This window comes from Chitinophaga sp. (assembly GCF_039596155.1).
Taxonomy (GTDB): domain Bacteria; phylum Bacteroidota; class Bacteroidia; order Chitinophagales; family Chitinophagaceae; genus Chitinophaga.
The window spans coordinates 173,015-230,685 of the sequence record NZ_JBCNKF010000009.1; the positions used below are offsets into that span (position 1 = coordinate 173,015).

45 protein-coding genes (1 of these 45 cut by a window edge) are annotated in these 57,671 nt (G+C 45.7%); 36 read left to right on the top strand and 9 right to left on the bottom strand.

The genetic code is table 11. The features are described from left to right. Positions 1-154: 154 nt before the first annotated feature. Positions 155-1,537, bottom strand: coding sequence for a phosphoglucosamine mutase (gene glmM, locus ABDW33_RS11420; RefSeq protein WP_343690196.1), 1,383 nt, complete (start codon positions 1,535-1,537; stop codon positions 155-157). A gap of 368 nt (positions 1,538-1,905) precedes the next feature. On the opposite strand from glmM, the gene ABDW33_RS11425 reads away from it, so the two are divergent. The 30 genes from ABDW33_RS11425 to ABDW33_RS11570 all read left to right on the top strand — a co-directional run bounded on the left by ABDW33_RS11425 (position 1,906) and on the right by ABDW33_RS11570 (position 33,266). Then, on the top strand, positions 1,906-3,927 hold the full coding sequence (locus tag ABDW33_RS11425; protein WP_343690197.1) for a sulfatase-like hydrolase/transferase: 2,022 nt from the start codon (positions 1,906-1,908) through the stop codon (positions 3,925-3,927). Positions 3,928-4,009: 82 nt separating this feature from the next. Continuing rightward, on the top strand, positions 4,010-4,783 hold the full coding sequence (locus ABDW33_RS11430; protein WP_343690198.1) for a class I SAM-dependent methyltransferase: 774 nt from the start codon (positions 4,010-4,012) through the stop codon (positions 4,781-4,783). Between the two features lie 2 nt (positions 4,784-4,785). Then, a complete protein-coding gene (locus ABDW33_RS11435) occupies positions 4,786-5,364 on the top strand; it encodes a phosphatase PAP2 family protein (protein ID WP_343690199.1) in 579 nt (192 codons plus the stop codon). After that, positions 5,361-6,092, top strand: coding sequence for a ZIP family metal transporter (locus ABDW33_RS11440; RefSeq protein ID WP_343690200.1), 732 nt, complete (start codon positions 5,361-5,363; stop codon positions 6,090-6,092). Before ABDW33_RS11435 ends, ABDW33_RS11440 begins: the two co-directional genes overlap by 4 nt. 23 nt (positions 6,093-6,115) lie before the next feature. Then, entirely contained in the window at positions 6,116-7,405 is a 1,290-nt protein-coding gene (locus tag ABDW33_RS11445; RefSeq protein WP_343690201.1) for a hemolysin family protein, read from the top strand. A 224-nt stretch (positions 7,406-7,629) separates the two neighbouring features. Then, positions 7,630-9,168: an aromatic amino acid ammonia-lyase gene (locus tag ABDW33_RS11450; RefSeq protein WP_343690202.1), complete on the top strand. Its 1,539-nt coding sequence runs from the start codon at positions 7,630-7,632 to the stop codon at positions 9,166-9,168. 38 nt (positions 9,169-9,206) lie between these two features. Further along, positions 9,207-9,935: a 3-oxoacyl-ACP reductase FabG gene (fabG, locus tag ABDW33_RS11455; protein WP_343690203.1), complete on the top strand. Its 729-nt coding sequence runs from the start codon at positions 9,207-9,209 to the stop codon at positions 9,933-9,935. A 135-nt stretch (positions 9,936-10,070) separates the two neighbouring features. Continuing rightward, a complete protein-coding gene (locus ABDW33_RS11460) occupies positions 10,071-11,297 on the top strand; it encodes a beta-ketoacyl-[acyl-carrier-protein] synthase family protein (protein WP_343690204.1) in 1,227 nt (408 codons plus the stop codon). Positions 11,298-11,473: 176 nt separating this feature from the next. Continuing rightward, a complete protein-coding gene (locus ABDW33_RS11465) occupies positions 11,474-11,731 on the top strand; it encodes an acyl carrier protein (protein ID WP_343690205.1) in 258 nt (85 codons plus the stop codon). Continuing rightward, positions 11,731-12,624 (top strand): lipid A biosynthesis acyltransferase, encoded by an 894-nt coding sequence (locus ABDW33_RS11470; protein WP_343690206.1) that lies wholly within the window; start codon positions 11,731-11,733, stop codon positions 12,622-12,624. Before ABDW33_RS11465 ends, ABDW33_RS11470 begins: the two co-directional genes overlap by 1 nt. Before the next feature lie 3 nt (positions 12,625-12,627). Next, positions 12,628-13,047, top strand: coding sequence for a 3-hydroxyacyl-ACP dehydratase (locus tag ABDW33_RS11475; protein ID WP_343690207.1), 420 nt, complete (start codon positions 12,628-12,630; stop codon positions 13,045-13,047). A gap of 19 nt (positions 13,048-13,066) precedes the next feature. Further along, positions 13,067-13,795: a hypothetical protein gene (locus tag ABDW33_RS11480; RefSeq protein ID WP_343690208.1), complete on the top strand. Its 729-nt coding sequence runs from the start codon at positions 13,067-13,069 to the stop codon at positions 13,793-13,795. Positions 13,796-13,811: 16 nt separating this feature from the next. Next, positions 13,812-14,249 carry an acyl-CoA thioesterase gene (locus ABDW33_RS11485; protein ID WP_343690209.1) on the top strand — a complete coding sequence of 146 codons (438 nt, stop codon included), beginning with the start codon at positions 13,812-13,814 and terminating at the stop codon, positions 14,247-14,249. Between the two features lie 102 nt (positions 14,250-14,351). Continuing rightward, the gene (locus tag ABDW33_RS11490; protein WP_343690210.1) at positions 14,352-15,455 is read left to right on the top strand and encodes a beta-ketoacyl synthase N-terminal-like domain-containing protein; all 1,104 of its coding nucleotides are present in this window, start codon (positions 14,352-14,354) and stop codon (positions 15,453-15,455) included. Between the two features lie 13 nt (positions 15,456-15,468). Next, a complete protein-coding gene (locus ABDW33_RS11495) occupies positions 15,469-16,536 on the top strand; it encodes a class I SAM-dependent methyltransferase (protein ID WP_343690211.1) in 1,068 nt (355 codons plus the stop codon). Next, a complete protein-coding gene (locus ABDW33_RS11500) occupies positions 16,533-17,792 on the top strand; it encodes an NAD(P)/FAD-dependent oxidoreductase (RefSeq protein ID WP_343690212.1) in 1,260 nt (419 codons plus the stop codon). Before ABDW33_RS11495 ends, ABDW33_RS11500 begins: the two co-directional genes overlap by 4 nt. 92 nt (positions 17,793-17,884) lie before the next feature. Continuing rightward, positions 17,885-18,409 carry a hypothetical protein gene (locus ABDW33_RS11505; protein ID WP_343690213.1) on the top strand — a complete coding sequence of 175 codons (525 nt, stop codon included), beginning with the start codon at positions 17,885-17,887 and terminating at the stop codon, positions 18,407-18,409. 46 nt (positions 18,410-18,455) lie between these two features. Continuing rightward, positions 18,456-18,719, top strand: a complete 264-nt coding sequence (locus ABDW33_RS11510) for a phosphopantetheine-binding protein (protein ID WP_146967111.1) — start codon at positions 18,456-18,458, stop codon at positions 18,717-18,719. 3 nt (positions 18,720-18,722) lie between these two features. Beyond that, the gene (locus tag ABDW33_RS11515; RefSeq protein WP_343690214.1) at positions 18,723-19,934 is read left to right on the top strand and encodes a beta-ketoacyl-[acyl-carrier-protein] synthase family protein; all 1,212 of its coding nucleotides are present in this window, start codon (positions 18,723-18,725) and stop codon (positions 19,932-19,934) included. 14 nt (positions 19,935-19,948) lie between these two features. Further along, complete coding sequence (locus ABDW33_RS11520) at positions 19,949-20,968, top strand: beta-ketoacyl synthase chain length factor (protein ID WP_343690215.1); 1,020 nt, start codon at positions 19,949-19,951, stop codon at positions 20,966-20,968. Continuing rightward, positions 20,962-21,723 carry a polysaccharide deacetylase family protein gene (locus tag ABDW33_RS11525; RefSeq protein ID WP_343690216.1) on the top strand — a complete coding sequence of 254 codons (762 nt, stop codon included), beginning with the start codon at positions 20,962-20,964 and terminating at the stop codon, positions 21,721-21,723. The genes ABDW33_RS11520 and ABDW33_RS11525 overlap by 7 nt, the downstream gene beginning before the upstream one ends. Then, positions 21,716-22,354 carry an outer membrane lipoprotein carrier protein LolA gene (locus ABDW33_RS11530; protein ID WP_343690217.1) on the top strand — a complete coding sequence of 213 codons (639 nt, stop codon included), beginning with the start codon at positions 21,716-21,718 and terminating at the stop codon, positions 22,352-22,354. The genes ABDW33_RS11525 and ABDW33_RS11530 overlap by 8 nt, the downstream gene beginning before the upstream one ends. Continuing rightward, positions 22,332-22,952 (top strand): hypothetical protein, encoded by a 621-nt coding sequence (locus tag ABDW33_RS11535; RefSeq protein ID WP_343690218.1) that lies wholly within the window; start codon positions 22,332-22,334, stop codon positions 22,950-22,952. The genes ABDW33_RS11530 and ABDW33_RS11535 overlap by 23 nt, the downstream gene beginning before the upstream one ends. Beyond that, a complete protein-coding gene (locus ABDW33_RS11540) occupies positions 22,952-23,323 on the top strand; it encodes a 3-hydroxyacyl-ACP dehydratase (RefSeq protein ID WP_343690219.1) in 372 nt (123 codons plus the stop codon). The genes ABDW33_RS11535 and ABDW33_RS11540 overlap by 1 nt, the downstream gene beginning before the upstream one ends. Continuing rightward, positions 23,320-24,525, top strand: coding sequence for a DUF2062 domain-containing protein (locus ABDW33_RS11545; RefSeq protein ID WP_343690220.1), 1,206 nt, complete (start codon positions 23,320-23,322; stop codon positions 24,523-24,525). The genes ABDW33_RS11540 and ABDW33_RS11545 overlap by 4 nt, the downstream gene beginning before the upstream one ends. Before the next feature lie 15 nt (positions 24,526-24,540). Continuing rightward, a complete protein-coding gene (locus ABDW33_RS11550; RefSeq protein WP_343690221.1) occupies positions 24,541-28,398 on the top strand; it encodes a 1-acyl-sn-glycerol-3-phosphate acyltransferase in 3,858 nt (1,285 codons plus the stop codon). Next, on the top strand, positions 28,385-29,893 hold the full coding sequence (locus ABDW33_RS11555) for an NAD(P)/FAD-dependent oxidoreductase (RefSeq protein ID WP_343690222.1): 1,509 nt from the start codon (positions 28,385-28,387) through the stop codon (positions 29,891-29,893). The genes ABDW33_RS11550 and ABDW33_RS11555 overlap by 14 nt, the downstream gene beginning before the upstream one ends. 11 nt (positions 29,894-29,904) lie before the next feature. Then, positions 29,905-31,587, top strand: coding sequence for a C45 family peptidase (locus ABDW33_RS11560; RefSeq protein WP_343690223.1), 1,683 nt, complete (start codon positions 29,905-29,907; stop codon positions 31,585-31,587). Further along, positions 31,584-31,961, top strand: a complete 378-nt coding sequence (gene acpS, locus ABDW33_RS11565) for a holo-ACP synthase (RefSeq protein WP_343690224.1) — start codon at positions 31,584-31,586, stop codon at positions 31,959-31,961. The genes ABDW33_RS11560 and acpS overlap by 4 nt, the downstream gene beginning before the upstream one ends. Positions 31,962-31,973: 12 nt before the next feature. After that, on the top strand, positions 31,974-33,266 hold the full coding sequence (locus ABDW33_RS11570) for an AMP-binding protein (protein WP_343690225.1): 1,293 nt from the start codon (positions 31,974-31,976) through the stop codon (positions 33,264-33,266). Here the strand turns inward: ABDW33_RS11570 and ABDW33_RS11575 are convergent. Beyond that, a complete protein-coding gene (locus ABDW33_RS11575) occupies positions 33,263-33,748 on the bottom strand; it encodes a DUF6702 family protein (RefSeq protein ID WP_343690226.1) in 486 nt (161 codons plus the stop codon). The two genes, ABDW33_RS11570 and ABDW33_RS11575, sit on opposite strands and share 4 nt — an antisense overlap. Positions 33,749-33,808: 60 nt before the next feature. On the opposite strand from ABDW33_RS11575, the gene ABDW33_RS11580 reads away from it, so the two are divergent. The 4 genes from ABDW33_RS11580 (at position 33,809) to ABDW33_RS11595 (ending at position 41,877) form a co-directional block, all read left to right on the top strand. Continuing rightward, on the top strand, positions 33,809-34,402 hold the full coding sequence (locus ABDW33_RS11580; protein ID WP_343690227.1) for a HupE/UreJ family protein: 594 nt from the start codon (positions 33,809-33,811) through the stop codon (positions 34,400-34,402). Positions 34,403-34,434: 32 nt separating this feature from the next. Beyond that, the gene (locus tag ABDW33_RS11585) at positions 34,435-36,765 is read left to right on the top strand and encodes a M1 family metallopeptidase (protein ID WP_343690228.1); all 2,331 of its coding nucleotides are present in this window, start codon (positions 34,435-34,437) and stop codon (positions 36,763-36,765) included. Between the two features lie 237 nt (positions 36,766-37,002). Then, a complete protein-coding gene (locus ABDW33_RS11590) occupies positions 37,003-40,257 on the top strand; it encodes a SusC/RagA family TonB-linked outer membrane protein (protein WP_343690229.1) in 3,255 nt (1,084 codons plus the stop codon). 12 nt (positions 40,258-40,269) lie between these two features. After that, positions 40,270-41,877 carry a SusD/RagB family nutrient-binding outer membrane lipoprotein gene (locus ABDW33_RS11595; protein WP_343690230.1) on the top strand — a complete coding sequence of 536 codons (1,608 nt, stop codon included), beginning with the start codon at positions 40,270-40,272 and terminating at the stop codon, positions 41,875-41,877. A gap of 86 nt (positions 41,878-41,963) precedes the next feature. Here the strand turns inward: ABDW33_RS11595 and ABDW33_RS11600 are convergent, their stop codons facing one another. The 7 genes from ABDW33_RS11600 to ABDW33_RS11630 all read right to left on the bottom strand — a co-directional run bounded on the left by ABDW33_RS11600 (position 41,964) and on the right by ABDW33_RS11630 (position 55,029). Then, positions 41,964-43,547 (bottom strand): SusD/RagB family nutrient-binding outer membrane lipoprotein, encoded by a 1,584-nt coding sequence (locus tag ABDW33_RS11600; RefSeq protein WP_343690231.1) that lies wholly within the window; start codon positions 43,545-43,547, stop codon positions 41,964-41,966. An 11-nt stretch (positions 43,548-43,558) separates the two neighbouring features. Beyond that, positions 43,559-46,678, bottom strand: coding sequence for a SusC/RagA family TonB-linked outer membrane protein (locus ABDW33_RS11605; RefSeq protein ID WP_343690232.1), 3,120 nt, complete (start codon positions 46,676-46,678; stop codon positions 43,559-43,561). A 408-nt stretch (positions 46,679-47,086) separates the two neighbouring features. Next, on the bottom strand, positions 47,087-48,646 hold the full coding sequence (locus ABDW33_RS11610) for a RagB/SusD family nutrient uptake outer membrane protein (protein ID WP_343690233.1): 1,560 nt from the start codon (positions 48,644-48,646) through the stop codon (positions 47,087-47,089). A gap of 9 nt (positions 48,647-48,655) precedes the next feature. Then, positions 48,656-52,084, bottom strand: a complete 3,429-nt coding sequence (locus ABDW33_RS11615; RefSeq protein ID WP_343690234.1) for a SusC/RagA family TonB-linked outer membrane protein — start codon at positions 52,082-52,084, stop codon at positions 48,656-48,658. A 223-nt stretch (positions 52,085-52,307) separates the two neighbouring features. Beyond that, a complete protein-coding gene (locus ABDW33_RS11620; protein ID WP_343690235.1) occupies positions 52,308-53,294 on the bottom strand; it encodes a FecR domain-containing protein in 987 nt (328 codons plus the stop codon). Positions 53,295-53,391: 97 nt separating this feature from the next. Then, a complete protein-coding gene (locus ABDW33_RS11625) occupies positions 53,392-53,979 on the bottom strand; it encodes an RNA polymerase sigma-70 factor (protein WP_343690236.1) in 588 nt (195 codons plus the stop codon). A 174-nt stretch (positions 53,980-54,153) separates the two neighbouring features. Beyond that, on the bottom strand, positions 54,154-55,029 hold the full coding sequence (locus ABDW33_RS11630; RefSeq protein ID WP_116851677.1) for an AraC family transcriptional regulator: 876 nt from the start codon (positions 55,027-55,029) through the stop codon (positions 54,154-54,156). Between the two features lie 379 nt (positions 55,030-55,408). Between ABDW33_RS11630 and ABDW33_RS11635 the strand changes: the two genes are divergently transcribed. After that, complete coding sequence (locus ABDW33_RS11635) at positions 55,409-56,440, top strand: substrate-binding domain-containing protein (RefSeq protein WP_343690237.1); 1,032 nt, start codon at positions 55,409-55,411, stop codon at positions 56,438-56,440. Between the two features lie 811 nt (positions 56,441-57,251). After that, positions 57,252-57,671, top strand: the beginning of a protein-coding gene (locus tag ABDW33_RS11640) for a SusC/RagA family TonB-linked outer membrane protein (protein WP_343690238.1). It continues 2,871 nt past the right edge of the window; the window shows 420 of its 3,291 coding nt (coding positions 1-420); it begins with the start codon at positions 57,252-57,254; the stop codon falls past the right edge of the window.

Below are 57,671 nucleotides of genomic sequence, written 5' to 3' on the forward strand. Positions count from 1 at the left end.
TGATCTGATAAAACGCCGTTGGCGGGTACAAATGTCCAACTTTTTTTATTAAAACAGCGTCGATTTCTTTGAGCGGCAAGGACAAAAAAAACGCTTTTACCCGGGGGCAAAAGCGTTTTTTTAAAGCGGCTGGCAATTGCCTGCATTGCTATTATCAATGCATGAATTCCCTGATATCCTGCATAATTCTCTTCGCGATATTATCAGCGGTTGTTTCATTCTGGCTTTCAGAATAGATCCTGATAATTGGCTCGGTGTTAGACGTTCTCAGGTGTACCCAGTCTTTATCGAATTCGATCTTCAGACCGTCTTCGGTATTTACCGGCTGGTTTTTGTACTTACCTTTGATTTTTTCAAAGATGGTTTTCACATCTACACCTTTATCCAGTTCGATCTTGTTCTTGGAAATGAAATAATCAGGATAGCTGTTTCTGATGGCCTTCAGGTTTTTCTTTGTATGTGCCAGGTGGCTCAGGAACAAACCTATACCGATCAGTGCATCGCGGCCGTAGTGCAGATCCGGAACGATGATACCACCGTTGCCTTCGCCACCGATCACGGCGTTCACTTCTTTCATTTTTCTTACCACGTTCACTTCACCTACAGCAGACGGGTGATATTCACTACCTGCTTTCAGGGTTACATCTTTCAGTGCCTGAGTAGAAGACAGGTTGGAAACGGTATTTCCTTTCCTGTGTTTCAGGATATAGTCAGCAACTGCTACCAGGGTATATTCTTCACCGAACATGCTACCATCTTCGCAAACAAAGCAAAGACGATCCACATCAGGATCTACGGCGATACCCAGATCAGCCTGTGACTTGTTTACTTCGTTGCTCAGTGCAGTCAGGTTTTCCGGCAGGGGCTCCGGGTTGTGACTGAACCGGCCATTCACTTCACCAAACAGTACAGTTACATCTTCCACGCCCAGGGCTTTCAGCAAAGCCGGGATGAAGGTCGCGCCTGTAGAGTTTACCGCATCCACCACTACTTTAAAGTTGCGTGCTTTGATAGCCGCAACGTCTACGAGCGGGTAATTCAGGACCAGATCTATATGTTTCTGCATATAAGTATCGTTCCTTTCATAGCTACCCAGCTTGTTGACATCAGCAAAGGTAAAGTCTTCGCGGGCTGCAAGGTCCAGTACTACTGCGCCATCTTCGCCGGAAATGAATTCGCCTTCGCTGTTCAGCAGCTTCAGGGCGTTCCATTCCTTTGGGTTATGGCTGGCAGTCAAAATGATACCTCCGGCAGCATTTTCCTGTTTTACCGCAATTTCTACCGTCGGGGTAGTGGAAAGGTCGAGGTCTACCACGTCCAGTCCCAAACCATTCAGGGTGGCAACAACCAGTTGCTTGACCATTTCGCCGGAGATACGTCCGTCACGGCCAATAACTACCTTCTTGTTGTCAGATTGTTGTGTAAGCCAGGTTCCGAATGCTGCTGTAAATTTTACCACATCGAGAGGTGAAAGCCCTTCGCCAGGTTTTCCTCCGATGGTTCCGCGAATACCAGAAATCGATTTGATCAGTGCCACGAATTTCAATTTTATTAGAGAAGGGCAAAGATAAAGTTCCAATTCTCAAATGACAAATTCCATATTTCCAACTGTTTGCGTATATAGAAGCAATTTTTGTAAAGTGTACAAAAATTGTATTTAGCCGGTGGCTTAATTCTAACTTTTTGCTACTATATAATATGTATATAAGGTAAAATTCCATCAATTTGACCCTTTTTGCCATACTCAGCAGGATAGGATATCTATCTGATTGGTTTTTACCTTTTAATGGGATTTTAAACCTAACATTTAATCATCACATTCGGAATTTGGTATATTTGCCCCCTGTTTAAATTATTGTTAAGAATTTAAGCATTCCTAAGTACTAACATTAGCACCACATTACAATGAAATCATTTTGGAAGAATATACCCAAGTATATTCGGTATGTGATTGTTCAGGCCATATTCCTTTACCTATTCACCCTGTTGTTTCGGCTGATTTTTTATGTTTTCTTCTTTAAATCGACCGTTCAGGATAGTGGAATTATTGCGAAAGCCTGGAACATAGGTCTACGTTTCGATCTGCGCCTCACCTTGTACGTCATGGCTCCTTTGCTGATCATAGCCCTGATCTGGAGAAATGCCTTTTTTACCAGGAAATGGATACGCAGAGTCACCTTTATATATCTCTTTATCAGCTATTTTGTGCTGTTGTGGGTATACATTTTCGACCTCGGGCACTATGCTTACCTGGGGCAGCGAATAGACCCATCCGTCATGCGCTTCCTCTCCGACGGGGATAACGCCACTATGGTGTGGGAAACCTATCCACTGGTAAGGGTTGTGCTTGCCGTAGGTCTTTTTATGTGGCTGGTAAGTCTTCAGTACAGGAGAATGTATCGTCGTCTTGCCGGCGAGGCGCCGGTTTACCTGAAAGCAGGCCGTTATATTACCTGGACCATAAGTATGGTGTTGCTTTTTGCAGCGGGTTGCTATGGCAATGTAGCTTACTTCCCCCTCCGCTGGAGCCAGGCAATGTTTTGCCGCGACAATGGTATCATCAGCCTGGGGTTAAACCCGATCTTATACTATGTTTCGAACATGAACGGTCAGGATGATACATTTGATGAGAAGAAGACGAGGGAATATTATCCTACCATCGCGGCTTACCTGGGAATAGATAAACCGGATGCGGAAAACCTGAATTTCGTAAGGGAAATACCAGGATCGGACGAAAAGAAGAAAATGAATGTAGTGCTGGTCATGCTGGAATCTACGGGGGCCTGTGTAACCAGTATGTATGGTAATCCTATGCAGGCTACTCCCAATATGAAAGCATTAGCTGACAGTGGCATCCTTTTCAATCATTTTTATGTACCGGCTATCAGCACTGCCCGTACTGTATACGGAGTGACCACCGGTGTGCCGGATATCACTATTATCCAGACGGCCAGCCGTCATCCCCAGATGGTAGACCAGCGGGTGGTGATGGACCAGTTCAAGGGATATGAAAAGTATTATCTGCTGGGAGGGAATACAAACTGGGCGAATATCCGCGCGGTATTCACCAATAATGTAGAAGGCGTGAAGGTGTATGAAGAGGGCATGTACAGTGCACCAAAGGCAGATGTGTGGGGTATTTCGGACTATGACCTGGTGAATGAAGCCAATAAACTGTTCAAGGATGCCAACGACAGGAAACAACCTTTTATCGCTTTTTTACAACTGGCTGATAATCATCCTCCTTATACCACTACCTCTGGCGATGGCGGGTACAAAAAGCTGACCGAGAAGGATATCGACATGAAAAAGTTCCGGGAAGCCGGTTTTGTGTCGATGGATCAGTTCAACGCGCTTCGCTATGAAGATTACAACGTGGGGCACCTGATAGACCAGGCACGGAAGAGTGGTTACCTGGACAATACCATCTTTATCATGTTTGGTGACCACAACTGCAGCCTGAATCCCTATCATTTCATGCCGATACCGGAGTATGAACTGGGCAGTGGTGGCGTGCATGCTACCTGTTTTATTTATGCCCCGGGAACAGTGAAGCCGGGGGTGATCAATTACCCGGTGAGCCTGGTAGATGTATACCCTACCATGGCAAAAATGGTCGGTATGCAGGTAAAGAACTATACGATGGGCAGGGATATGCTGGATTCTACCATTGCTAACAGGTATACGCTGAGTGTATATGCGAAAAACCTGATGACGCATATGGCAATAATCGGGGATCAGTACCAGTATGAGATCAATATGAAGACAGGAGCTCCGGCGCTGTATGACCTGAAGTCGAAAGATCCGTTGAAGAACGTGGTAAAAGAGCTGCCGGATACGGCAAAAGGGCTGGATAAGCTGGCAAAGGCGATGTATGAGAGTACACGTTACATGCTGTTTAATAACAAGAAGCACAGCGCTAAATAGAATAACAACGCATAGTTTAATATCCCGTTGGGTTTGTTACCGCAAACTCCAACGGGATATTTAGTATCTTGCACTCCCGATTATGATAATAGAAGCATATAACGATACGGACGTGGAAGTACAAAAACAGTGGTTCAAAGATTGGTTCAATTCTCCCTATTATCACCTGTTATACAATAACAGGGATAATAAAGAAGCTGCCTCATTTATCGATAAGTTGCTGGAATACCTGCAACCGGCAGCCAGTGCCACCATGCTGGATGTAGCCTGCGGCCGTGGCCGTCACTCGCGCTACCTGGCGAATAAAGGTTACTTCGTGACAGGCATCGACCTGTCAATCAACAGTATCAATATTGCCAAAAAAATGGAGAACGATCACCTGACGTTTTTCCAGCACGATATGCGCCTTCCATTCCGTGTCAATTACTTCGACCTGGTTTTCAACTTCTTCACCAGTTTCGGTTACTTCGAATCTCAGCGGGAAAATGACAATGCGCTCCGTACCCTGAGGAACGCGCTCAAACCAGGAGGAAAACTGGTATTGGACTACCTGAACAGCACTTACGTGGCTGAACACCTGGTAGGCAGCGAGATAAAGGAGAAAGATGACGTGGTGTTTGACATACAACGTGAGCTGGCAGACGGTCACTTTCACAAGCAGATCAATATCCTGGATCGTAGCCGCATGCAGCGCGTTACCTTTACAGAAAGTGTTTGCGCCTATACATTAGCAGATTTTGAAGAGATGTTTGCCCGTCAGGGTTTACAGATAACTGAGGTCTTTGGTGACTACCATTTCAATGCTTTCAATGAGCAATTGTCGCCCCGACTGATCATTATTGCTACAAAACCTTAGACATGAAACAAGCATTGCTTCACCTGGACCATCAGTTGTTCAACCTGATCAATGGCCAATGGCATACGCCGTGGATGGATGCCTTTATTCCCATGCTAAGGGAACCGTTTATGTGGGCACCATTATACCTGTTCCTCTTATTATTTGTGACGATCAATTTTGGCTGGAGGGGATTCTGGTGGATTGCATTTTTCCTGCTCACTTTTGGGCTTGCAGACCAGGGCAGCCTGCACATCAAGGACTTTTTCGACAGGGTAAGACCTTGTCGGAATCCTGATCTGGCAGGTACGGTTCGCATCCTGGTGAGTTATTGTCCACAGAGCGGCAGTTTTACATCGAACCATGCTGCCAACCATTTTGCACTGGGAACATTTTGCTTTTTAACTTTTCGCACGATCAACAAATGGTTTGCTGCCCTGTTTTTCCTGTGGGCCATTGCTATCAGTTATGCACAGGTATACGTGGGCGTGCATTATCCGTTTGATGTAATGGGCGGTGCCATATTGGGTATATTTTTAGGATTTATGAGCGGTAGCTTTTTCCAGCGCCGCATCCGACTGGAACCTGAACTAACAACATGAACTGGCTTTTATTACTCATCATATTTGCCGCTACTATAGGTGGAGGTATAATACCAATGGTGTTCAGGAAGGCAAATCCCAACCTGCCCATTTACCTGCTCGCCTTGTCCGGCGCCTGCCTGTTCGGTATTACGATCCTGCACCTGGTGCCTGAGGTATATCATGAACTGGGCCACCAGGCAGGTATTTACATTGTAGCCGGCTTTTTTCTCCAGGTAGCATTACAACAATTATCTCATGGTACCGAGCACGGTCATACCCATTTACCACAGGGGGATCATGATCATGTATCCATTACACCGCTTTTGCTGGGGCTTTCTGTACATGCGTTTATGGAAGGGATCCCCCTGGGCTTCCAGTTTACAGATACAGCAGCCCTGTCTTCGCTGGTAATTGGCGTCGCTGCGCACAAATTGCCGGAAGCCATGACCCTGATCACAGTTATGATGCACAGTCATCAGCATGGTGCGAAACTATGGCGTATTCTTCTTATCTTTTCGGCGGTCACACCGGCCGCTGCTATACTGGCAGCTGTGTTGGGCAGCCACTCCGTGTATATTACGAACATTATCGTCTACCTGGTAGCGTTGGTGATCGGTGCATTTTTACACATTTCTACGACCATTTTCTATGAAAGTGGTACACGTCATCATGAATTGAGCAAGCGTAAGGTGTTGGCCATAATGGCAGGACTCCTTTTAGCATTTCTTACTTTAATATTTGAATAATTCTTTATTTTTAGGCTTTTAATATGGAAGTCGTCGTCATTATCTTCATCCTTATTTTACTGAACGGTCTCTTCTCCATGGCGGAAATAGCGATGGAATATGCAAGAAAGGCCAGGCTGGAATACCTTGCCAATAAAGGGGATGAAAAAGCAAAAGCAGCACTCAAGCTTGCAAACAACCAGGACAGGTTTCTGTCCACAGTACAGGTAGGCATTACCCTGACTAGTATTGCCATTGGACTTCTATCTGGTATTTTCCTCAGAGCGACACTCGTCGAAGTTATCTCAAGATCACCCCTGCTCAGCCCATACAGCAATGGCATTGCTATCACTATTATAGTAGTTGTAGTGACCTACGTAACATTGGTGCTGGGGGAGCTGCTACCTAAGCGGCTGGGGATGGCACGTCCCGAAGGCATTGCCAAGAGCATGGCCAGACCTATGATCCTGTTGTCCAGATTGACCTATCCTTTTATCTGGCTTCTTGGTACCTCTACCAGCCTGCTGGTAAAGATCTTCAATGTAAAGCCTTCTGATAATAACCTCACGGAAGAAGAAATCAAAGCGCTGATCACAGAATCAGATGCGATTGAAGAAACCGAGCAGGAGATCATCGAGCGTGTATTTCACCTTGGTGACAGGAATATTACCTCACTCATGACTCACCGTACAGACATTGAATGGCTGGACATTCATGATGATAAAGAGGTGGTGAGGAAGAAAATATTTGACAGCCCCCACTCGGTATACCCGGTATGTGAAGGGCAGGTAGATCACATCGTAGGCATCATCAAGATTAAAGACGTCTATATGGCGGCCGCTTCCAATAATTATTCTCTGAGTACCATTTTGAGAAAGCCCCTGTTTGTTCCTGAGAACAACTCAGCTTATCAGGTATTGGAGAAATTTAAGGAAACCCAAAGCCGGGCTGCCTTTATCGTAGATGAATACGGTACTTTCCTGGGAATGATCACCCTGAACGATATCCTGGAGGCGATCGTGGGCGACATGCCGGAAACGGGTCAGGACGATGACTGGGAAATCACGCAACGGGAAGACGGCAGCTACCTTGTAGATGCCCAGATTCCGTTTTACGACTTCCTCAGCAAGTTTGACAAAGAAGGCTGGATGACAGAGTTTGAGCAGGAGTTTGATACTATGGCCGGCTTTATCCTGCATCACCAGGAGCATATCCCTAAAGTAGGGGAGAAGTTTGAGTGGAGAGGATTTACCTTTGAAATAGTTGACATGGATGCCCACCGAATTGATAAAGTACTAGTAGTAGCCCCGGCCCCCGAAGTGGAGGAAGGATAACCTGAATGCAAAAATGCTTAGTGACACGATTTGAAAAATTGAAGCCAGCCATATGCATTCCGAAGCTCCAAACCGGGGTTCGGGACCTGTTTTTCTGCATCCGGAATTTTCAAACTGAGCTGATACCAAAAATTGAGTGGATGCTCAACGGGGGATAATTGAGTGAATTTATTAATTTTGCACTCTCTTTTACATAAGTAAATAATTTAATTTAACACACTACAATGGTCGTATTAGGAAGTAAAGAGCTTTCTTTGGAAGAAGTGCACCGGGTTTTGTTTAATGGGGAGGAATTATCCCTTGATACAGCGGCTTTACAACAGGTAGAGGAGAATTTTAAATTCTTACAGCAATTTTCTGCCAGGAAACTGATCTATGGTATTAATACCGGTTTTGGGCCAATGGCACAATACCGCATCAGCGAAAACGATACCCATCAGCTGCAGTACAACCTGATCCGCAGCCATAGTTCGGGAGCTGGTAACTACCTGAATCCGGTACTGACCAAAGGTCTGATGATTGCCCGCCTGAGCAGTTTTATGCAGGCGCACTCAGGGGTACATCCTGAGCTGGTGATCTTACTGAAAGACCTGATTAATAAAAACGTTTCTCCCTGCGTATACGAGCATGGTGGGGTAGGTGCGAGTGGTGACCTGGTGCAGCTGGCTCACCTGGCACTGGTCCTGATCGGGGAAGGGGAAGTTGTATATGAAGGTAAACTGCGTCCGACAGCAGAAGTATATGCAGAACTGGGGCTGCAACCAATAGGGGTGCATGTGCGTGAGGGGCTGGCGGTGATCAACGGTACTTCGACCATGACAGGTATCGGGTTAGTGAACATTATCCAGGCAAAGAAACTGCTGGGATGGAGCCTGATCCTCTCTTCCATGATCAATGAGATCGTGGAAGCGTTCGACGACCATCTTTCAGCAGAACTGAATGCAGTAAAAAAACATGCCGGCCAGAACAAGGTAGCGGCGGCCATGCGTGATATTCTGAAAGATAGCAAAATGGTAAGGCACCGTCCTGACCATTTCTATAAAGAACTGGAAGAAGAGATTTTTAAAGATAAAGTGCAGGAGTATTACTCCCTGCGCTGCGTACCACAGGTGCTGGGGCCGGTATATGATACGCTGGTACATGCTGAGCAGATCGTGGTACAGGAACTGAACTCGGTGAGTGACAACCCGGTAGTGGATCACCACCAGCAGAATGTATTTCATGGGGGTAACTTCCATGGTGATTACATTTCCCTGGAAATGGATAAAGTGAAGATAGCCATCACCAAGTTGTCTATGCTTTCAGAAAGGCAGTTGAACTACCTGATGAATGACAAGCTGAATCACAAGTTCCCGCCATTTATGAACCTGGGTAAACTGGGACTTAATTTTGGTATGCAGGGTATACAGTTCACTGCTACATCCACGGTGGCCGAAAACCAGACATTGTCATTCCCCATGTATGTACATAGTATTCCTAACAATAATGATAACCAGGATATTGTGAGCATGGGTACCAACTCAGCGCTCCTGACGCAGAAGGTGATTGAAAACACTTTTGAGGTACTGGCTATCCAGGTGATGACGATGCTCCAGGCGGTGGATTACCTGAATTGCCAGGATAAGCTGTCATCCTTCTCACACCTGATCTACCAGGAAGTAAGGGCAATTTTCCCTAAATTTATCCAGGACAGCCCTAAATACAAGGATGCTAAAAGGATTAAGGAATACCTGATGCAGCACGAACCAAAAGTGAAGATCTAAAAGGATTCCGGCCGGTCTTAAAACCAAAATACTAAAGGATGAAATGTGCTTTAATAACGGGTGGCTCCAGGGGGATAGGCAGAGCGATCTGCGTGAAGATGGCTGAAATGGGCTATTATGTAATTGTTAACTATAAGGGCAATGAAGCGGCTGCCAATGAAACACTGGAGGCAGTGCGTGCAAAAGGTAGTAATGGGGAAGCGTTACAGTTTGATGTAGCCAATGAGCAGGAAGTACAGGCAGTACTGGGGGGATGGGTAGAAGCTAATAAAGAAAAACAAATTGAGATCCTGGTAAACAACGCCGGCATCCGTGAAGATAATCTCCTGTTCTGGATGAATTCCACCCAATGGCATAACGTGGTAAATACAAGCCTGGATGGGTTTTTCTATGTGACTAAGCAGGTATTGAACAATATGTTGATGAAACGTTACGGACGTATCATTAATATTGTATCCCTGTCAGGTATTAAAGGCTTGCCTGGTCAGACCAATTATTCAGCTGCGAAAGCCGGCGTGATTGGGGCGACCAAGGCATTGGCCCAGGAAGTAGCTAAGCGTGGTGTAACCGTGAATGCGGTAGCGCCCGGTTTTATCAAAACTGATATGACAGCCGAACTGAATGAAAAGGAACTGGCAGCCCAGGTGCCTATGAACAGGTTCGGAACCCCGGAGGAAGTTGCAGAGGCGGTCGCATTTTTTGCCGGCAAAGCATCTGCTTATATTACAGGTGAAGTACTATCCATCAATGGTGGCCTGTACACCTGATAAAAGTATAATTCATTGTAGAACAATGCACCTTACTGTCACACACCCACACGTTGATTTCATGCCTGGAAAACGGGTTAAAACCCCGTTTACTTTTATAATTTCGCATCCAGGGCTTTCTAAAATTATGTTATCATGAACAGAGTTGTGATTACCGGATTGGGTATTTATTCCTGTATAGGAAAAAACCTTGAAGCAGTAAGAGACTCATTATATAAAGGTAAGTCTGGGGTGATCCTGGATCCTGCCAGGAAAGAATTTGGGTATCGGTCAGGTTTGACGGGGTATGTAGACCGTCCGGATCTGAAAGGTATGCTGGATCGCCGTTCCCGTATGATGATGCCGGAGCAGGCTGAATTTGCCTACATGAGCACCCGTGAAGCCCTGGCGATGGCGGGTATAGATCAGGATTATCTGGAGAAGAAGGAAGTTGGCCTGTTATTTGGCAATGACAGTTCATCCAAACCAGTGATAGAGGCAACAGATATCATGCGGGAAAAGAAGGATACGATGCTGGTAGGTTCGGGTTCTGTGTTCCAGACCATGAATTCTACGATCAATATGAACCTGGCCACTATTTTCAAACTGAAAGGGATCAACTTCAGTGTGAGTGCAGCCTGTGCCAGCGGATCGCATGCCATTGGCCTGGGCTATATGTTCATCCGCAATGGTATGCAGGACTGTGTGATCTGTGGTGGGGCGCAGGAGATCAATATTTACTCTATGGGTAACTTTGACGGTATTGCTGCCTTTTCGGTAAGGGAGAATGACCCGACAAAGGCCAGCCGTCCATTTGATAAGGACAGGGATGGATTGGTACCCAGTGGGGGTGGGGCGACTGTGATCCTGGAAAGCCTGGAATCGGCACAGCGCCGGGGAGCAACCATACTGGGAGAGGTGATTGGATATGGTTTTTCCAGCAATGGTGCGCATATTTCCAATCCGACTATAGAAGGACCGGTACGTTCGCTGGAGATTGCCCTGAAAGATGCGGGTTTACAGCCGCGGGATGTGGAATATATCAACGCCCATGCTACCAGTACCATCGCAGGTGATGCCAGTGAGGCCGCTGCTATCGACCAGGTATTCGGGGAGAGCAGACCTTATGTAAGCTCCACGAAATCAATGACAGGGCATGAGTGCTGGATGGCGGGAGCAAGTGAGATTGTGTACTCTATGCTGATGATGCAAAATGGGTTTATAGCACCTAATATTAATCTGGAAAATCCCGATGGGGCTGCGGCCAGATTAAATATAGCGGGGGATACCATTAATAAAGATTTTAATATATTTTTGTCTAATTCTTTTGGATTTGGAGGAACTAATTCTTCCCTGATAGTCCGCAAGTGGAATAATCAATAGCTTGTTGTTAACTGTCAGCACTTTAGAGTATTTATTATAACTTTGAGGCAAAGATCAATGCACAACAATAAGAAGGGTACAGACAGATAAGGCATACTAAAGACGATTAGGTGACGCGAACTATTCAAACCATTTTTTAATACAGAACCTATATCTGAGTTAGTTTACACTTGATTATGGATAAGAAAGAGATTATACAAACGACGAATGCATTCCTCGTTGAGGAATTTGAGGCTGATCTGGCATCCCTGACGCCCGAAGCTAACCTGAAAGCTACCCTTGATCTGGATAGCCTGGACTACATTGACCTCGTAGTTGTAATTGAGAACAATTTTGGATTCAAGGTAAACCCCGAAGATTTCCAGGGTATCGTTACCTTCCAGGATTTCTATGACTATGTAGCCAATCGTCTTAAACAAAAAGAACTGGTATAATGGCTTCCTGGGAGGGAAAGTCTAAAGGGAATAAACTGGGGTACAGTATCTTTATTGGGACATTACGTTATGGAGGCGTACTGCCTGCCTACATTTTATTAAGGTTTGTAGCCGCATATTATTTCTTATTTTCCTATAGTTCATCCCGCCCTATTTTTCAATATTTTCATACGAAGGTAGGTTATGGCTGGTGGAAGTCATTGTGGAGTGTATACAGGAATTACTATGTATTCGGGCAGGTACTGATCGATAAGGTCATTGTCATGTCCGGATTGCCTAATAAATTTACCTTTGAATTTGAGGGGGAGCAATACCTCCGGGAGATTACCGCTGCGGGGAAGGGAGGGATCATGCTCAGTGCCCACCTGGGTAACTGGGAGGTAGCAGGTCATCTGTTTACCAGGTTGCAGACCCGCATCAATATTGTGATGTTCGACGGTGAGCACGAAAGGATCAAAAAGTATTTATCCAGTATAACGGGAGAGCGTAATGTGAATATCATTGTTATTAAGGATGATTTGTCGCACATTTACGCCATCAATGAAGCGCTGAGCAATCAGGAGCTGGTATGCATGCATGCGGACCGGTTCCTGGCTGGCAATAAAACGGTGAATGCTACCTTCATGGGGCACGAAGCCAGTTTTCCGGCAGGACCATTCTTGCTGGCAGCTACCTTCAGGGTGCCGGTATCACTGGTTTTTGCATTTAAGGAGACGAATACCCATTACCACCTCTATGCTACGCCACCGCATGAATATCATGGCAGGCGCCGGCAGGGGGTAGAACTGGCTGTACAGGACTTTGTGCAGGAGCTGGAAGGTATGGTGAAGAAGTATCCTGAGCAATGGTTTAATTATTACGATTTCTGGGAACAGCCTAAAAACAATTCATAGCAAATGTTCATCCATACAGACGACATTACAGCATATATTCCTCAGCGTGCACCGATTGTAATGATTGGTGGTATACTGGAAGTGAGCGATAACATCACCCGTACCGGCCTGCAGATAGCGCCGGATAACCTGTTTGTGGAAGAAGGAGTGCTGCAATCGCCAGGTCTGTTGGAGAATATGGCACAGACTGCTGCTGCCAGAGTGGGCTATATTGCTCAACAGGAAAATACGCCTGTACCCATCGGTTTTATTGGTGCAGTTAAAGATTTTGAAGTATTTGAACGCCCGCCTGCGGGATCATTTATAGAAACTACCACGGAAATTGTGAGCCAGGTTTTTAATGCTACGATGGTAGCTGCTAAGGTTCAGTTAAACGGAAAAGTGATGGCTCAATGTGAGCTGAAAATATTTATAAACCCCTAATCACTTAAAACCATTCTTTATGACGCATGTTAGAAAACAACCTTTTCTTCTGCTGACATTGTTCCTGTTATGTAGCACCGGATTACACAGTTATGCTCAAAACTTGAAAGAGTTTTTTGCCAACACTTCTACACCACTGACTTACCTGGGGGTAGACTTTTCACTGGCGAAGATCCAGGGTGAGGCAGCTACTGCAACGGAGATCAAAGAGAAATTCGAACCTATTAATTCTGTTATAATTACCGAAGCAAAAAAGTATGATATACCTGGCGCTTTAAAAAGAAGTACGCCTGTTATCAATGACCTTGATGCGGTTAACAAGTTAAACGGGAATGCCAATGTAGCCGGCATGAAAACTGACAATGTCAGTGACCTGGGAAAAGTCACACCTGAAGATGTTGCTAAACATGTAAAGACATATAATCTGAGTGGCAAAAAAGGAATCGGACTGGTATTCGTTGTAGATGGCATGAGTAAGACTGATAAGGAAGCGTCGATGTATGCCGTGCTACTGGACATGGGCACAAAGAAGGTGCTGAATGCGGAAAAACTCACCGGTAAGGCAAAGGGTTTCGGGTTCCGTAACTACTGGGCCTATCCCATTTATAAAGTACTGGAAACAATAAGTACCGACAGGTATAAGGACTGGGCAAAAGCCGCTGCAGCAGCTCCCGAAGAAAAGGTAGCGGAAGCACCGAAAGTAGATACTGTGAAGCCGAAAGCCAAAAAGGGCAAGAAGGCAGTGTGATAAAACTGATGAATATATGTACCCGACATTGACGGAAAAGGCCAGTATACTGGTAAAATTTAATGAAGCAGATCCGCTGGGAATAGTATGGCATGGTCACTACATACGTTATTTTGAAGATGGCCGTGAAGCCTTTGGAGAAAAGTATGGTATCCGTTACCTCGACATATATAATCATGGTTATTCGGTGCCTGTCGTAAAAGTAGATTGTAACTACAAGCGCTCTTTGCGCTATGGGGACCGTGTAATAGTAGAAACCACCTATGTAAATACCCGGGCAGCCAAACTGAAGTTTGAGTATAAACTATACAATGCTGCCACCGGAGAACTGGTGGCGGATGGTAGTTCCATGCAGGTATTTCTGGACGTAGAAACAAGTTCACTGCAACTGACCCTGCCTTCCTTTTTCGAAAACTGGAAAAGGGAGCATGGTCAGGTTGAGCAGACTAAATAAATGAAGGGTTGAATCATTCCTATTTCAGAATAGCCGGCGTTTACGATTATCGGATGCCGGTCGGACGAATCGGGAATGAGGCAATACTATAAATGAGCGGACATGAGGAATGTGTATGTAGCGGCAGATAATATTTTTTCTCCGCTGGGCAGTACAACAGCTGAAAATTTTACGCAGGTATGCAATGGGCAGAGCGGTATCCGCCTGCATGATGATCCGGCTTTTTCACCGGGTCCTTTTCATGCTGCCATGTTTGCACCAGGACAGCTGAACATGACCGCCTTTACACGTTTTGAACAGATGCTGATCCGTTCTGTACAACAGGTACTGGAGCAAACCGATATTGATATCAACGACGGACGTACTGCATTCATCGTGTCTACTACAAAGGGAAATATCGAGTTGATGGAGGAGCAGGAAAATCCTGTGATGGCAGAAATGGAATTATCACATACTGCACGTAAGGTAGCCAATTACTTTGGTTACACTGCAGCACCGATAGTGGTGAGTAATGCCTGCATCTCGGGATTGCTGGCGATCCTGACTGCCAGAAGACTGATCTTGTCAGGTCGCTATGATCAGGCAATTGTAACTGGAGCGGATGTGTTAACGAAGTTTGTATTGTCCGGTTTCCAGTCATTTCAGGCGGTGAGTCCTGAACCCTGCCGTCCTTTTGATGCGGATCGCAAAGGGGTCACCTTGGGCGAAGGTGCAGCGACCGTGTTGCTGACCACGCAGCCTTCGGGTATCCGCGTAGGAGCAGGTGCTGTTACCAACGATGCCAACCACATATCAGGTCCCAGCCGTACAGGTGCAGAACTGAGTTATGCAATGGGACAGGCGCTGAAAGGAACGGGGCTGACGACGTCAGACATCGGTTTTGTGTCAGCCCATGGTACTGCCACATTATACAATGATGAAATGGAGTCCAAAGCCATACACCTGGCAGGATTGCTGAATACACCTGTAAATAGCCTGAAAGGATATTATGGGCATACCCTGGGTGCCGCTGGCCTGATAGAGGCCATTATCGGCATACAGGCGCTGAAGCAGGATACCGTGATCCCAACATTGGGATTTGAAACACTGGGTGTAAGTCAGCCGGTGTTAGTAAATAATCAGATAACCTACAAACCAATGCAGCATTTCCTGAAAACAGTGTCGGGATTTGGAGGGTGTAATGCTGCGATGGTATTTTCTAAATAGATATACATTCAGCATGGAGCATTTTAGTAAAGAAACAAAGACAGCCCTACAAGCACAGGAAGCAGCAGCAAGACTGGCATTTGCACCCATCGCCTTTCAGGCTACCCGCGCATTGCGTGATTTTGGCATCCTGGAAGTGGTGGGCGAAAGTTTTCCTGTGGGACTGACGATTGAAGAGATCTTAGAGAAAATAAAATTGTCCCGCTATGCTGTACGTGTATTGCTGGAGGCTGGTTTGGGGATGGAATTGCTGATTGTGAATGAACAGAAGAGGTATCTCCTCACTAAAACAGGGCACTTTATTCAGAACGACCCATTGACCCGTATCAACATGAATTTTTCCCAGGATATCTGTTACCTGGGTATGAACCACTTGCAGGAGAGCCTGAAGGAAGGTCGTCCTGCGGGTTTAAAGGAACTGGGTCCCTGGGATACCATTTACCCGGGATTACCGCTGTTGCCGCCCGAAATAGGCAAAAGCTGGTTCGACTTTGATCACTACTATTCCGATCTGGCCTTTCCGCAGGCATTACAGATCGTATTTGCAAATAAACCACGCACCCTGCTGGACATTGGTGGGAACACCGGCAAATGGACGCTGGCATGTACAAAACATGATGCAGATGTGCGTGTGACGATGTTTGACCTGCCGGGTGAAATTGAAATTGCAGCGAAGCGAATGAAGGAAGAGGGAGTTGCAGATCGTGTTTCTTTCCACGAAGCGAATATCCTCGACGAAAGCCTGCCTTTCCCCCAGGGTTTCGATGCCATCTGGATGAGCCAGTTCCTCGACTGTTTCTCCGAAGAACAGATTGTATCTATCCTGAAACGTTGTCGTGAAGCGCTGACAGACAACGGTACGATCTATATCCTGGAACCTTTCTGGAACAGGCAGCGGTTTAAGACAGCGGCATTCAGCCTGCAGCAAACCAGTCTTTACTTTACTGCAATGGCCAATGGGAATAGTCAGATGTACCATACTGATGACTTCTTCAAATGCATTGAAGATGCGGGCCTGCGTATCGTAGAAGAAAACAATGAAATGGGCTTAAATTATACCCTCTTAAAGTGTCAAAAATGAGAGAAAAAGTAGACGTGCTGGTCATAGGTGCCGGTCCTTCCGGAACTGTTGCTGCTTCTATCATTAAGCAGGCAGGTTATTCTGTGAAAATCGTCGAGAAATTACAATTCCCCCGGTTTGTAATCGGGGAGAGCCTGTTACCCCGTTGCATGGAAGCTTTGTCAGAAGCAAAGTTTATAGATGCAGTAACGGCGAAAGGTTTCCAGCAGAAGTTTGGAGCGAAGTTCGTAAAGGGTGACAGGATCTGTGATTTTACTTTTAAGGAACAGCATACAAAAGGTTGGGATTGGACCTGGCAGGTAACCAGGGCTGATTTCGATAAGGCATTGGCAGATGCGGTCGAAGCGATGGGGGTGCCTGTATGTTACAATACAACTGTTACAAATATCGTTTTCAATGGCTCCGATTCAGTTACCACGGTAGAAGATGCGGATGGTCAGCCGTACGAAATCGAAGCTCGTTTTATAGTAGATGGAAGTGGCTATGGCAGGGTGATTCCACGTCTTTTTAACCTGGAAAAGAATTCCAGTTTACAGCCACGTAAGGCATTGTTTGCCCACACCGTGGATGTGAACCGGCTGCAATATGATGAACCTAACCGTATTACAGCGGTGGTACATAAGCCGGGTACCTGGATCTGGATCATTCCGTTCAGCTCTGGCAATACTTCAGTGGGATTTGTGAGTGATCCAACTTTCCATAGTGGTTTTTCGGGTACACCAGAAGAGCAGTTCCGTGCTATGCTGGATGCAGAGCCATACACCAGGGAGCGTTTCAAAGATGTAGAACTGGTATTTGAACCACGTGTACTGGAATCCTGGTCTGCTACTACCGACAAATTCTATGGAGAAGGGTATGTGCTGACGGGGAATGTAACTGAGTTCCTGGATCCAATTTTTTCCTCGGGGGTGACCCTGGCCTGCGTGTCTGCGCAGACAGCCTCCAAACTGGTCATTCGCCAGCTGAAAGGCGAAGCCGTAGATTGGGAAAAGGAATATATGGAACCGACCATGCAGGGCGTGAATACCTTCCGCTCTTATGTGATGGCCTGGTATGAAGGTACCCTGGATAAGATCTTCTTTGCAAAGAATATACAACAGGAAATGAAGAACCAGATCTGTTCTGTACTGGCGGGTTATGTATGGGATACAAGCAACCCATATGTAAAGAACCATAAGACAGGATTACAACGCCTGGCACGTACCATAGAGCTGATGGAGAAGATTGAAGAAGGAAGTAAGCACCTTCCACAGTAAGTGAAACAGGGAGTATATACATTTTAATCGCTAAGATCAAAGAGGAGGACGAAAACTTGGATAGCACCGGGCTAAATATTACTGGAAGTGTAGTGATCCGGAATAACCGGATCTACAGGAACAATGTAGTGATCTGGGAAACACCGGAAGATCAGCCATTGCCTGACTTTTTGCGGGCAGCATATGATCATTTTTCGGGGCAGTATCCCAAATTCCATAAGATGGATCATCTTAGCAAGCTGGGATGGCTGGCGGCAGAGGTCCTTTTACAGCACCGACCGTTTACCGGGTATGCGCCTGAGCAGGTAGGATTGATATTAGCCAATCGTAGCGCCAGTCTGGATACAGACCTGCGCTATTTTGATTCTATTAAAGAATTTCCCAGTCCGGCGTTGTTTGTATATACACTGGCAAATATCGTAATGGGAGAGATCAGCATCCGGCATGGATTTAAGGGCGAGAATGCCTTTTTTACTTCGGATGCCTATGATGAGCAGCTGCTCATGGATTATACAAAACAGTTACTGGCAGAAGGTGCGGTGAGTGCCGTATTGTGTGGATGGATAGAGGTGATGGGAAGTGGGTACGAGGTGATCCTTCATCAGATTGAAAAATAATTTCTATCGGTGGCTCCTGTGAGCCACGACTATAAAAAGTAATATCATGGAAAATTTGATGGCTACACTCAAAGCCCAGATCGTAGAGCAACTGAACCTGCAGGAAGTAAAACCTGAGGACATCGGCGATGATATGCCGCTGTTCAAAGACGGATTGGGCCTGGATTCCATCGATGCACTGGAACTGATCGTTCTGCTGCAACAGCACTATCGTATCCGCATAGCGAACCCTGAGAAGGGACCTGAAATCTTTCATTCCGTGCGTACAATCGCCGATTTTATCACAGCGCATCAGCAGCAAAATAACTAGACCATGAGCGGAAACGATGTTTGGGTATTAGGTGGTGGTGTCATTTGTGGTATTGGGAACAATGTACCTGAATGTATTGCCTCTTTCCGGCAAATGAAGCCGGGTATGACCACCATGCAATACCTGTCCTCCACACATCGCGACAGCTTTCCGGTAGTAGAAGTAAAAGCTGACAATGCTACCCTGGCTGCAAGGGCTGGCCTTCCTGCCCACATCAGCAGAACTGCATTGTTGAGTGCCGTTGCTGCGAAAGAGGCCTGGAATAGCGCACAACTTGGCAATATCCGGGAATACCGGGTAGGTCTTGTCTCAGCCAATACCGTAGGTGGTATGGATAAAACGGAAGACTTCTTTGCTGAGTACCTGCAGGACAACCAGTCCGGCAGATTGCGCAATGTAGTGAATCACGAATGTGGCAGCATCACTGAACTGGTGGCCGATACATTAGGCATACGGCACCATGTATCTACGATCAGCACTGCCTGTTCCTCTTCTGCAAACGCCATTATGTATGGCGCCAGATTGCTCAAAAACAACCTTGTAGATGTCGTGATCGCTGGTGGTACAGATGCCCTGACCCGCTTTACACTCAATGGATTTAACACCCTCATGATCCTGGATCAGCAGGCCTGTCGTCCGTTCGACGATACCCGCACGGGACTGAATCTGGGAGAGGGTGCGGGGTACATCGTCATGGTCAGCGATGCCATTGCTAAAAAAATGGAGATCCATCCCTGGTGTAAGCTCACCGGATATGCCAATGCCAATGATGCCTACCACCAGACGGCCTCATCTCCCGATGGTATAGGCAATTACCTGGCGATGCAGCAGGCCATGGAAATGGCGGGTATCACACCGGCGGACATGAGTTATATCAACCTGCATGGTACAGGTACGCTCAACAATGATTTGTCGGAAGGTACTGCCATACAGCGTTTATTTGGAAATGCAGTTCCTCCGGTAAGCAGCACCAAATCATTCACCGGTCATACACTGGGTGCCAGTGGTGGTATAGAAGCAGTATTTGCTGCACTGGCAGTGAAGGAGGGATACCTTTACCCCAATGCACAGTTCAGCCATCAAATGAAGGAACTGACTTTCTCACCGGTTACAACATTTTCTGAAGGTAATGTTATCAACAATGTCATGTCAAACTCTTTTGGATTCGGCGGAAACTGTTCCAGCCTTGTCTTTTCGAAAGACGTAAACACATGAAACAGTAAGGAACTATGAACATTTATATAAACGGAACGGGTTGTGTATCGCCGCTGGAGACAGCGGTAGAAGGACGTTTGCCATTGGCGGCACCTTCGTTGGACAATGTCCGTCTCAAAGCGGCAGAACCTGATTATAAACAGTGGATCGACATTAAGATGATCCGCAGGATGAGCCGTGTCATTAAAATGGGCGTAGCAGCAGCGCAGCTGAGTCTCCGGGAAGCTGGTATCCGGAAGCCGGAAGGCATTATTACAGGCACTGCTTATGGTTGCCTGGATGATACAGGCGTATTCCTCACCAAAATGATCACCCAGCAGGAAGAGATGCTGACACCCACGGCATTCATTCAGTCTACCCACAATACAGTGGCCGGCCAGATTGCGCTCCTGCTGGAATGTCATGCCTACAACAATACTTTTGTACACAAAGGCTTTTCCTTTGAGCATACACTCATTGACAGCATTATGCAGTTGCGCGAAGGAAAGGTCTCCAATATACTGGCAGGCGCTATGGATGAGCTGACGAATCACAGCTTTAACATACTGTCCCGCTTCAATTTATTTAAGCATACTGCTGCCGGTGAAGGCGCTGCCTGTTTTGTGCTGAGCACGGAGAAGGGGCCTCATGCAGTAGCTAAATTAAAAGGTGTATCTGTGTTGTATAAACCTGCTTCTGCCGAAGAAGTGGCGGCTGACATCGTGGGCTTTCTCGCTGCACATAGTTGTAGCCAGGAGGATGTAGACCTGGTTATTACGGGGCGTAACGGCGATCCGGCAGGTGATGCCTGGTATGAACATGTGGAAAACAATGTGTTTGCCAACCTGCCTGTAGCCCGGTTCAAACACCTGTGCGGGGAGTACCCAACAGCAAGTGCCTTTGGTACCTGGATGGCCAGCAGGATCATTGCCAGCCAGGAGGTAACACCAGCTGTATTATTTAAAGGAACCGCACCGTCAGAGATAAAGAAGGTATTATTGTACAATCATCATGATACTTCGCATCACTCGATGATCTTATTATCCAAATGCTGACATACCGGAATACAAATATCGCCCTGATCGCACTGGTTGCACTGTTTTTATGGCTGTCATTGCCATGGTGGGCATTTGTATTGTTATTTCTCGCATACTCCGGTGTACTGGTATGGGGGGCTATGCAGATCCGCTCCGGTTTTTTCCTGCAAGCTGTATGTGCGGCGGATACCACAGAGAAAGTTGTAGCCCTGACATTTGATGATGGCCCCCTTACAGCATTTACCCCGCAGATTCTCGATATATTACAAAAAGCACAGGTCCCTGCTGCTTTCTTTTGCATTGGCAACAGAATAGCCGGGCAGGAAACCCTGGTGAAACGAATAGATGCAGAAGGACATATAATAGGCAATCATAGCTTTTCACATCACTTTTGGTTCGACCTGTTTCCTGCAAAGAAAATGCTGGCTGAATTACAACAGGTAGACACTGTTATAGAACAGGTAACGGGCAAGAGACCCCGCCTGTTCCGTCCACCTTATGGTGTGACAAATCCCAATGTTCACCGCGCGGTAAAGAGAGGAAACTATACAGCTGTTGGCTGGAATATCCGATCACTGGATACAGTGGCAAAGCAGGCAGATGAACTGATGAACAGGATACTGTCTGGTTTGCGACCAGGTGCTGTCATCCTGCTGCATGATTCAATTCCGCTCACCGTACAAATACTGCCTGCATTGATCGCTCAGATCCGTGAACAGGGATATACTATCAAAAGAATTGATCAATTACTAAATATACCCGCATATGCGTAGATGGATAATAGCATTGATGATAACTTGTAGTGTGGCGCAGGCAAATGCCCAACAGCATCCGGGGTACAAACCGGTAGCAGATGTAGCTGGATTCAAACAGCAGTTTGCCACCGCCTCCCGTCAGACACAGTCCATACAATGTGACTTTGTGCAGGAAAAGAACCTGAGCATGCTGGCAGACAAAATCACTTCCAAAGGCAAATTCTGGTTCAAGAAAGAGAATAAGGTAAGGATGGAGTACACCGCTCCGTCGTACTACCTGCTGGTGATGAATGGCAAAGATATTAAGACCAAAGACGGTCAGAAAGAAAGTCATGTCTCAACCAAAGGCAACAAACTGTTTGAGCAGATCAACAAGATCACGGTTGATTGTGTACAGGGCAATGTAGTAGATAATGCAGATTTCAAAACAAACATCCTTGAAAATGCTGCTGGTTACCTGCTGGAAATGACACCTGTAAATAAGCAATTGGCACAATACTTCAAAACCATTGTATTGCTGGTAGACAGGAAAGACCTGACAGTGAATAAAATTGAGATGTACGAAGCGGGTGGTGATAATACCACTATTAGCTTCCTGCACAAACAACTGAATGTAAATATACCGGATGCGACTTTTGCTGCTAAATAGTCTGTTGCTGTTATGCATACTGACCAGCTGTACGAACGTCTACAAGGATTTGCAACAGACGCCAGGCGATCCTGGCTGTATTACACAGTTCAGGCCACAGTTTGACAATACACTGTACAGTACACAGGTAGATGTGATGAAGCATCACCTGAGCGGGTTGCTGTTCATCAAGCAAATGCCTGATAGCAGCCAGCGGGTGGTATTTGCCAATGAAATGGGCTTTAAATTCTTCGACTTTGAATTTACCAGAGACGGGCAGTTCATCAAGCACTATATGATGGACAAGATGGATAAGAAGGCTGTGGTAAAGACATTGAGAGGAGATTTTGAGCTGGTGTTATTACACCCTGATCTGCAAAAGGCAACCGTGAAAAAAGATGGTCAGTTTCGATATGTAGTGGTGCCTACAGCAAAAGGCAATAACTATTATATTACAGACACTGCCTGTACAAAGCTGGAGAGAATTGAGAAATCCTCTTCCCGCAAACCAGTCGTGAAGGCCTGGCTCACGGATTATAAGAACGGTGTGCCGGATACAATCCTGATCAGGCACCAGGCGTTTAAATTTAATATTTCATTACAACGCGTACAGAAATAATGTTAGCAGGAAAATTATATACACTGGAACAGACCTTGCAGGAAGCCACAGACAGCGCTACCTATCGTATCGTGCTGAATGCGCAGCACCCTGTATTTGAAGGTCATTTTCCCGGCCGCCCTGTGGTGCCTGGTGTCACTATGATGCAGACTATCCAGGAGCTGCTGGAAGGAAAATTGCAGCGGAAAGTGGTGCTGAAGAAAGCCGGCAACATGAAGTTCCTGAATATGATCGATCCTCATGCGCATCCATTGATAGATGTGACGGTTCAGCATAAAGAACAGGAAGGAGAAATCAAAGTGACAGCCACGCTGAAGTTTGAGGAACTCACATTTATGAAATTTCAGGGATCATTCGTAACCGCCTCATGACGGAACAACCAATATATAGCGATCAGTTTTCGGCGCGTAAGGTAGCCGTGCTGATCCCGACCTACAACAATGCCGGTACATTGAAGCATGTGCTGGAGGATGTTATGCGCTATACCCACCACGTTATTGTGGTGAATGATGGCAGTACCGATAATACGGCTGCTATACTGGATGAATTTCCGCACATTCAGCGGGTTGAATACGTGCCGAACAAAGGTAAAGGGATAGCCCTGCGCAGGGGCTTTAAATATGCCGTGCAGCAGAGCTATGACTATGTGATCACCATGGATGCCGATGGACAGCATTTTGCTTCAGATCTGCCCGTGATGCTGGAAAAGGTGATCACACATCCCAAATCGATTGTGATAGGTGCCAGGAATCTGCAGCAGGAGAACATGCCGGGTAAAAATACTTTTGCCAACAAGTTTTCCAACTTCTGGTTCTATGTAGAAACCGGGTTGAAAATGCCGGACACACAATCCGGTTATCGCCTGTATCCGGTCTATGCCATGAAGGGCATGCACTTCTGGTGTACAAAGTATGAATTTGAAATAGAAGTGATGGTGCGCAGTGCCTGGAAGGGTATTGGCATTGATTCAGCTCCTGTAAAAGTGTATTATCCACCGGCAGATGAGAGGGTATCTCACTTCCGTCCGCTGCGGGATTTTTCCCGCATCAGTGTATTAAATACGGTATTGGTGCTGATCACTTTTCTGTATATCAAGCCCAGGGACTTTATCCGCTATCTCTTCAAAAAGGAGAGCTGGAAGAGCATCTGGAATGATCATATTCTGAACAGGAATGAATCCAATGCAAAGAAGGCCACAGCGATCGGGTTGGGTATCTTCCTCGGCATTGTACCTATCTGGGGGTTTCAGCTGCTCAGTGCTTATCTGCTGGCAGCACGATTTAAACTGAATAAGGCACTGGTGTTGATCGCATGTAATATCAGTGTACCACCTATGATACCTTTTATCATTTTTGCCAGTTTCGTGACCGGTAAGCTGTGGATGAAGAATGGTAGTATGACTATCAATTTCAGCAAGCAGCTGAACATGGAAACTGTGAAAATGAATCTTGAACAATATCTCTATGGCAGTATAACGCTTTCGATCGTGGCTGGCTTGCTGGTTGGATTGATTGTGTATGCTTTACTTTCTATATTCAGGAATGATCCTGTAAAACAAGACCAGCCAATTTAGTTAAGCATTATCAGTATGGGCAAATTATTCGTAGGCATATACAATTTCTTTGATCGTCACAAAGCATGGTGCTGGGCTAGTATGCTTTTCAGTTTTGTACTGGTAGGTATAGGCGCATGGCAGATCAGGCTGGAAGAGGATATTACCCGTATATTGCCACAGGATAAGACGCTTGATAAGCTACAGCAGGTGTTCAATGACTCTCACTTTGCTGATAAGCTGGTGATTACAATTTCACAGCAGGATAGTACGGCGGCAGCCCAGCCGGATAGTCTCACGGCATTTGCCGCAGCACTGACTGACAGTGCCAAAGCACATCTGGCCCCCTGGATGAACCAGTTCCAGGCACAGGTACAGGATAGCACCGTACTGGATATGATGCAGGTAATGCAGGAGCATTTGCCGGTATTCCTGGAGGAACAGGATTACAAGCGCATCGATTCACTCATTACCCCTGACCGGTTACAACAATCACTGCAGAACAATTACAATACACTGATCTCACCGGCGGGACTGGTGGTGAAGAAAGTGATAGCAGTAGATCCTACCGGCATGTCATGGCTGGGTATAAAGAAACTGCAACACTTACAGTACGACGATCATTTTGAGCTGTATGATGGTTACATCATGACGAAAGACCATCAGCACATACTGTTGTTCATCACACCGAAATTTCCTCCCAGTGCTACCGGGAAGAATACGTTGTTCCTGGCAGCATTACAGGCACAGATCGATTCACTGCAGCGATATCATTCTTTTACCACTGCTTCTTACTTCGGAGGTACTGCTGTATCGGCTGGTAATGCGATCCAGTTAAAGAAAGACCTGATCCTGACACTGGGTATTACTATTGTAGTATTTGTGATCCTGATCCCATTATATTTCAGGAAGAAGAGAGCTGCGGTACTATTGATGCTGCCAGTGGTGTTTGGTGGATTGTTTTCACTGGCCTGTATCTGGTTGGTACAGGGTAGTATTTCGGGTATTGCATTGGGTGTGGGGGCCGTGGTATTGGGTATTGCGATTAACTATTCATTGCACGTATTTAATCACTACCGGCATTTCCCTGACATTCGCGAGGTGATCAATGATCTCGCTACTCCTATGACGATAGGGAGTTTTACTACGATAGGAGGTTTCCTGTGCCTGCAGTTCATTGAATCGCCCATTCTACAGGATGTGGGAATTTTTGCCGCTTTCAGTTTGATCGGTGCGGCATTGTTCTCGTTGGTTTTCTTACCTCACCTGATTGTACTGGGAAAGAAAACGGAGATAACAGTTCATCATGACACCTGGTTAGATAAGATCTCTACATATAAACCCGAGAAGAATAAGTGGCTGGTAGGTGGTATTCTTTTACTGACAGTGATTTTTTGCTTCACGATGAAGAATGTAGCTTTCGAAAGCGATATGATGCGTATGAACTTCATGCGTCCTGAGCTGAAAGCAGCCGAAACCACGCTCAACAAAGTGAATGCTTACACCGCGCAGTCGGTATACTTAATTACAGAAGCACCTGACCTTGAAACCGCCCTGCAGCGTAGCGAAGCACTCCTGCCGAAGGTGAAACAACTACAACAACAGGGTGCTGTGAAAAAATATGCTGGTGTGAATGTGCTGTTGCTCTCCAATGAGGAACAACAACGGCGGATACAAAGATGGAATGCCTACTGGACACCTGAGAAACAACAACAGGTGATTGCTTATCTGCAACAGCACGGGCCGGCAGTAGGTTTTAAGCCTGCCGCCTTTGATGGATTTGCACATTGGCTTACACAACACTTCGAACATATTCCAGATGCTACTATGCACAATTTGCGTGCAGGTACATTAGGCGATTTTATTACAGAGAAGCATGGTAAGGTATCGCTGGTTACCCTACTGAAGGTAGATCCGGCACAGAAGAAGACCGTTTACGAAACGCTGGAACATGATCCCAACACAACTATTCTCGATAAGCAATATGTAACGAACCGCTTAGTGGTGGTGTTGCAAAGTGAATTCAGCAGTATCGCCTGGATGACCTCATTGCTGGTATTCTTTGCATTATTACTTTCATATGGTCGCATAGAATTGACGATCATTACCTTCATTCCCATGGCGATCAGCTGGGTGTGGATTTTAGGTATTATGGGACTGTTCGGGATCAAATTTAATATTGTTAATATCATTCTCAGTACGTTCATTTTTGGTTTGGGGGATGATTACAGCATCTTTACCATGGATGGTTTATTGCAGCGGTACAAAACCGGTAAAGAAGAAAATCTTTCTTCATTCCGGTCTTCTATCTTCCTGTCAGCGATTACGACTATCATAGGTTTGGGTGTAATGATCTTTGCAAAGCATCCCTCTCTGAAGTCGCTGGCATTGATCTCGATTATTGGTATCAGTTCTGTAGTACTGGTATCACAGGTGCTGATCCCATTCCTGTTCAACTGGCTCATCACAAACAGGGTTAGCAAAGGCAGGGCTCCGTGGACATTGCATGGCTGGGCAAAGTCAGTGTTTTCTTTTACTTATTTCACCTTTGGTTGCCTGGTCATGACGGTAATAGGATGGTTCCTGCTCCGTATTAATCCTTTTAACAGAAAAGTAGGCAAGCGATTGTATCATCGCCTGCTTTCAAAATATACATGGTCTGTGCTTTACATCATGGGCAATGTAAAAAAGAAGATTATTAATCCGCTGGGTGAAAACCTGGATAAACCAGCTGTGATCATCAGTAATCACCAATCATTCCTGGATATCCTGGTATCTACCATGCTACATCCGAATGTGGTGTTGCTGACCAGCGAGTGGGTATGGAACTCACCTGTATTTGGTGCCGTGGTGAGAATGGCAGATTATTACCCGGTAGCAGAGGGTGCAGAAGGTAGTATTGATAAACTGAAAGAACAGATAGACAACGGCTATTCCATCGTAGTATATCCGGAGGGCACCCGTTCTCCTGATGGTAAGATGAAGCGCTTCCACAAAGGGGCGTTTTACATTGCAGAGCAATTAGGACTGGACATCCTGCCCATTCTTATACATGGAACAGGGTATACCATGAGCAAAAATGACTTCCTGCTCAAGGATGGCCGGATCACGGTGAAATACCTGCCTCGTATAGCACCGGGCGGTAACTATGCAGCCCGCACCAAGGAAATCAGCCGTTATTTCAAAGCAGAACATGAAGTACTGCGCCAAAGCATAGAGACCCCTGCTTACTACCGCGAGCAGATGATTTATAACTACATCTACAAAGGCCCGGTACTGGAATGGTACATGCGTATCAAAACAAAGCTCGAGGATAATTATGAGTTGTTCGAGGAGCTGTTGCCAAAGAAAGGCCGTATTCTCGATGTAGGCTGTGGGTATGGATTCCTGAGTTATATGCTCCACTGGATGTCGCCAGACAGGATCGTGAAAGGAATTGACTATGATGAAGATAAAATCATCACTGCACAGCATGGCTACCTGCGTGGAGAGCAGCTGTCATTTGAATGCGTAGATATAACCAATTATACATTTGACAAGTACGATGCATTTATCATTACAGATGTATTGCATTACCTGCAGGCAGACGAGCAGGAAAGGGTACTGTCAGCGTGCATCAATCAACTGGAACCCGGCGGCGTAATTATAGTGAGGGACGGCGACAGTGACCTTACCGAAAGGCATGGAGGTACCCGTCTTACAGAATTCTTTAGTACCAGGTTGCTGGGGTTCAACAAGACAAAAGATAAGCCTTTGTCTTTCTTTTCTTCATCAGCGATAGCCCGTATTGTAGCCGCTAATGGCGCTGTAATGGAGAAAATTGATAACACGCGTTATACCTCGAATGTTATTTTTATCATCAAAAAGTTACCCCCTGAAGATGCAGCAATATGATGTCATAATTATCGGAAGTGGCCTGGGCAGTTTAGCTTGCGGTGCCATCCTCGGCAAGTATGGTTATCGTGTTTGTTTATTCGAAAAAAACAGACAGATAGGTGGTTGTTTGCAAACATATTCACGTGATAAAGCTATTATTGATTCTGGCGTACACTACATTGGTGGCCTGGCGGAAGGACAAACCCTACATAAAGTATTTCGTTATCTCGGTGTAATTGACAACATGAAGTTGCAGCGGATGGATATGGATGGTTTCGATCATATTTCTTTTGGCAATGAGCAGCATGTATATAAGATAGCCCAGGGACGGGATAATTTTATCCGGCAGCTGTTAGCCGACTTCCCGAAGGAAAAGGAAGCCTTACATGCTTACCTGCATAAACTGGAGGAGGTATGTAGTAAGTTTCCCCTCTTTAACCTGAGACTGGGTGGCGCTGCAGAAAAGGAAAGTGTGATGGGAGAGGAGGTATCGGCATTCCTGCGTAGTGTTACCAACAATGAACGATTGCAGAATGTACTGGCAGGAAATAACATGTTGTATGCCGGTTATCCAGACAGAACGCCCTTATATGTGCATGCACTTGTACAGCACAGTTATATAGAAAGTGCCTGGAAATGTGTGGACGGTGGTTCTATTATCGCCCGTAGCCTGAACAAAACCATCCGTGCACAGGGCGGGGAGATCATTCGCCATACAGAAGTGAAGGCGATTGTGGAGAAAGATGGAAAGGTGAGTCATATTGAACTGGAAGATGGCAGGGAGGTGGAAGGCAAGTACTTCATTTCCGGCCTGCATCCTGCACGTACTATTGGTATGGTAAAGGGAGATGGGCTGCGGAATGCGTATAAATCCCGTATCAGTGCGCTGGAGAATACACCGGGTACTTTTATGATCAATATTGTGCTGAAACCAGGTACTTTCCCATATCTGAATCATAACGTATATCATCACGCCACTTCCAATGCATGGGAGGGCATTCATTATACCGCGGACAACTGGCCGCAGACTTATGCCATATTTGTATCTGCGAGTACCGGCAAGGAGAAGTATGCTGATAATCTGTCTATTATGACCTATATGCGTTACGAAGATGTGGCGCAATGGCATGATACCTTCAATACGGACGACAAGCCGCACGAAAGGGATGCGAGTTACCAGGCATTTAAAAAGGAGAAAGCTGAAAAGCTGCTGGATGTGGTATCTCAGCAATATCCGTACCTGCGCAGCTGTATTCATGCTATGTATGTAGCCACACCACTTACATACCGTGACTACCTGAATATCCCGGAGGGCAGCATGTACGGTATCGTTAAAGATGCTAGAGAACCGTTAAAGTCTATGATTCCTGCTGCTACCAGACTGCCGAATTTGTATCTTACAGGCCAAAACCTGAACTTACATGGTATTTTGGGTGTAACGATGAGTGCGGTGCTGACCTGTGCAGGATTAGTCGACATGGAAACACTGGTGGAAGACATCAACAGGAGTTAAGATATTATAATATGAACAAGGGGAAAAAACGAAGCGGATGGCGCAAATTAGGGAGAGCGCTGTTATTTATTTTTGGCAGCATCTTATTGCTGTTGATCGTATTGGTCATTTACGTGGTGAGCGTAGGGCATATCAATCCTCCTGATATTGCCGATAAGAGTGCATTGAAACTGGAGCGTAAGCCCCTGGATGCCACCGCCTATACCATTGGCAATAACTGGTTCCGTAAGAGTAACAGTGGGCTGTATGAGATGTATATCGAAGGGAAACCTTTTGAAAGAGGAGTGATCTATGGTAAGCTCTCTGCAGAACTGGTGAAGAGACAGGAAGATAACTTCACAGATCAGATCAAAAAGATGATCCCTTCCCAGTCTTACCTTAAGTTCCTCCGCTATTTTGTCGGTTTTTTCAATCGCAACCTGGCAAGTAATATTGAAGAAGAGAACAAGGAGGAGATATATGGTATTTCATTCTCGGCTTCTGACAAATATGATTTTATCGGAACCAATTACGAGCGACTGCTCAACTATCACGCTGCGCACGACATCGGGCACGCATTGCAGAATATGGCACTTGTAGGTTGTACTTCTTTTGCTACCTGGAATGATGCTTCTGCCGACAGTAACCTGATCATAGGCCGCAACTTTGACTTCTATGTAGGTGATAAGTTTGCAGAAGATAAGGTAATTGCCTTCTATCATCCTGACAAGGGTTTCAATTTCATGATCGTGACCTGGGCTGGTTTTACCGGTTGTGCATCAGGTATGAATCAGGCAGGTTTAACGGTGACGATCAATGCGGATAAAAGTAAGATCCCAACAGGTTCTGCAACACCGGTATCACTGGTTGCCAGAGAGATCCTGCAGTATGCCAAGAATATTGACGAAGCATATGCCATCGCAAAAAAGCATACCATGTTTGTATCGGAGTCATTCCTGATCGGTTCTGCATTCGACAACCGGGCGGCGATCATCGAAAAGACCCCGGACAGTATGGAACTGTACGATCCTAAAAAGAACTTTATCACCTGTACAAATCACTTCCAGGGAGAGAACTTCAAAGCTACTCCTGAGAATATCAGGCAGAGAGATGAAACCGCTTCCGGTTACCGCTTTGAGCGCCTGACCGAACTACTGAAAGAGAAAGGTCCTAATACTGTTCAGAATACTGTCGATATTCTGCGGGACCGTTTTGGTCTCCATGGACAGGATATTGGAGTGGGCAATGAGAAGGCAATTAACCAGTTCATCGCGCACCACTCTGTGGTATTTGAACCGAAAAAGAAACTGGTATGGGTCTCGACGGCACCATGGCAGCTGGGTGAATATGTGTGCTATAACCTGGATTCTATTTTCAGCATGCACGGTTTACAAACCGATCATGAGGTATACGACAGCAGCCGTATGATAGCACCAGATCCATTTATACAGACAAAGGCCTTTATCAACTTCAATGCATATCGTTCCTTAAAACAGGCAGCACAGCAAAATGCTCCGCTGGATCCTAAACTGATCCCTGCACTGGATCCTGAATATTACCATGCTTACGTAGTAGCAGGAGATTATGCTTTCAGGCACGGCAACTTCGAGGAAGCAAAGACTTTCTACGAAGAGGCACTCACCAAAGTGATCGCCAATAAATCAGAGGAAGTCCATATCCGCAAACAAATAGAATTGTGTAATAAAAAATCATGATCTACGGCTTAGGTACAGACATCGTGGACGTGGCACGTATAGGCGCCAAAATGGCCAAAGGAAATGGCTTCAGGGAGCTTGTGTTCACGCCGCACGAGATTGCCTATTGTGAACAGCAGGTACATAGCGAAGAGCACTATGCCGCCAGGTTTGCAGCCAAAGAGGCCTTGTTAAAAGCGCTGGGCACGGGCTTCATGCATGGCAGTATACATTTCAATGAAATAGAAATTACCAATGATGCTACCGGCAAGCCCTTGCTGCAGCTCATCGGCAATGCCAGCTATCACTATACACAGCTACAGATCAAACAGATCCTGGTTTCATTGTCACATATCAACACAACTGCTGTGGCGACTGTGATCATTGAAGTCTGAAAACCTGACACCATGTACATACCCAATATAGAATTGCAGCCCTCTTCTACCATCAGGGCATTTCAGGAAAAGGAAGTCCTTCACCTGTTGGGCTACCTGCGCGAGTTTTCACCTTTTTACCGGAGTTGGTTTGCCGAACATGGCATACAACCTGGCGATGTGAAATCGCTGGATGATCTCTGGCGGATTCCCCCGGTAACGAAGGAACATCTGCAGCAACAGAACTGGGATTTCCTGTGTGTGGATAAGAGCAAGATCTCAGAATATACAACTACTTCCGGTACATTGGGCCGGCCGGTGATCATCGCATTGACGCAGAAAGATCAGGACCGCCTGGCGTACAATGAATATATTTCATTCAGCTGTGCAGATGGTACAGAGAATGATATTTACCAGCTGATGCTCACGCTTGACAGGCAGTTTATGGCAGGGATGGCGTATTACAATGGCATCAGGAAGTTAGGTGCCGGCGTACTGCGCGTGGGACCGGGCGTACCTTCTCTGCAATGGGAAAATATACAGCGTATACAGCCTACTACAATTGTAGCGGTGCCTTCATTTATTGTGAAACTGATCGCATTTGCAAAGGAGCATAAAATCGATATCAACACATCTTCTGTTAAGAGGGCAGTGTGTATAGGAGAGAACATCCGTAATACGGATTTCACTTACAATGTCCTGGGCAAGAAGATCACAGAGCAATGGGATATCAAGCTTTATTCAACATATGCCAGTACTGAGATGCAAACGGCATTTACGGAATGTCATGCAGGGCATGGTGGTCATCATCATCCTGAACTGCTGTACATAGAATTGCTGGATGAAAATAATCAGCCGGTAGGCCCGGGGCAGGACGGGGAGGTGACGATCACCACCTTGGGAGTAGAAGGTATGCCGTTGCTGCGATACAAGACCGGGGATATCTGTCGTTACTTCGAAGAACCTTGTTCCTGTGGTCGGCAGACAAGGCGCTTGTCACCTGTGATTGGCCGCAGAAAGCAGATGATCAAGTATAAGGGAACCACCCTGTACCCGCCGGCATTGTTTGACCTGCTGAACGATATGGAAGAGGTGAGGGAGTTTGTGGTAGAAGTGTTTTCCAACGAAATAGGCACAGATGAGATCCTGCTCCACCTATGGCCGGTGCAGGAATCAGAGGATATAGACAGAAAGATCCGTTCCTATCTGCAGGCAAAGCTGAGAGTAATACCTCAGATCAGGTATGTAGGACAGACGGAAATCATGAAAATGCTGATGCCGGAAGGGCAGCGCAAACCGGTGAAGTTTGTGGATAACCGCGGTTAAAAGCTGACGGAGATAGCAGCTTTCGGATTATCCAGCTTATTACTTTTCCTTACCCCATCTCTGATCACATGAATCATGTTGATCTGGTTGGGATGTTCGCTGTACAGGATGTCATCTTTAACTTTTACCTGTTTGAATGGCGTGACATCTGGGGCTACCAGGAAGCACCAGGCAGCTTCTTCCTCAATTTTATAGCCGAGGTAGGTCAGCTTAATAGCTTTCCCGTCTACATTCAAAAAGAGATGTTTGTTGATATAACCGGCAATAAGGCTGTCCATCTGGACCTTGTTAGCAGGATGGATGATGTCCAGTGGGAGTTTAGATTCCTTTTTCAGCACATTTTCCAGGTCGTCTGCAAAGATCCGGCAGCTGACCTGGACCTCATTTTTAGCCTTTACATGCTCAATTTCAGTGACACTCACATAGAATGGGTGAAAGGCGAAAAAAGCCGGCAATAACCATTTATATAATATTAACCCCACTTGCCTAAAAAATTTTAAATATTAGCAGTATCCTTGTATAATTACCAAAAATAGGAAATTGTGAGCACCGAATTCGGGATGTATTTTCAAATGGGCTGGCAGCATATCATTGCCTGGGATGGCTACGACCATATTTTGTTTATCATGGCCTTGTCCGCTATTTATATGCTTCAGGACTGGAGGAAAGTGCTCATACTCGTCACTGCTTTTACTATTGGTCATGCCATCACACTGGCTTTGAGCCTGGCGAACGTCGTCTATGTCCGCAGCAGCCTGATTGAACTGCTCATACCAATTACTATCTGGGTGACGGCTCTTTTCAATATGTTTAAGAAGGAGCTGTCCCCGCAAAAAGTTCAGCTGAACTATCTGTTCGCATTGTTTTTCGGCCTCATTCATGGTATGGCATTCTCTGCTTATCTGAAGAGTATGATCGGTACACAGGAGAGCATTCTGGAGCCTTTACTGGCCTTCAATCTGGGGTTAGAAGTGGGGCAGATGATAGTTGTAGCAGGGGTATTATTAATGGCCGGTTTTATAGTAAATGTTACAGGTGTAAAGCGCAGAAACTGGAATGTCTACCTTTCTGCAGCCATATTTGGCGTAGCCGTCCTGATAACCATTGAAAGATGTAAAGAATTTATAACAAAATAGACAGGGACAACCAACTGTCATCAGGTTTTCTTATGAGAAAAAAAGCAATCAAATTGGCTTTGGCGGCCTGTTGTATCACAGCCGGGGCCAGCGCACAGTCCTTACCACCTACCGGCTCCAACCATGGCAACAAGTTTGAGCAATTAGGAACCATTCTCCAGACGCCTAACGAATATCGTTCTGCATCCGGCGCACCTGGTCCTAAATATTGGCAACAAAGAGCCGATTACGACATCTCCGCTACCCTGGATGATGACAAGCAAAAGCTGACAGGGAAAGAGACCGTCACTTATTACAATAATTCTCCTGATCCGCTGACGTACATCTGGCTGCAACTGGATGAAAATGAGCACAATCCGAAGAGTGATAACAACAGCTTTGATGGAAGTGCCATGAAAAGCAGAATGACGATGAAAGATGTGAACCAGATCCTCGGCCCACGCCCCGGTTTCGGTACCAACATCGTGAAAATCACTGACGACAACGGTAAAGACATTCCATATACCATTAACCAGACCATGCTACGTATGGATCTGCCACAAACCCTGCAACCCGGCCAGAAAATCCGGTTCAAGGTAGAATGGTGGTACAACATCTCCGATCGTATGATCGAAGGTGGTCGTGGTGGATACGAATACTTTGCAGAAGATAAAAATTACCTCTACACCATTACACAATGGTATCCCCGCCTGGCTGTATATTCTGACTTTCAGGGCTGGCAGAACCATCAGTTCACCGGTCGTGGCGAGTTCGCACTCACTTTTGGCAACTTTAATGTAAGCATGAATGTACCTGCTGACCACATCGTAGGTGCTACCGGCGAATGTCAGAACTACAAAGAGGTACTGACAGGTGCGCAATACCAGCGCTGGCAACAGGCACAGAGTGCCAAAGAACCACTGGAAATCGTGACGCCTGATGAGATGAAGAACAACATGGCAAGTCACGCCACTGCCCGTAAAACATGGGTGTATAAAGCGGAGAACGTACGTGACTTTGCATTGGTTTCGTCCCGCAGACTGGTATGGGATGCCATGGCGACCAATGTAGAAGGTAAGAAGGTAATGGCCATGTCCTACTACGGTCCCGAAGCTTACCCGCTGTGGAAACGCTATTCTACCAAGGTAGTAGCAAACACCCTGAAGGTCTATTCCAAACATACGATTCCTTATCCTTACCCGGTGGCTATCTCTGTAGAAGCTGCCAATGGTATGGAATACCCGATGATCTGCTTTAACTACGGTCGTACTGAAAAAGACGGGACCTATTCAGAAGCGGTGAAGAATGGTATGATTGGTGTGATCACCCACGAAGTAGGCCACAATTTCTTCCCCATGATCGTAAACTCTGACGAAAGACAGTGGACATGGATGGATGAAGGTCTGAATACATTCTGCCAGTTCCTGGCGGAGCAGGAGTGGGATAACAACTTCCCTTCGAACCGTGGCCCTGCCTACAAAATTGCTGACTATATGCGTATGCCAAAGGATCAGCTGGAGCCAATTATGACAAACTCTGAAAACATTGAGCAGTTTGGTCCAAATGCTTATGCCAAGCCATGTACCGCGCTGAACATTCTGCGCGAAACAGTCATGGGCCGTGAGCTGTTTGACTTTGCTTTCCGTGAATATGCACGTCGCTGGGCATTCAGGCATCCAACCCCTGCAGACTTCTTCCGTACCATGGAAGACGCTTCTGCAGTAGATCTGGACTGGTTCTGGAGAGGATGGTTCTATGGTATAGAGCCGGTGGACGTTGCGATCGACAGTGTGAAAATGTTCCGGCTGGATACAAGGGATCCACAGGTTACAAAAGCAGAGGCGAAAGCGAAATACGACCGCAATGCAGATCATATTTCCCGGGCACGTAACAAAGCAGCAGGTATGAAGTTCACAGCTGAGCAGGATACCGCCCTACAGGATTTCTATTACAAATGGAATCGTTTTAATGTAAGTGAAGAAGAAAAGCAGGCATATGGTAATTACTATGCAGGTCTGAGCCCCGAAGAAAAGCGACTGTATGAAAGTAAGAAGAACTTCTACCAGGTATCCTTTACCAATGTAGGGGGACTGGTTACGCCACTGATCATTGAATGGACTTATGCAGATGGTACAAAGGAAACAGATCGCATTTCAGCATATATATGGCGTCATGATGAAAACCATGTTACCAAGGTATTTGCAAAAGATAAAGAGGTCGTATCTATAAAGCTGGATCCATTGAGAGAAACAGCAGATATCGACGAAGCAAATAATAGCTGGCCAAGAGCACTCACGCCTACCAGGTTTGAGCTGTTCCGCAGCGAGCAGGCAGTAAGAGGGTCTTCTACCGGAGGTAACCCGATGCAACAGCAACGCAAATAATGTTATAACGCTTAATGAAGAAGCGCTTTTGCCTTTGGCAAAGGCGCTTTTTTTATTACCTTCATTTTATAAATACTTAACAATTCGTTAAGGTATACTAAACAAATTGTTAAAACTCCTTTTAGATATTTGCACCCATTAACAGATCATCGGAATTGTAGTAGTCGGACGTCAGAAAGAAGTCTAAATCAATTAAATCGCTTTATAGTAGTAATTCACATCAACTAAAAAACAGTTATGCCAAAAAGATGTAATGCATTCGCAAGGATGTTAATGGTCATGCTTTTGCTACCCTTTTCCTCCTTCGCGCAAAAACTAATCAACGGCCATGTACTGGCTAAGTCAGACCAGACGCCCATCCCTAGTGCGACTGTCATAGTAAAAGGCACAAAGAACGGAACAGTCACCAACGTAGATGGTAGCTTCGCTATCAAGGCTGAAAAAGGAGATGTATTATCTATTTCTGGTCTCGGTATTACACCGTCAGAATACACTGTTAACGGTGAGGATATCACTATTCGTGTAGATGCTAGCACAAAGGATCTCAACGAAGTTGTAGTGACCGCAACCGGGGTGAAGAAAGAAGTAAAACGCCTGGGATACGCTATCCAGGACGTTAAGACAGACGACCTTACCCAGGCCCGTGAACCAAGCGTATTGAACTCCCTGAAAGGTAGCGTAGCTGGTCTCTCTATCAATATTACTCCCGAAATAGGTCACTCTCCGAACGTTGTAATGCGTGGTGATGGTAGCCCGATGTATGTAGTAGACGGGGTGCCTATGAGCTCTGATACCTACAATATCAATCCTGATGATATCGCCAGCTTTACTGTGTTGAAAGGCCCAAGTGCTGCGGCTTTGTACGGTTTCAGAGGGAAAAATGGTGTGATCATTATCAACACCAAGAAAGGTACTAAAAATGCCCGTGGTTATACCATTGATGTCAATAATAGCACACAGTGGAATGGGGGCTTTATTGCACTTCCTAAATACCAGGATGATTACGGTGCTGGTGAATATGGTAAATACGCTTTTGGTGATGGTAAAGGTGGTGGTGTAAATGACTACGATTATGACATCTGGGGGCCTAAACTGGATGGCCGTCTGTTGCCACAGTATGATGGTCACTATGACGCTAACACCACTTATACTACTAAATTTGAAGATGGTACTTCGTTCGATGGCCACATCAAACCAACACCATGGACTGCGCGTGGTAAGAATAACCTGAAACGCTTCCTGCAGACAGGTATCCTGAACAGTAGCAGCATCGCAATCAGCTCTTCCTCTGAAAAGGCAGATCTGCGTTTCTCTTTGGGTAACAGCTACCAGAAAGGTATCGTTCCTAATACACAGCTGAACAACTTCAATGCAAGTGCCAGCATCAATTACAGATTTACAAAACGTTTTTCTGTCAGCACCTATATTAACTACAGCCGTCAGTCTACACCCAATATCCCGGATGTAAACTATGGTCCTAACAGTATCATTTACAACATGATCCTGTGGGGTGGTGCTGACTGGAGCGTGGATGATATGCGTGATTACTGGCAGCCAGGTAAAGTGGGTATCCAGCAGAAATATGCTGAATACTACCGTTACAACAACCCCTGGTTCATGAGCTACGAGTGGCTGAGAGGTCACTATGTGAATAACGTAAGTGGTTATGCAGCGTTGAACTATAACGTGAACAATAATATCGACCTGACCTTACGTCCAAGTTTAACTACCTACAATTTCACAAATACGGAGAAACTGCCTTATTCTGCTACGGTGTACGACAGACCTGAACATAAAGGTGACTACCGTGTGGACAACCGCTCTCTTTTCGAATCGAACGTAGAGTTCCAGGCTAAGTATCACAGGAATGCTATTCTCGGTTTCCTTGATGTGCAAGGTATGGTCGGCGGTAACGCGAGAACCTTCCGCTTCAATTCAGAGTTCACTACTACGAACTACCTGAACGTACCGGGTGTATATGCATTCTCTAACTCACTCAATTCTGTACAGGCTTCTTCTTACAACGCCGAAATGCTGGTACTGAGTGGTTATTATTCACTGGATCTGGGTTATAAATCTTATGTAACAGCCAACATCACCGGTCGTTTCGATAAGTCTTCCACATTGCCGGCACAGAACAATACCTATTTCTATCCTTCCTTTAACCTGGCCACTGTGATCTCAGATTATGCGAAACTGCCAAAAGCTATTTCCTTCCTGAAATTGCGTGGATCATTTGCCAGCAGTAAGTCTGGTGGTACTACCCAGTATTTTGCACCAAATGTATCTGCACTGGCAGGTGGTGGTTATGGTTATCAGTATAACTCTCCATACGACGGTCCGAAATATGCATTCTCTCAGACATATAGTCTGCAGCCTTATTATAACAACCAGAACAGCGCTGCTTATACTAACATCCTGGTGGATAACAATATCAAAACGGATGAAAGAAAAGCCCTGGAAGCCGGTCTGGATGTACGCTTTATTGATAACAGGCTGAGTCTGGATGTGACCCGTTACCGTTATAAAGACAACCTGATCTTTACAGGAAATGTATCTCAATCTACAGGTTATTCACAGCTGACCAAGAACCAGGGGCAGACACAGAATGATGGTTGGGAAGTAACATTGGGTGGTTCTCCGCTTCGTAAGAAAGATGGCCTGAACTGGGATGTAACTGTAAACTGGTTCCGGTTTGTAAGGAAATGGGTAGACAATCCGAGTGGTGACAACTGGGTACATAGTGGCACCCGTGTTGACCTGATTGCTGACAATGCATTTGTACGCACATCTAATGGCAAATTTGTAATTGACAGTTCATCTGGTTTGTTGCTGCGTTATTCCGACCTGGGGGTAAACGCCAAGAAAGTATATGGTCACTCAGATCCTGACTGGCAGTGGGGTATCACCAACACTTTCAGTTATAAGAACTTTTCCTTCCGCTTTAGGTTCGACGGTATGGTAGGCGGAGTGGTACACGACTACGTACGTCAAAAATCACTGCAGGGTGGTCGTCATATCGAAAGTACACAAGGTAAACTGGGTGAAGCACGTCCGGATGATGCAAAAGGTGCCGACGGTTTCTCTTACATAGGTGACGGAGTAAACCTGACAAAAGGTACTATTCAGCTGGATCCTGTCTCTGGTAAGATTATCAACGAAAAGGAACTGACCGTTATACAGAATAACACGAAAACTTCTGTACAGCAATATGTAACCAGGATGGCTTCTATCAGTGACCTGGACAATATCAAAAAGACTTATGCCAAGCTGAGAGAAGTAACGCTGACTTACCGTCTGCCTGCTAACCTCTTCGGACAACATGCTGTGTTCCAGAATGCTTCACTGTCTTTAGTAGGTCGGAACCTGTTGTATTTCTTCCCTAACCGCTACAAGGATATGGACGTAGACCAGTATACACAGGATAGTGGTTCCGGCCTGCAAACACCTACTACGCGCAGTTATGGTGTGAACCTGAATATTACTTTTTAATACCCGAACACAATGAGAAGATATCAACATATAGTAATCATTGCACTGAGTTGCCTGATTATGACAGCTTGTAATAAAAAAATTGAAGAACTACAGGCGAATCCGAACCAGCCGGGTAGTGTGACTGCAGAATTGCTGCTGGGCGCCATACTGACTGATATGTCGGGTACAGAAGACAATGGTAAGCTGCAGGGTTACGGACCATGGGATGCAGTAGCCCGCTGGAACCAGTATTTCTGCCGTAACTACGAATATTATGGTGACAACCAGTATGGTTGGTCCAGTGGTAGCTTCGATAGCTACATCGTACTGAAAAACGTGGTGCAGATGGAAAAAGAAGCGGCCAGCCGTGGTGCTGATTCTGTAAATCCATATGAGTCTATCGGTAAATTTGTACGTGCCTATTACTATTACAACATGACTTCCCTGATGGGGGATATCCCGTTGGACGGCGCTGTGCAGGGTACCGGCAATCTTACTCCGGCATATGCTACACAGAAAGCGGTATTCAACTTCGTACTGAATACACTGGATACGGTCAATAACCACCTGACAAAGCTGATCAACGCAGGTGATAACACCATCTCCAATTCTTCGCAGGATATTTATTACAAAGGCGATCTGACCCTGTGGCGCAAGCTGACAAACAGCTTCAGGCTCCGCGTGCTGATCAGCCTGAGTAAGAAAACAGCTGACAATGACCTGAATGTTGCTGCTCAGTTTGCGAAAATTATCAACAACCCTTCTTCTTATCCGATCTTCACCTCAGTGAATGATGATTTCAAATTCACGTATGTACCTACTTATAACGTTTATCCACAAAGCCCTAACAACTTTGGATCGGATGCACAGCGTTATAACATGGCGAATACCTATGTGCATAACCTCACAGATCTGAATGATGCACGCGTGTTTATTACCTGTGAACCTGCATGGAATATCATCGCTACCAAGGGATACAGCGCAGTGGACTTCCGTTCATTTGTAGGTGCCAGCACCGGGGAATCTATCGCAACGATGTATTCAGATGCGATTGCAGGTAATATTTCCCTGATCAACCGTAAGCGTTACTACGATACCTATACCGGTGAACCGGATGTATTGGTCGGTTACAAGGAGATGTGTTTTAACATTGCAGAAGCGATCAACAGGGGTTGGATCAGTGGTGATGCAGAAACCTGGTACAATACCGGTATTACCGAGTCTATGAAGTTTTATGGTATTACTGCCGCGCAAACGAGCTATACAGCCTATTTCCTGAAGTTTGGCAGCTCCCTGGGTGATTATACCTCTTATCCGTTTACCTTCAGTTTAAGCACTTATTTAGCCCAGCCTTCGGTGAAATATGCAGGTGCTGATGCCGGGTTGAAACAGATCCTCACGCAGAAGTACCTGGCTATGTTCCAGAATTCCGGTTGGGAGGCTTATTTCAACTATCGCAGAACAGGGGTACCTGTTTTCGATCAGGGTACTGGTATTGGTAACAATGGTATCATTCCCAAGAGATGGGGTTATCCAAGTACTGAGCAGAACCTGAACGCCGCAAACTGGAAAGCAGCATTGGCAAATCAGGGCCTGAGCACTGATGATATTAATGGCAGCATGTGGCTGATAAAATAATAAAATAAAAGCCGGACCTGAACAGGTCCGGCTTGTTATTGCTGCTTTTTATAGCGGTATAGATGGCTATACATAAGTTCAGTTCCTCACTTATCCCACCATACTTTCGTCATCAGCGAATTAGTTCCCTGCCTTCCAATCGCCTCCTGGTAATTCGTTGCATTGCTGGCCGCCTCTGATGCGGGATATAACATTCTTCTCGGGATCTGCCCACCCGTTGCATTACCCACATAATTTACCGGTGTTAATACCGGGTATCCACTCCTTCTCCAGTTCGCCCACACTTCATACCAATCCAGCAGACTTGCAGCCCAATACTGCGTATTAATCTGGTTATACCCATCAGCATCTACATAAGGATGTGCTGCCAGGTAGGTTTGAATAGCAGTACTGCTGATGGTCGCTGACGCATCGTACTGCGCCAGCTGACTCATTGCAGCGCTTACTCCGTTAGCATAGTGAGTGGCAGCATCTGCTCCCACATTCCAGCCTCTTTTGGCGGCTTCGGCTAACAGTAGTTCTACCTGTGCATATGTAACCAAAAAGGTAGGTCCGTTTAATTTCAGAAACACGTTCTTGTTCAATACTGAATACTTTTTCAAATCACCCGGGTAATGAGGTTCCTTCGAAATATCTGTGGCACTTGATGCGCCATTGGTATCATAGCCATTCGGCATACCCTGCTGGTCAGCAGCTGCATTGCTGCCTGTAGCGGGTACAGTACCGATATATGCCAGCCGGGGATCATTCGTATTTTTGAAGAAATCAATAAAGGTTTTACTCAGGCTTGCTTCACCTCCATTATTGATCGCATTCCATTCGCCGGAAAGGATATTACTGTTTCTGTTTACAGTCGTTCTGCCACCTGCTGCATCATGCAGGATGTAGGCATTTTCACTATTGTCAGTGAATACACCACCTGCATATGCTTTTTCTACCACCTGCTGTGCAGTGGCAACATCTACCTTTGTCAGGCGCATCCCGATTCTCAACATCAGAGAGTAAGCCAGTTTTTTCCAGTTCTTTACGACTACCGTGGCAGTACCGCTACCTCCTTTGTTATAAATAAGGTCGCCCTGCCCGGGAATAGCTTTGGTGGCGTCCAGCGCTTTTGCCGCTTCATCCAGTTCTTTTACCATATCGGTATAGATGGCCTGCTGTGCATCGTACTTTGGCGCATAGTTCTGGCTGCTATACCCGGCACCTGCTTCTGAATATGGAATATCTCCATATACATCTGTCAGACGCTGGAAGATCATTACGCTGGCTATGCGCGCCATGTTGTACTGATTGCTGTGATAAGCATCATTTTTTGTAAGGCGTATCACATCTGTAATATATTTTACCTGGTCAGTATACGCTTTGTCAAACAAGGCATTGGACCAGGCGTCGTTCTGAATGTACTTATCGCCTGCATACCAGGTTACGTTGGACAACTGTTGCATCATCATGGCACAATAGATAATGTTCACACGCCAGGTATCATAACTAAAGTCACTGTTTCCGGTATATTCCAGCAGCGCACGGGTAAAGTTGTACTCTGGTACACCGGTGTTTTCACTGGATTTGTTCTTATCTGTATTGATGTTTTCAAAATTCTTGGTACAAGCTGGCAACAGCATTAGAGCAGGAAAAGAAAACGACAGGATCTTTTTATATAGAACGTTCATTGCAGCTGGTTTTAGAATTTAACATTCAGGTTAATACCAAAAGATTTGGTGGTAGGAAGACCGGCATACTCAAGCCCCTGTGCATTGCTATTGCTATAGTTAGACTCAGGATCGATATTCGGTGTAGACTTTTTAAAGTAGAACAGATTGCGTCCTACCAGCGACACACTCACACCATGCAGTTTATTATGCAGTGCACTGGTGTTGAAGTCGTACGTAAAGCTCACAGAGCGGAACTTGATGAAGTCTGTCTTATACACATGCAGGGCTGAAATGGTTGCCAGCTGACCGTAGTAAGTCTGTGCATCAATGGTTTGGGTCATTGGTGCGCCTGCATCATCTACACCGGTTACGCTGATGCCACCTTCACGACCAGGCAGCGTTTCCTTTTGCAGGCCGTATTTGTAAGCATTCGCATTGGTACCTGAATAAATGTGACCACCAGATTTGAAATCGATGAGGAAAGAGAGGTGGAATTGTTTATACACAAATTCGTTGTTCCATCCTCCGCTGAATGGTGCTACACCTGTACCAGCACTTACCAGTGCATCTGTGCGTTGTGGCAAACCTGAAGCACTCAGTACCAGGTTACCTTTTGCATCTTTCTTATAGTCGTACACCATGATCTGTGCATACGGCTTACCTACCACATGCTCTATGAATGCGGACTCTGTGCGGGATTCACCATTCTCTACTACCATCTCATGCTGTCCCGGTGCCAGCTGAATTACTTTGTTCTGATTATGGGCAAAGTTGAAAGTCGTGGTCCAGGTGAGTGCTGCAGACTTCACAGGCGTACCACCTATCATCAATTCCACGCCTTTATTCTCCAGCTCACCCACATTCACCAGTGCGCTGGTGTAGCCGGAACCTAATGATACTGTCGCAGTTACGATATCGTTTGTTGCTTTCTTATCGTAGTAGCTGAAGTCGCCAAACACCCGGTTGTTAAACAGTTTGAATTCAGCACCCACTTCCAGTTCTTTTACCTTCAGCGGTTTCAGTGCCTTGTTAGGGATATTATTGTCTATATCACCGATGGGTGCACCATTGACTGTAGCACCCAGTGTGCTATAGTACAACGCTGTTTGATATTCGTCTGCGTCACCACCTACCTGTGCATAACCGGCCCGGAGCTTACCGAAGTTGAGCCAGTTGGCATGTACATTTTCAGAGAAAACGTAAGAGATGGTAGCAGATGGATAATTATAGGAGTTGTTAGCCATAGGCAGTGTACTGCTCCAGTCGTTACGATCTGTCAGGTTCAGGTAGAGGATATTGCTGTAAGCCAGTTCCAGCGCACCATACACTGAGTGAACTTCTTTTTTGTATTCGACGATAGTGCTATTTTTAGTACCTGCAGTAGATGGGTTATAAACAAAGGGGAAAGCGAAGTTGGAGGCCGTCACATCATTCACCTTATCGCTCTTTTGCAGGAGGTTCGCACCGGCATTCAGGTTCATGGTGATTTTTGGTGCGATGGTTTTATTCACCCCAATCAGGACGTCTGCATTCATTTCATTGAACTGCCTGTTACGTTCCAGGTCCAGGCTACCAGTAGGGCGGTAAGCGGTGCCTGTGGGCGTAATAGAAGTGGCGTTGAAGCTGAAGAAGTCATTGGCCACACGACCCTGTATATACAACCAGGAAGTAGGAGCATAGCGTAAGCTGGTCATACCGATCACGCGGTCCTTCTTTGTATTGTTAATAAAACGGTAGGCAGCAAAGTAGGGATTGGTGCTGAACAGGTCACTGCTAAACACGGTTTCATTACCCTGTGCGTCGTAGCCGGGGGCCAGGAGGGATGCCTTCACATTTGCCGGCAGGAAAGCAATGGCATAGTTACCATTACCAGGAGCGTCACTCAGGTTAGAGCGATTGTTGGTCACTTCTTTTGCGTATGTGATGTTGGTTTGTCCGCTCCATTTGTCAGACATTTTATAATTGAGATCCAGGTTCACGTTGTCGCGTATATACTGTGTATTGGGATAAATACCGTTGCTGCGCAGGTCTCCGAGCGCTACACGATATGTTGTTTTTTCATTACCCCCTGCTACAGAGATCGTGTTGCTGAGCGTATTCCCTGTTTTATAGAAATCTTTTAAATGGTTACCTTGTTTGGAGTAGGGGTGTGTTTTCCCATCGAAGAGGGTTACAGCAGAGCCATCCAGTTTTGTACCCCAGCTGGAAAGGCCACTGTTAAGAGCAGAGAGGCTATCTGTGGGATGTGCACCCATGATTCCCTGTCCGTACACTTCCTGGAAGTCGAGGAAGTCGTTGAGCTTATCAACGGTGAAATTGCTGTTCAGTTCTACCGCCAGCTGACCGGCTTTACCTGATTTTGTAGTAATGAGAATGACGCCGTTCACACCACGCTGACCATAGAGGGCAGAGGCGGCAGCGCCTTTCAGGATAGTCATATCTTCAATGTCATCGGGATTGATGCTGGAGATACCGTCGCCAAGATCAGCCCCACCCCACATGGTAGCAGACCCCAGGTTTGCGTTGTTCATGGGGATACCATCCACTACATAAAGCGGCTGGTTGTTGCCACTCAGGGAAGAGTTCCCCCTGATGGTGACGCGGGATGAGCCACCGGGCCCGGTGGATGGAGGCGTACTGTTCACACCTGCTACACGACCTTCCAGTGCATTGGCCACGCTGATTTCGCGGGCTTTCGTCATATCTGCACCTTGTACTTTTGATACCGCATAACCCTGACTACGGGCTTCTCTACGGATGCCCAGTGCGGTTACTACCAGTTCGTTAAGACCTTTTACAGCTTCTTCCAGAACAATGCTGACGGTGCTTTCTGTACCAATAGTGACTTCCTTCGGGGTGTGGCCAACATAAGAGAACACCAGCACGTCGCCCGTCCCTGCAGCGATGTGATAAGTTCCGCTTACATCCGTTTTGGTACCCTTCTTACTATTTTTGAGCGTGACGGTCACACCGGGCAAGGGATTGCCCTGAACGTCACGCACTATACCCGTAATGTCTCTTTGTTGCCTTGCAGCATACGATACAAGAGAAGGAGCCGCAAGGGCTGTCTGTATGCCATTTGAGAGCATGAGGCCCAGCACAATGCCTGCGGCACTGCATGCTTTTGACAAACGTAGTGTACGTTTCATAGATACTGCCTTTAAAAATTGACCTAAATGGATGTTGTTTCCCATAGGAATGCCAGTGGATGTAGTACATCCATGCATTCCAGCTGACTGTTAGTGATTTGGTTGTCGATTTTAGAGTTTGGTTGATAAGCAGTATGACATAATCTTTTCAGCTATGGGCCCGTTTAGCAGAAAGGAAGTAATGTGATACGGTGCGCCGTTACGAGCGCATTTCACCTATACCATTGTGATGCTTTACTAACATGTTCAATACGTGCTGCCCTGATTTGATTCCCCCTTTTGTGTCTACAGGATTTTTCAGGCGCATAAAGAGGTGTCGTGTGGAAATTAAAATAGTACCATCGTAGGAGAAAAAAATATTTTTATCCGGCTATTAGAAATCTGAATGGTGTATATAAAGTGCTTGTCTCAGGGCAGATCCCACCATAACCTAGTTCCGCCGTTATCTGCACCCTTCAATGTAGCAATAGCCCTGTTTACACCTGCCTGGTTTGTAGTGTATTCAAACTGTATAAAAGGAATTCTCCTGATAAAAGTCTCTGTAGGTATTTTCCCACCGCTGTTATTCACCACAATAGGAAACAGCCTCGGATACCCGGTACGCCGGAACTCTGACCATGCTTCCTGTCCATCCGGAAAAACCGCGATCCATTTCTGTGTAATGATCCTTTCCAGTTTACAGGCTGTCGTTGCATGATCGTCCCATTGGATGGTAATCTTACTTAATGGGGTGTCGATATTATTATTTGCATTCTGAGGGTCGATATATGGTTTCGATACGTAAGTACTGTTATGTATATAATCGTTGTAGGCGGCTGTAATACCATATTGCTGGAATGACAGGTATACGCCCTGTTCATAATTACTTGCGGCATCTCCGGCTCCCTTCCATCCATAGAGTGCTGCTTCTGCCCTTAGAAAATACACCTCTGCTGCTGTTAATAACTGAATATGCGAAGGCAGTAACGCCAGCTTTGAAAAACCTTTATAGGTATCTTTGCTGGGAATGGCAATTCCATTCCGTATGCCGTGATAGACAGAATCTTTTGTATCTGCTGATCTGAAGTAATACGGTAATCTTGGATCATGATATCCTGTAAGAATAGATTCCATGGGTGCACCCATCCGGATATCATTCCATGAATTGCAGATTACATTTACCGGATGCGTAGCCGGACTGATATCAATATTGAAATTATCTGCGACGGTACTAATCAACCCGTAGGGATGTGAAAGTGCTGCTTCTCCTTCCTGCTTTGCTGTGACAGGATCTACTTTGGAAATACGGATTGCCAGTCGCAGCCGCAACGAATTTGCGAGCTTTATCCATTTGATATAATCTCCCTTGTAAGAAAGATCAAAATCTGCAAACCTTCTTGTACCTGTACTATCAGCAAAATGTGTGAGCGTCGTGATTGCCGAATCCAGGTCCTTGAAGAAGGCAGTATACGCCTGCTGCTGTGAATCATAATCAATACTATGGTCATCATTGATCCGGGCATAATGTGTATAAATGATCGGACCATAAATGTCACTGATCCGATGCATGGCAATCACCTTCAGCAACTGTGCCCATGCATAGAAATCGAGGTACTTGCCCCGTGCATTATCCATCACAAATTTACAGTTCGGCATCACACTACCATATGCCGTGAGCCATGCATCGTCATCCCAGCTGTCCAGCAGGTCATATGTCATATTGTTCCTGTTGTCCTGAAAGGGATTAGGTGTCATCATGTATCCTGAGAACACATCTCCCATCAGGTTCTGCTGTAGTTGCGCTACGCTCACATCATTGCTGGACAATATATTCAGCATAGACTGGGTGAGCGGATCTCCCAGCAGTTTAAAGTCTCCTTTCAGTTCATCATCATACAGATCATAGGGGTTCGTATTGATCTCTTCAAATTTGCTTGTGCAGGCAGCAAGCAGCATTACCACCATACACGCCAGAATTGTGTTACGCATAAAATCGTTTTAAAATGCAGCCTTCACGTGTACTCCTATACTTCTTGTAGCAGATACTCCAAATACATCTATGCCCTGTAGTGCATTTCCACTACTCATCGCCACTTCGGGGTCGAACGGTGCATTCAGTTTAAAGAAGCAGAGGTTTTTTCCCAGCAGTCCTATCTGCAGCCGTTTGAAGTATTTGTTTTTTACAGGTACCTCATAAGTCAATGACAATTCCCGCAGTCTTATATTGGTCGCATCATACATATACATTTCTCCGATACCCGCTCTGCCGCCGATGGCAGAGAAGTACTTACGTGCATCGTATGGTACGGTGAGCGGTGTACCGTTTTCATACACCGCATTCAGGTTCACACCACCATGATCCCTGGCCCGCGCACTACGTTCGCTCACCCCGTAATTATCCAGTACGGAATTAGTTACACTCATTACATCTCCACCAAAACGACCATCTATAAGGCAGTTGAAGGTAAAGTGCCGGTATTCCAGTATATTGCTCCATCCTGTGACCAGGCGAGGGTTAGGATTTCCTACTTTTTTAAATACATTTCTCGTCACCAGGTTACCCTGTTCATCTATCAGATATTGACCTTTCTCATTTTTATACAATTCTTTGTTGGTATAAATATCTCCCCAGCTGCCGCCTTCTTTGATGAACGAGCCATACATATTGGTGTTGAAGTCAGTGAGGATATAGTAGTTGTCAGGACCGGCACCGGGAATAGTACTGCTGCTCAGTTGAACCACCCTGTTACAGTTTACGGTGCAGTTAATAGTCGTGGACCAGCGCAGTTGCGTTCGCTGTACAGGTACTACAGTAAGTGTAGCTTCTACACCTTTATTCTGGATATTCCCCAGGTTCAGGTAATAGTACAGATAGCCTGACCCGGATGGTGCCCTCACCTCCATATACTGCTGATAGTTGTTATTCTTATACCAGGTAAGGTCCAGGCTTATCCTGTCTTTCAGTAGCCTGATTTCTGTACCGGCTTCCAGTGAGCGGTTATCTTCCGGTTTCAGGTAGATGCCGGGATAAGGTGTGCGTGTATTGAAATTCACGCGGGATACACCAGCAGTAGTTTGCAGAATAAATCTTGCAGGCCGGGAGGAATAAGGTGCAATATCATTCCCTGCTTTTGCATAAGAAAGCCGCAGCTTTGCAAAGCTGATGGTTTTAGGCAGTTTTACAAGTTCACTGATAATGGTACTGATGCCTGTAGAGTAGTAGAAATAACCCTTGTCTTTGATAGGAGTAAATGCGAATGTGCTGCTCCAGTCATTACGCCCCGTGAGGTCTATAAACACACTGTTTTTAAAATGTACCTGTGCGCTCCCAAAGAAAGCCTGTAGCTGTTTCCGCTCTATGCTTTGCTGTGCATCGAGTGCATTGGAAGCGATGTTTTTAACGGAAAATTTGTTCGCCACAATCAGTCCTTCAGCCGCTGTGACATTGGTGCTGATCAGGTTCCTGTCGTGTGCCCTGATATCGGTAACACTGGCCCCCAGCATCCCCTGCAGTTTCCAGGCAGGCGCCACCTGTTTGCCGGCAGTCAGCATCAGGTCGGCATAGAATTGTTTGTTACTTTCTTTTTCAAGGGTGTACCTGCCATTCGGGGGGGAGAGTACCTGTTGTGTGCCCGCATGGGCTTTCAATTCATATTGATCATCGCTCTTATCAAAGTTGGTTCTGCCCTGTAGTGTGAGCCAGTCATTGAAGCGATATCTGAGAGAGAGCGACGCGAGTCCCCTGTAACGGTTATCTTCCCTTTCATCTCTTTTTTGAATCCAGTAGGGGTTTTGCTGATCATCCTGTCCACTCCAGCCCATGGCATTGTTAATGTTCCACCAGTTTTGCATGGGCATATTCCGGGTGTTGTCAAAATATTCGTAGTCTTTATAATTGTTGAAATCAAGTCCCCGCGGAAAGGTATACAAACCTGTGAGCGGGTTGTAGTAAAGGCCACTGGAAGGCCGGTTCACGGCATATTGAGCAAGGTAAGAGATGTTCGCATCTATATGTAGTTTATTGTCTAGCAGATCGCTGGTGACCCGGATATTGAAATTGTGTTTTTGTAGGCGGTTCACAGGCATAATTCCCCGGTTCATGGTATTCGAGTACGATATGTAATACTGTGTTTTTTCAAGTCCCCCACTGATAGAGAGCCCATTCATAGAAGTCAGTCCGGTGTTGAAGAAGGGTTTGACATGGTCTTTTGCATGAATGGCTGGCCCCCAGCTATCGGCGGATCCCGCCTGTTTATCATCTGTATAGGGCGGTATTGTTTGTCCGTAGCGATATTGCAGGGCGGGCAGCAGCAATGGTGTTTCGGCGGTGAGGTCAGAAGAAACTTCAATATGTCCTTTTCCTGAATAACCTTTCTTAGTTGTGATCATGATCACCCCATTCGCTGCCTGGCTACCGTACAATGCTGCAGCAGAAGCGCTTTTCAGTACACTGATGCTTTCAATATCGTCAGGGTTCAGGTTGGAAATACCGTCTCCGCCATCGCGGCCACCATTGCCTGTGATACCCGATGATTCTCCCCAGATATCGGTAGGTTGAGAAGGCGTGAAGTTAGCCATAGGTACACCATCGATGATATACAAAGGTTGGTTTTCGCGGGTAGATTTATTTCCTCTCAATACCACTCTTGCAGAACCGCCTATGCCTGAAGCACTACGATTGATCATCACACCTGCTATCCTGCCGGAAAGGTTATTGATCACATTGGCATCTTTCACGGTGGAGATATCATCACTATTCAGTAAGCCGGTGGAGTAGGGGAGCTCCTTATTGTTTTTGGGAATACCGAGTGCAGTGACGATCAGTTCATTTAGTCCTTTGATATTTTCGGTCAGCGTAACGTCAAGTTTCGAAGTCGCAATGGGTATTAAGATTTCTCTGTTGATATAACCTACAGAGCGGAAGATGAGCACATCGGTTAAACCCGTGTTAATGGTATAATAGCCTGCATCGTCTGTTTTTACACCGCGCGTGGTATTTTTAATCATCACCGTTACGCCGGGTAGTGGAGAGCCGTGCATAGAAACCACCCTGCCGCTGATCTCTTTCTGCAATGCAGTGGTATTGTGCAATTGTATCGCTTCGGGGGTATCGTTGCTGTTGTGTACAATGACATTTTCCCCCCTGAGTATAAACTGATATCCTGTTAATGCCGACAGCTGTTGCAATACCTGTGTTAAGGGAAGATTGATACAGGTAAAGGAGATCTGCTTTTCTACATCGATGGTAGTTTTATCATAGTGGAAACTGATGTGTTGCCTGCTGGCGATGGCGTTCATAATTTCCGTCACCGGTTTGTTCTGCAGGGAGAGGCTGATCTGGGCAATAGCAGATTGTCCTGATAATAGTGATATTAACAGGAAAAATACGATAGTACATACTTTTATAAAGTATGCCCTTCCCTTCATTTCAGCCCCGGTGATTTTAACATAATAAAGCAGCAATAAACATTTATGGGGCTACCCAAATACTACATGCAGGAATGCTCTGGGGAGCGGATTATAATAGCTGGGTTCACCTTTTTTTTGGAAAGGAGGACCATTGTAATAGTATCAAAACGTGTTAGATGTTAAAGGGCCGTTACTTGTGTACACGGCCACCTGATTGTAGTGCCGGGGCTAACCCCATAAATTATTTCTTATTTTTTAAAGTTACAGTGTCATGCGCTATCGACCACGACAGCGATTCTGTCAGACAGATTGTTTCCAGCACATTTTGCAGGGTTTCCTGCCGGAAGCTTCCGGTATAGGTCCATGCTTTTTTGTCGCTTTGGTTGATGACAGTTACGGCAAAAGTGTTTTCAATAGCGTTGCGTACCTGTTCATACGATGCATCTTTGAAAACAAGGGTTCCTTGTTGCCATCCGGTGGCTTCCGGGGTGCTAAAGGTAGACCTGGTCATTTGCAGACTTTGCAGGTCATAGCTCAACTGTTCACTGGATGTGAGTACAACGGGCTGGGTACCGGTGGCGGTTACTTTTACCTTGCCACTCAGCAGGGCTACGGTGATCTTCTGTTCATTGTGGTAAGCGCGTATATTGAAAGAGGTGCCCAGTGCTGTCGTACTGAGGCCTCCGCTGTGTACAGTGAAATGGTGAGCAGGGTCGGGAGCAACGTCAAAATAGGCTTCTCCTTCTTCAAGGTAGAGGTCACGACCTTCGGTGAAGTGTATGGGATACCTGAGCCGGCTGCCGGCGTTGAGCACAACGGTGCTGCCATCATCCAGTTTCAGGTGTTCGGTTTTACCCTTTACGGTAGTGACGATATAAAAACCGTCGTGCATTTCTTTATGGTTGTCAACAGTGGCAACAGGGCGATTGTCCGTATGCATGGCAGAGCGGGTCGCGTGCTGAAAAAACCAGCTACCGGCAGCTATCAGCATGGTGATAGCGGCTGCGGCATAGTACCAGGGGCGCAAGGTCCGCCGGCGGGGTACGGTTATATTTTTTTGCAGTGCAGCGTGTACATCTGCGAGGTCCTGCTGGATGACAGTTTCTGGAATGTGTGTAGTCGGCTGTTGGATCCCTTCGAACCACTCTTCTATTAACTGCTTTTCCCCGGCTGTGGACTGTTCCTCGTTATAGCGTTCCAGTATTTTCTTTATCTGATCAAGGTTCACAGCGTTGTTATTTAAATAATGTCCTAATGTATCGATTGTTTGTCCCTAACGTTAGTGATACTCTTAATGGTGTCGTTTCAAGTTGCAACAAGTACCATCAATTGTAAAAAAAAGCGGCGGTCAGCAGCAATAAGACCATATCTGTCTGGGCATGGTTGGTACGCAGGATCTTTAACGCTTTGGTAATCTGGTTCTTAACTGTTTGCTGTGACAATCCCAGGCGTACGGCGATCTGTTCTACCGTTTGATGTTCTACCCTGCTGAGGATAAAGATCTCCTTCATCCTGTCGGGCAGCTGGTTAATGGTCTCAAATATATCTTCCGTACGGGTTTTGCTATCCAGCAGTTCGGTGATACTACCGGGTTGTACATCAAAGTGTTCGATGAGTTGTTGCAGGTATTTACGATAAGTATTGTTCTTGCGATAGATGTCTATGATCTTATGTCTGGCAGACTGGTAGAGGTACGATTTCAACGATTCATTTACACTGATTGTCTGCCTTCTTTCCCAGAGGGAGGTAAAGAGTTCCTGTAATACATCCTTTCCTGCTTCGGCAGGTTCAATCTTGCTCAGGATATATAGGTATAAGGGCTGGCTATAACGGGCGTAGATAGCATTGAAGGCCATTATGTTGTCTTCCTGGAGCAATGAAAGTAATTGGGCGTCTGAGTAATTACTATACATGGATTACAGTGGTGACATAGATTTGGTTACGGTTCTCAACAAGCGTATATATGTAGGGAAATTACCACATTTATTGATAATACAAAAAACAAAAAAGGAAGGTTGCTGTCCCCGGACAGCAACCTTCCTTTCCGGAAGCAGACGAGTGGTCTGGCAATTAAAATGCCTTATAGGTCAGGCCTCCTTCAACCTTAATTCATTTTTGTACTCTTTAGGCGTCTTGCCAACTATTTCTTTGAAAAACCTGTTAAAATTCGACAAGTTCTTAAATCCGCACGAGTAGGCAATCTCAGCTATCGACCAATCTTCCTCAGTCAAACGTTTACATGCATGTCCGATCCTTACTTCATTTAAAAACTGCACAAAAGATTTCTTTGTCCTGTTCTTAAAGAACCGGCAGAAAGATTGTGGGGAAAGGTTCGTGATACTTGCCACATCCTGCAGGGAGATTTCCTTGCTGAAGTTGCTCATCACGTACTTGAACACTTCATCGATCTTATGGTTATCCTTCGCATTGAAAGCATGTGAATAACCTGTACTTGCCAGGTATTGCACATCCCTGGTTTCAGTCAGTACTTTCAGGATACTAAGTAAAGAAATGATTCTTTCCAGGCCTTCCTTCTTTGGTAGCTGTAAGATCTGGTCTTTCAGCAGATCGTAGGTAGGGCCTATGATCTTCATACCACGTTGTGCACGGTGAAACAGGTCAGTCAATGCTTTTGTTTCAGGCAAGCCATAGAACTTATCTCCGAAAATATCTTTCGGAAAATAGATCACGACAGATCTTGCCTTCAGCGCCTCATTGTTCTTGTAGTAGCTTTCATCATTGTACCATACATGCGGAATATGTGGCCCCAGAAACACCATATCTCCCACATCAAAACTCTCAATGCTGTCGCCTACAATTCTTTTACCGTTGCTTTCCGTAACGTATACCAGCTCACATTCCGGATGAAAATGGAATGGAGTATTGAAATAAGGATCACTTCTTTCAATGATGGTGATCTGATTGTCGGCAAACGCCCCCACTTTAATAAGAATGGGTTTCATGTAGTATAAGTTTAAGCTGTTTTTACTCTAGCTCCGTTGTGATGATGATTCGTCTTCCTGCCCCAGACGGGACATTATCTCCCCGAAACAATTCAATTTTAATAGTAATCATTCCATGACCTTTTCCAAATGGTTTCGATCTTCAATAACATTCCCCCTGACAGAAGTTTTTCTGTGAAAGTGCCAAATTATCAAATTTTGGTTAAAAAAGCATCATTTTTTAGTAAATATCATTTATTTCCTGTTGAAATGCCTATTTGGGCCGATGATTGGGGGATGCATCGGATAATCAGCCTCTCTATGGGCTTCGCTGGAAATAATTTGGTTGTTTGCAACTAAGATTATAATTTTCTAACGAATCAAACCAAATCTGAATCACGTGAAAGGAATATCGATTAAAGATATAGCCCAGCAGGCCGGCGTTTCTCCCACCACCGTTTCTTTCGTTCTGAATGGTAAAGGAAAAGAAAAAAGAATCAGCGAACAGGTAAGCAAACGTATTCTGAAGATTGCCGGCAAGCTAAAGTATAAACCTAACCAACTGGCACGTGGTTTACGCACTGGTAAAACCAAAACAATCGGGTTAATCGTAGAGGACATTGCCAATAATTTCTTTGCCAACGTTGCGAAAGTAGTAGAAGATGAAGCAGACAAATATGGGTACAAAGTGCTTTTCGGTAGCACTGAAGACAATGAAGAAAAGGCCCGTGGCCTGCTGGAAGTACTCCGCTACCGCCAGGTAGACGGCTACATTATCACGCCTACGCTCAATCTGGACAAGGACATTGCATCTTTGCAGAAGCCAGTTGTCCTCATGGACCGTTATTTCCCGAATGTTAAAGACTCTTCTTACGTAGTGGTAGACAACTACCAGGGGGCGGTGACAGCGGTAGATCATCTGGTGGCACAGGGATATAAGCATATCGGCATCATTACCACCACTTCGCACCAGATACAGATGCAACAGCGTCTGGAAGGGTTTCAGGCGGCCCTGAAAACGCATGGACTGCCGTCGGGAAAGAATGTGATCAAACGCCTGCCTTTCGACCTGGACCGCCCCGGGTATACCCAGGAAATAACCAAATACCTGCAAAGCAACAGGGAGCTGGATGCGGTATTCTTTGCTACCAACTACCTCGGGATCTGTGGTATAGAGAGTATCCGCTCGCTGGGCCTGCAGATAGGTAGTGAGCTGGGTATGGTCAGTTTTGACGATCATGATATTTTCCGCCTGTTAAGCCCGGCAGTAACCTGTGTGGCACAGCCGGTGGAAGAAATAGGGAGAACCCTCATCAGGATACTGATGGAAGAACTGGACGAGACCTCAGAAGGCCCTGCGCAGGTAGTACTGCCGCTGGAGCTGCGGGAAAGGGAATCATCTGTATTACACAAAAAGCTAGTCAAAGCATGATGTAATCGTTTACTTAAATCATCCACATCTTATCATCGCTTTTGCCGCAGGCAGGAGCGATTTTTTTTATCCTCAAATTAGTCCGGCTATATAAATATAATTTGCTCATTATGAAAACTTTCTATAAGTTGCAATGAATCACCTATGCTCGGAAACTGTGAAAACGCCTAATTGACCCAACTACTATTTTTAAATAAATCAGGAAATCATTTTTGTAAATGTCTTATACCATGAAAAGAATGAAATACCTATTGTCGCGTTACGGATAATTTTCCACTATTAAATTTTCGTAAAGTCTTGGTACGTGAGCCGGATTTATATTACGATTTCTTCAATTTGTGTACTTTTCTCCAATAGTATTTTCACATGAAGGTGTGCTAATTTACCTGGATTACCGGATAATGACGTGTTAGATAAAAAAATGTTAAATCTTCTTTGTTTCTAAAAATTATTTGGGTAGCTTGGCGCTGTCAAATTAAGAATGTAGAGAAAAACTATGTGATTTTAGAGTGGAAGATTGTACAGAGGGACAAAGCGGTGAAAATACCACCAGTTAGAGAAGAGGGAAGAATGGCCTATACCGATCATTGAGATAAATAAAACGTAAACGGCGACCGCTGAAATGTAAGAATAAACAGTTACAATTTCAGGAAACGGCACCCAGGATTAAAAGAGAAAATAACATCACATACTGGAAACGATAGCTTATAAGCTCCTGGAAAGCGGAGCCAGCCATTGCTATGCCTGTCTGTATGTAATTACACTTGTGACTAAACACTTATCATACTTAAAATCTAACTAAAAGAAAGCTATGCGAAGATCTCTATTAGTAAGCACGCTGCTTCTTTTGTTCTGCTGCTTTACTGCTTTGGCACAGAATAAAAAGGTAGTGTCCGGGACTGTTAAAGATGACAAAGGAACAGCTATTCCGGGCGTTACTATCCTGGAAAAAGGCACAAAGAACGGGACTATGACTGGTCCTGATGGTTCCTTCAAAATCTCTGTTGCTCCTGAAGGCACCCTGGTAGTATCATTTATTGGTTATACCACCCAGGAAATTCCGGTAAATGGTCAGTCTTCTGTAAATGTATCACTGGCTACAGACAACAAAGGTCTGAGCGAAGTGGTTGTAACTGCAATGGGTATTAAGAGACAAGCCCGCTCCCTGGGTTATGCTGTTAGTACTGTAAGTGCAAAAGAAATCTCTCAAACCGGTTCTCCTAACTTTGCA

What these genes read in the sequence shown, in the direction of transcription:
- ABDW33_RS11530 (WP_343690217.1), top strand. Translation starts at nt 21,716, where the DNA reads ATGCGTAGATGGATAATAGCATTGATGATAACTTGTAGTGTGGCGCAG.
- ABDW33_RS11585 (WP_343690228.1), top strand. Translation starts at nt 34,435, where the DNA reads ATGAGAAAAAAAGCAATCAAATTGGCTTTGGCGGCCTGTTGTATCACA.
- ABDW33_RS11500 (WP_343690212.1), top strand. Translation starts at nt 16,533, where the DNA reads ATGAGAGAAAAAGTAGACGTGCTGGTCATAGGTGCCGGTCCTTCCGGA.
- ABDW33_RS11460 (WP_343690204.1), top strand. Translation starts at nt 10,071, where the DNA reads ATGAACAGAGTTGTGATTACCGGATTGGGTATTTATTCCTGTATAGGA.
- ABDW33_RS11510 (WP_146967111.1), top strand. Translation starts at nt 18,456, where the DNA reads ATGGAAAATTTGATGGCTACACTCAAAGCCCAGATCGTAGAGCAACTG.
- fabG (WP_343690203.1), top strand. Translation starts at nt 9,207, where the DNA reads ATGAAATGTGCTTTAATAACGGGTGGCTCCAGGGGGATAGGCAGAGCG.
- ABDW33_RS11550 (WP_343690221.1), top strand. Translation starts at nt 24,541, where the DNA reads ATGGGCAAATTATTCGTAGGCATATACAATTTCTTTGATCGTCACAAA.
- ABDW33_RS11495 (WP_343690211.1), top strand. Translation starts at nt 15,469, where the DNA reads ATGGAGCATTTTAGTAAAGAAACAAAGACAGCCCTACAAGCACAGGAA.
- ABDW33_RS11445 (WP_343690201.1), top strand. Translation starts at nt 6,116, where the DNA reads ATGGAAGTCGTCGTCATTATCTTCATCCTTATTTTACTGAACGGTCTC.
- ABDW33_RS11485 (WP_343690209.1), top strand. Translation starts at nt 13,812, where the DNA reads ATGTACCCGACATTGACGGAAAAGGCCAGTATACTGGTAAAATTTAAT.
- ABDW33_RS11605 (WP_343690232.1), bottom strand. Translation starts at nt 46,678, where the DNA reads ATGAAACGTACACTACGTTTGTCAAAAGCATGCAGTGCCGCAGGCATT.
- ABDW33_RS11625 (WP_343690236.1), bottom strand. Translation starts at nt 53,979, where the DNA reads ATGTATAGTAATTACTCAGACGCCCAATTACTTTCATTGCTCCAGGAA.
- ABDW33_RS11425 (WP_343690197.1), top strand. Translation starts at nt 1,906, where the DNA reads ATGAAATCATTTTGGAAGAATATACCCAAGTATATTCGGTATGTGATT.
- ABDW33_RS11490 (WP_343690210.1), top strand. Translation starts at nt 14,352, where the DNA reads ATGAGGAATGTGTATGTAGCGGCAGATAATATTTTTTCTCCGCTGGGC.
- ABDW33_RS11475 (WP_343690207.1), top strand. Translation starts at nt 12,628, where the DNA reads ATGTTCATCCATACAGACGACATTACAGCATATATTCCTCAGCGTGCA.
- ABDW33_RS11430 (WP_343690198.1), top strand. Translation starts at nt 4,010, where the DNA reads ATGATAATAGAAGCATATAACGATACGGACGTGGAAGTACAAAAACAG.
- ABDW33_RS11520 (WP_343690215.1), top strand. Translation starts at nt 19,949, where the DNA reads ATGAACATTTATATAAACGGAACGGGTTGTGTATCGCCGCTGGAGACA.
- acpS (WP_343690224.1), top strand. Translation starts at nt 31,584, where the DNA reads ATGATCTACGGCTTAGGTACAGACATCGTGGACGTGGCACGTATAGGC.
- ABDW33_RS11545 (WP_343690220.1), top strand. Translation starts at nt 23,320, where the DNA reads ATGACGGAACAACCAATATATAGCGATCAGTTTTCGGCGCGTAAGGTA.
- ABDW33_RS11540 (WP_343690219.1), top strand. Translation starts at nt 22,952, where the DNA reads ATGTTAGCAGGAAAATTATATACACTGGAACAGACCTTGCAGGAAGCC.
- ABDW33_RS11595 (WP_343690230.1), top strand. Translation starts at nt 40,270, where the DNA reads ATGAGAAGATATCAACATATAGTAATCATTGCACTGAGTTGCCTGATT.
- ABDW33_RS11600 (WP_343690231.1), bottom strand. Translation starts at nt 43,547, where the DNA reads ATGAACGTTCTATATAAAAAGATCCTGTCGTTTTCTTTTCCTGCTCTA.
- ABDW33_RS11570 (WP_343690225.1), top strand. Translation starts at nt 31,974, where the DNA reads ATGTACATACCCAATATAGAATTGCAGCCCTCTTCTACCATCAGGGCA.
- ABDW33_RS11480 (WP_343690208.1), top strand. Translation starts at nt 13,067, where the DNA reads ATGACGCATGTTAGAAAACAACCTTTTCTTCTGCTGACATTGTTCCTG.
- ABDW33_RS11525 (WP_343690216.1), top strand. Translation starts at nt 20,962, where the DNA reads ATGCTGACATACCGGAATACAAATATCGCCCTGATCGCACTGGTTGCA.
- ABDW33_RS11465 (WP_343690205.1), top strand. Translation starts at nt 11,474, where the DNA reads ATGGATAAGAAAGAGATTATACAAACGACGAATGCATTCCTCGTTGAG.
- ABDW33_RS11470 (WP_343690206.1), top strand. Translation starts at nt 11,731, where the DNA reads ATGGCTTCCTGGGAGGGAAAGTCTAAAGGGAATAAACTGGGGTACAGT.
- ABDW33_RS11555 (WP_343690222.1), top strand. Translation starts at nt 28,385, where the DNA reads ATGCAGCAATATGATGTCATAATTATCGGAAGTGGCCTGGGCAGTTTA.
- ABDW33_RS11630 (WP_116851677.1), bottom strand. Translation starts at nt 55,029, where the DNA reads ATGAAACCCATTCTTATTAAAGTGGGGGCGTTTGCCGACAATCAGATC.
- ABDW33_RS11560 (WP_343690223.1), top strand. Translation starts at nt 29,905, where the DNA reads ATGAACAAGGGGAAAAAACGAAGCGGATGGCGCAAATTAGGGAGAGCG.
- ABDW33_RS11615 (WP_343690234.1), bottom strand. Translation starts at nt 52,084, where the DNA reads ATGAAGGGAAGGGCATACTTTATAAAAGTATGTACTATCGTATTTTTC.
- ABDW33_RS11440 (WP_343690200.1), top strand. Translation starts at nt 5,361, where the DNA reads ATGAACTGGCTTTTATTACTCATCATATTTGCCGCTACTATAGGTGGA.
- ABDW33_RS11590 (WP_343690229.1), top strand. Translation starts at nt 37,003, where the DNA reads ATGCCAAAAAGATGTAATGCATTCGCAAGGATGTTAATGGTCATGCTT.
- ABDW33_RS11610 (WP_343690233.1), bottom strand. Translation starts at nt 48,646, where the DNA reads ATGCGTAACACAATTCTGGCGTGTATGGTGGTAATGCTGCTTGCTGCC.
- ABDW33_RS11450 (WP_343690202.1), top strand. Translation starts at nt 7,630, where the DNA reads ATGGTCGTATTAGGAAGTAAAGAGCTTTCTTTGGAAGAAGTGCACCGG.
- ABDW33_RS11515 (WP_343690214.1), top strand. Translation starts at nt 18,723, where the DNA reads ATGAGCGGAAACGATGTTTGGGTATTAGGTGGTGGTGTCATTTGTGGT.
- ABDW33_RS11535 (WP_343690218.1), top strand. Translation starts at nt 22,332, where the DNA reads ATGCGACTTTTGCTGCTAAATAGTCTGTTGCTGTTATGCATACTGACC.
- ABDW33_RS11435 (WP_343690199.1), top strand. Translation starts at nt 4,786, where the DNA reads ATGAAACAAGCATTGCTTCACCTGGACCATCAGTTGTTCAACCTGATC.